This is a genomic window from Streptomyces sp. NPDC058637, assembly GCF_042717325.1.
Taxonomy (GTDB): Bacteria; Actinomycetota; Actinomycetes; order Streptomycetales; family Streptomycetaceae; genus Streptomyces.
The window spans coordinates 224,760-266,371 of record NZ_JBHXRD010000005.1 but is presented as its reverse complement, the minus strand read 5'-3'; the positions used below and the strand labels follow the sequence as shown (position 1 = coordinate 266,371).

At 71.0% G+C, this 41,612-nt stretch carries 41 protein-coding genes (1 of these 41 only partly in view); 19 read left to right on the top strand and 22 right to left on the bottom strand.

The window, feature by feature from the left end; all coding sequences use genetic code 11:
- Positions 1-492, bottom strand: a 492-nt coding sequence (locus tag ACFWVP_RS07435) for a methylmalonyl-CoA mutase family protein (protein ID WP_384494361.1), incomplete at its 3' end; no start/stop codon positions are given.
- Between the two features lie 248 nt (positions 493-740).
- Here ACFWVP_RS07435 and ACFWVP_RS07430 point away from each other — a divergent pair.
- On the top strand, positions 741-1,637 hold the full coding sequence (locus tag ACFWVP_RS07430; RefSeq protein ID WP_384494360.1) for a L,D-transpeptidase family protein: 897 nt from the start codon (positions 741-743) through the stop codon (positions 1,635-1,637).
- Between the two features lie 208 nt (positions 1,638-1,845).
- Here the strand turns inward: ACFWVP_RS07430 and ACFWVP_RS07425 are convergent, their stop codons facing one another.
- From ACFWVP_RS07425 to ACFWVP_RS07405, 5 genes are all read right to left on the bottom strand, one after another.
- Entirely contained in the window at positions 1,846-2,973 is a 1,128-nt protein-coding gene (locus ACFWVP_RS07425; protein ID WP_384494358.1) for a hypothetical protein, read from the bottom strand.
- On the bottom strand, positions 2,973-3,656 hold the full coding sequence (locus tag ACFWVP_RS07420; protein WP_384494356.1) for an RNA polymerase sigma factor: 684 nt from the start codon (positions 3,654-3,656) through the stop codon (positions 2,973-2,975). The genes ACFWVP_RS07425 and ACFWVP_RS07420 overlap by 1 nt, the downstream gene beginning before the upstream one ends.
- A gap of 497 nt (positions 3,657-4,153) precedes the next feature.
- A complete protein-coding gene (locus ACFWVP_RS07415; protein WP_384494354.1) occupies positions 4,154-4,738 on the bottom strand; it encodes a hypothetical protein in 585 nt (194 codons plus the stop codon).
- 444 nt (positions 4,739-5,182) lie between these two features.
- Complete coding sequence (locus ACFWVP_RS07410) at positions 5,183-6,007, bottom strand: DUF4328 domain-containing protein (protein ID WP_384494352.1); 825 nt, start codon at positions 6,005-6,007, stop codon at positions 5,183-5,185.
- A gap of 113 nt (positions 6,008-6,120) precedes the next feature.
- Positions 6,121-7,713 (bottom strand): glycoside hydrolase family 20 protein, encoded by a 1,593-nt coding sequence (locus tag ACFWVP_RS07405; RefSeq protein ID WP_384494351.1) that lies wholly within the window; start codon positions 7,711-7,713, stop codon positions 6,121-6,123.
- Between the two features lie 288 nt (positions 7,714-8,001).
- Here ACFWVP_RS07405 and ACFWVP_RS07400 point away from each other — a divergent pair, with 288 nt between their 5' ends.
- The 6 genes from ACFWVP_RS07400 (at position 8,002) to ACFWVP_RS07375 (ending at position 12,994) form a co-directional block, all read left to right on the top strand.
- The gene (locus ACFWVP_RS07400) at positions 8,002-8,628 is read left to right on the top strand and encodes a 2-oxo-4-hydroxy-4-carboxy-5-ureidoimidazoline decarboxylase (RefSeq protein WP_384494372.1); all 627 of its coding nucleotides are present in this window, start codon (positions 8,002-8,004) and stop codon (positions 8,626-8,628) included.
- 166 nt (positions 8,629-8,794) lie between these two features.
- Positions 8,795-9,175, top strand: coding sequence for a succinate dehydrogenase, cytochrome b556 subunit (gene sdhC / locus ACFWVP_RS07395; RefSeq protein ID WP_384494349.1), 381 nt, complete (start codon positions 8,795-8,797; stop codon positions 9,173-9,175).
- A gap of 5 nt (positions 9,176-9,180) precedes the next feature.
- On the top strand, positions 9,181-9,660 hold the full coding sequence (locus ACFWVP_RS07390) for a succinate dehydrogenase hydrophobic membrane anchor subunit (protein WP_384494347.1): 480 nt from the start codon (positions 9,181-9,183) through the stop codon (positions 9,658-9,660).
- 29 nt (positions 9,661-9,689) lie between these two features.
- Entirely contained in the window at positions 9,690-11,444 is a 1,755-nt protein-coding gene (gene sdhA, locus ACFWVP_RS07385) for a succinate dehydrogenase flavoprotein subunit (RefSeq protein ID WP_384494345.1), read from the top strand.
- Positions 11,444-12,220: a succinate dehydrogenase iron-sulfur subunit gene (locus ACFWVP_RS07380; protein WP_384494344.1), complete on the top strand. Its 777-nt coding sequence runs from the start codon at positions 11,444-11,446 to the stop codon at positions 12,218-12,220. The genes sdhA and ACFWVP_RS07380 overlap by 1 nt, the downstream gene beginning before the upstream one ends.
- Before the next feature lie 174 nt (positions 12,221-12,394).
- The gene (locus ACFWVP_RS07375) at positions 12,395-12,994 is read left to right on the top strand and encodes a hypothetical protein (protein ID WP_384494342.1); all 600 of its coding nucleotides are present in this window, start codon (positions 12,395-12,397) and stop codon (positions 12,992-12,994) included.
- Positions 12,995-13,412: 418 nt separating this feature from the next.
- Here ACFWVP_RS07375 and ACFWVP_RS07370 read toward each other — a convergent pair whose 3' ends face one another.
- The gene (locus ACFWVP_RS07370; RefSeq protein ID WP_384494340.1) at positions 13,413-14,054 is read right to left on the bottom strand and encodes a hypothetical protein; all 642 of its coding nucleotides are present in this window, start codon (positions 14,052-14,054) and stop codon (positions 13,413-13,415) included.
- Positions 14,055-14,236: 182 nt separating this feature from the next.
- Here ACFWVP_RS07370 and ACFWVP_RS07365 point away from each other — a divergent pair, with 182 nt between their 5' ends.
- The 5 genes from ACFWVP_RS07365 to ACFWVP_RS07345 all read left to right on the top strand — a co-directional run bounded on the left by ACFWVP_RS07365 (position 14,237) and on the right by ACFWVP_RS07345 (position 18,114).
- Positions 14,237-15,349 carry a sensor histidine kinase gene (locus ACFWVP_RS07365; RefSeq protein ID WP_384494339.1) on the top strand — a complete coding sequence of 371 codons (1,113 nt, stop codon included), beginning with the start codon at positions 14,237-14,239 and terminating at the stop codon, positions 15,347-15,349.
- Positions 15,346-16,026 (top strand): response regulator, encoded by a 681-nt coding sequence (locus ACFWVP_RS07360; RefSeq protein ID WP_384494337.1) that lies wholly within the window; start codon positions 15,346-15,348, stop codon positions 16,024-16,026. The genes ACFWVP_RS07365 and ACFWVP_RS07360 overlap by 4 nt, the downstream gene beginning before the upstream one ends.
- Positions 16,027-16,336: 310 nt before the next feature.
- Entirely contained in the window at positions 16,337-16,771 is a 435-nt protein-coding gene (locus ACFWVP_RS07355; protein WP_384494335.1) for a hypothetical protein, read from the top strand.
- 121 nt (positions 16,772-16,892) lie between these two features.
- Positions 16,893-17,285 carry a thiol-disulfide oxidoreductase DCC family protein gene (locus ACFWVP_RS07350; protein ID WP_384494371.1) on the top strand — a complete coding sequence of 131 codons (393 nt, stop codon included), beginning with the start codon at positions 16,893-16,895 and terminating at the stop codon, positions 17,283-17,285.
- A gap of 10 nt (positions 17,286-17,295) precedes the next feature.
- The gene (locus ACFWVP_RS07345) at positions 17,296-18,114 is read left to right on the top strand and encodes a TetR family transcriptional regulator (RefSeq protein WP_384494334.1); all 819 of its coding nucleotides are present in this window, start codon (positions 17,296-17,298) and stop codon (positions 18,112-18,114) included.
- Here ACFWVP_RS07345 and ACFWVP_RS07340 read toward each other — a convergent pair.
- From ACFWVP_RS07340 to ACFWVP_RS07330, 3 genes are all read right to left on the bottom strand, one after another.
- A complete protein-coding gene (locus ACFWVP_RS07340; protein WP_384494332.1) occupies positions 18,101-19,654 on the bottom strand; it encodes an ABC transporter substrate-binding protein in 1,554 nt (517 codons plus the stop codon). The two genes, ACFWVP_RS07345 and ACFWVP_RS07340, sit on opposite strands and share 14 nt — an antisense overlap.
- A gap of 257 nt (positions 19,655-19,911) precedes the next feature.
- Positions 19,912-21,270: a metallophosphoesterase gene (locus tag ACFWVP_RS07335; protein WP_384494330.1), complete on the bottom strand. Its 1,359-nt coding sequence runs from the start codon at positions 21,268-21,270 to the stop codon at positions 19,912-19,914.
- A gap of 68 nt (positions 21,271-21,338) precedes the next feature.
- Positions 21,339-21,584, bottom strand: a complete 246-nt coding sequence (locus ACFWVP_RS07330) for an SCO4848 family membrane protein (protein WP_384494328.1) — start codon at positions 21,582-21,584, stop codon at positions 21,339-21,341.
- Positions 21,585-21,705: 121 nt separating this feature from the next.
- Here ACFWVP_RS07330 and ACFWVP_RS07325 point away from each other — a divergent pair, with 121 nt between their 5' ends.
- Positions 21,706-22,953, top strand: coding sequence for a D-alanyl-D-alanine carboxypeptidase family protein (locus ACFWVP_RS07325; RefSeq protein WP_384494326.1), 1,248 nt, complete (start codon positions 21,706-21,708; stop codon positions 22,951-22,953).
- Here ACFWVP_RS07325 and ACFWVP_RS07320 read toward each other — a convergent pair.
- Entirely contained in the window at positions 22,901-23,821 is a 921-nt protein-coding gene (locus ACFWVP_RS07320; protein WP_384494325.1) for a YihY/virulence factor BrkB family protein, read from the bottom strand. The genes ACFWVP_RS07325 and ACFWVP_RS07320 overlap by 53 nt on opposite strands.
- A 127-nt stretch (positions 23,822-23,948) precedes the next feature.
- Between ACFWVP_RS07320 and ACFWVP_RS07315 the strand changes: the two genes are divergently transcribed.
- The gene (locus ACFWVP_RS07315; protein WP_384494323.1) at positions 23,949-25,298 is read left to right on the top strand and encodes an FAD-binding protein; all 1,350 of its coding nucleotides are present in this window, start codon (positions 23,949-23,951) and stop codon (positions 25,296-25,298) included.
- Positions 25,299-25,339: 41 nt separating this feature from the next.
- Positions 25,340-26,098, top strand: a complete 759-nt coding sequence (locus tag ACFWVP_RS07310) for a decaprenylphospho-beta-D-erythro-pentofuranosid-2-ulose 2-reductase (protein ID WP_384494322.1) — start codon at positions 25,340-25,342, stop codon at positions 26,096-26,098.
- Positions 26,099-26,117: 19 nt separating this feature from the next.
- On the opposite strand, the gene ACFWVP_RS07305 is transcribed toward ACFWVP_RS07310, so the two are convergent.
- Together ACFWVP_RS07305 and trpS are read right to left on the bottom strand one after the other, a co-directional pair.
- Complete coding sequence (locus tag ACFWVP_RS07305; protein ID WP_384494320.1) at positions 26,118-26,708, bottom strand: 2'-5' RNA ligase family protein; 591 nt, start codon at positions 26,706-26,708, stop codon at positions 26,118-26,120.
- Between the two features lie 102 nt (positions 26,709-26,810).
- Positions 26,811-27,824: a tryptophan--tRNA ligase gene (gene trpS, locus ACFWVP_RS07300; RefSeq protein ID WP_384494318.1), complete on the bottom strand. Its 1,014-nt coding sequence runs from the start codon at positions 27,822-27,824 to the stop codon at positions 26,811-26,813.
- Positions 27,825-28,047: 223 nt separating this feature from the next.
- Between trpS and rocD the strand changes: the two genes are divergently transcribed.
- Positions 28,048-29,253 (top strand): ornithine--oxo-acid transaminase, encoded by a 1,206-nt coding sequence (gene rocD, locus ACFWVP_RS07295; protein ID WP_384494316.1) that lies wholly within the window; start codon positions 28,048-28,050, stop codon positions 29,251-29,253.
- Positions 29,254-29,361: 108 nt separating this feature from the next.
- Here the strand turns inward: rocD and ACFWVP_RS07290 are convergent, their stop codons facing one another.
- The 3 genes from ACFWVP_RS07290 to ACFWVP_RS07280 all read right to left on the bottom strand — a co-directional run bounded on the left by ACFWVP_RS07290 (position 29,362) and on the right by ACFWVP_RS07280 (position 32,349).
- Positions 29,362-30,549, bottom strand: coding sequence for a glutathionylspermidine synthase family protein (locus ACFWVP_RS07290; RefSeq protein ID WP_384494315.1), 1,188 nt, complete (start codon positions 30,547-30,549; stop codon positions 29,362-29,364).
- Positions 30,550-30,555: 6 nt separating this feature from the next.
- Positions 30,556-30,831 carry a hypothetical protein gene (locus ACFWVP_RS07285; RefSeq protein WP_384494313.1) on the bottom strand — a complete coding sequence of 92 codons (276 nt, stop codon included), beginning with the start codon at positions 30,829-30,831 and terminating at the stop codon, positions 30,556-30,558.
- A 123-nt stretch (positions 30,832-30,954) separates the two neighbouring features.
- Positions 30,955-32,349, bottom strand: coding sequence for a PLP-dependent aminotransferase family protein (locus ACFWVP_RS07280; protein WP_384494312.1), 1,395 nt, complete (start codon positions 32,347-32,349; stop codon positions 30,955-30,957).
- Positions 32,350-32,396: 47 nt separating this feature from the next.
- Between ACFWVP_RS07280 and ACFWVP_RS07275 the strand changes: the two genes are divergently transcribed.
- The gene (locus ACFWVP_RS07275; RefSeq protein WP_384494310.1) at positions 32,397-32,909 is read left to right on the top strand and encodes a carboxymuconolactone decarboxylase family protein; all 513 of its coding nucleotides are present in this window, start codon (positions 32,397-32,399) and stop codon (positions 32,907-32,909) included.
- 34 nt (positions 32,910-32,943) lie between these two features.
- Positions 32,944-33,681, top strand: a complete 738-nt coding sequence (locus ACFWVP_RS07270) for an isocitrate lyase/phosphoenolpyruvate mutase family protein (protein WP_384494308.1) — start codon at positions 32,944-32,946, stop codon at positions 33,679-33,681.
- A 69-nt stretch (positions 33,682-33,750) separates the two neighbouring features.
- On the opposite strand, the gene ACFWVP_RS07265 is transcribed toward ACFWVP_RS07270, so the two are convergent.
- From ACFWVP_RS07265 to ACFWVP_RS07255, 3 genes are all read right to left on the bottom strand, one after another.
- Complete coding sequence (locus ACFWVP_RS07265) at positions 33,751-34,740, bottom strand: malate dehydrogenase (protein ID WP_384494306.1); 990 nt, start codon at positions 34,738-34,740, stop codon at positions 33,751-33,753.
- Between the two features lie 819 nt (positions 34,741-35,559).
- Complete coding sequence (locus ACFWVP_RS07260; RefSeq protein WP_384494304.1) at positions 35,560-36,150, bottom strand: DUF3017 domain-containing protein; 591 nt, start codon at positions 36,148-36,150, stop codon at positions 35,560-35,562.
- 20 nt (positions 36,151-36,170) lie between these two features.
- Positions 36,171-37,046: a bifunctional methylenetetrahydrofolate dehydrogenase/methenyltetrahydrofolate cyclohydrolase gene (locus ACFWVP_RS07255; RefSeq protein ID WP_384494302.1), complete on the bottom strand. Its 876-nt coding sequence runs from the start codon at positions 37,044-37,046 to the stop codon at positions 36,171-36,173.
- A gap of 235 nt (positions 37,047-37,281) precedes the next feature.
- Between ACFWVP_RS07255 and ACFWVP_RS07250 the strand changes: the two genes are divergently transcribed.
- Entirely contained in the window at positions 37,282-37,890 is a 609-nt protein-coding gene (locus ACFWVP_RS07250) for a hypothetical protein (protein WP_384494300.1), read from the top strand.
- An 82-nt stretch (positions 37,891-37,972) separates the two neighbouring features.
- On the opposite strand, the gene ACFWVP_RS07245 is transcribed toward ACFWVP_RS07250, so the two are convergent.
- The 3 genes from ACFWVP_RS07245 to purN all read right to left on the bottom strand — a co-directional run.
- A complete protein-coding gene (locus ACFWVP_RS07245) occupies positions 37,973-39,484 on the bottom strand; it encodes a DUF2079 domain-containing protein (protein ID WP_384494298.1) in 1,512 nt (503 codons plus the stop codon).
- A 222-nt stretch (positions 39,485-39,706) separates the two neighbouring features.
- Positions 39,707-41,260: a bifunctional phosphoribosylaminoimidazolecarboxamide formyltransferase/IMP cyclohydrolase gene (gene purH, locus ACFWVP_RS07240; RefSeq protein WP_384494296.1), complete on the bottom strand. Its 1,554-nt coding sequence runs from the start codon at positions 41,258-41,260 to the stop codon at positions 39,707-39,709.
- Positions 41,247-41,612 carry the 3' portion of a phosphoribosylglycinamide formyltransferase gene (purN, locus tag ACFWVP_RS07235; protein WP_384494294.1) on the bottom strand. It continues 288 nt past the right edge of the window, so 366 of the gene's 654 nt are visible here — the last part of the coding sequence; the start codon falls outside the window, past its right edge; it ends in the stop codon at positions 41,247-41,249. The genes purH and purN overlap by 14 nt, the downstream gene beginning before the upstream one ends.

The window sequence follows — 41,612 nt, the reverse complement described above, 5'->3', positions numbered from 1 at the left end:
CTGGACGGTGCCGGTCAACCGGTCCGCCGGGACGCCCTGTTCCTCACCGACCAGCTGGTAGAGCAGGAGGAGGAGCGAGGCGGGGGCGTTGATGGTCATCGAGGTGGAGACCTTGTCCAGCGGGATCCCGCCGAACAGGACGCGCATGTCGTCGATGGAGTCGATCGCCACACCGACCTTGCCCACCTCGCCGGAGGCGATCGGGGCGTCCGAGTCGTGTCCCATCTGGGTGGGCAGGTCGAACGCGACCGACAGGCCCGTGGTGCCGTTGGCGATCAGCTGCTTGTACCGGGCGTTCGACTCGACGGCGGTGCCGAAACCGGCGTACTGCCGCATCGTCCACGGTCGGCCGGTGTACATCGTGGGGTAGACGCCACGCGTGAAGGGGTACGCACCCGGCTCGCCCAGCTTCTCGGCCGGGTCCCAGCCCGCCTGGGCGCCGGGCCCGTACACCGGCTCGATGGGCAGTCCCGATTCGGACTCACGCGTCATGTGCTGTGCCTCCCGCTCAAGCTACCTGGCAGTAACAACTTCGCGACGGACTCTAGCGGGGGCGGCAGCGCCCGTGAGAGCCATCGGCTGGGACCTTGCTCACAGCGTTCGACCCGCCGCGCGACCGGCCGCACGCTTCCCATCATGCGCAGGATTCGGCAACCGGGCAGGACGGGAATCCGTCTCATGGGATGTCCGCGCACGGGCGCGGCACACCGGGGCGGCGACGGACGGGCCAGGGGGTCGGGATGAGACGCGCAGGGACGAACGGCAGTGCGAGCGGAACGCGTACGGCGACGGCGGCGGCCATCGGCCTGCTCGCCCTGGCCACGCTCACGGCGGGCTGCCGGGCCGGCACCGTGGGAGCCGCGGAGCCGGCGGCCCCCGTCACGGCCACGGGCCCCACGGACGACGCCGAGCCGAGTGGCAGCCCGACGGGTGCGCCCCCTCCGGCCTCGCCCTCCGCCACCGAGGAGACGCCGAGCGCGCCGCCCGCGCCGCCCGCACCGCGGCCCGAAACCCTGATGTCGACCGGGGACAGGAGCGAGCGGGTACGGGAACTCCAGGCCCGGCTGCGCCAGATCGGCCACTTCGACCGCAGCCCCACCGGTTACTACGGCACCGTCACCGTCGCGTCCGTGCGGTCCTTCCAGGGCAAGCGGGGCCTGCCCCGCACGGGCCGCACCGACACCGTGACCTGGGAGCGGCTGCTCGGGATGACCCGGAAACCGACGGCCCAGGAGCTGGAACCGCCGACCGACAAGCCGGTGGCGACGCCGGACGCGCGCTGTATGACGGGCCGGGTCCTGTGCATCAGCAAGAACAGCCGGACCCTGTCGTGGATGATCGACGGCCGGGTCGTCTCCTCGATGGACGTCCGTTTCGGCTCGCAGTACACGCCCACCCGGGAAGGCACGTTCTCGGTGTACTGGAAGTCCCGCCACCACGTGTCGACGCTCTACGACACCCCCATGCCGTACGCCATGTTCTTCAGCGGCGGCCAGGCGGTGCACTACTCCTCGGACTTCGCGGCGCGCGGTTACGGCGGCGCCTCGCACGGCTGCGTGAACGTACGGGACGAGGGGAAGGTCGCCTCGCTCTTCGCCCAGGTGCAGAACGGCGACAAGGTTGTTGTCTATTGGTGATCACCGGGAGCGGACGGGCGCGGCTCCACCGGAGAAGGGGCGCGGACGGGACCGGGGGAACGTGTCCCGCCCGCGCCTGATGCGCCGAGCCGAAGGTACGGGGGGAACCCCGGCTCATATGCGCTACCGATGACCAGTCGGCATTCTGTACTGCGCCGGGCAGCGGAAAAACGTCACACCTCATGGCCGAAGCCCATGTTCGCGCAGGTCAGCGTGGTGCTGAGGAGAGCGCGGAAGAAGGGGTCCTCGCCGGGTCGCCGACCGTGGACCTCCGGTCCGTGTCGTCCTGTGGGGGCGGGGTACGGAAGGAGATCGAGGGAAGGGACTGCTCGCCGTCCTCGCCCTTGTCCTTGCCGCCCTCCGAGCCGCCGTCCTTGCCGCCTTCCGAGCCGCCTTCCGAGCCGCCGGAACTGCTTCCGCCGCCCGGGCTGCCCCCGCTCCCGTCCGTGTCGTCCTTCAGGACGCGGTCGCAGAAGCGGTCCAGGTTGCGTTCGCCGTCCGCCAGATCGATGAGACGCCGCTCGTCCTCCCGGCTCAGCTCGCCGTTGCGGTAGTCGCGGCAGGCCCGGGCAGCCTTGACGTACAGCTCGGACGGGTTCCCGCCCGTGGTGCCGTCGCGTGCACCGGGGGCGTCCGTACCGTCCCCAGGGCCGTCCGGGTCGCCGGTGGACTCCGGGTCACCGCTCCTGCGGTTCGTTCCGCTGCCGTCCGGGTCACCGTCGAGGCCGCCGCGCCCGTCGTCGTCCGGGGCCGTCCCCTCGCCCGCTCCCTCGGGAGTGGCCGGCGGGCTGGACACGTCCGGTGGCGTCGGCGCGGGCGAGAGTCCACCGGCCTCGGGCACACCCGCACCCAGCTCCTCCGGAGACGCGGCCACCGAGACGGACGAGGCCGGTTCCGAGGAGCCCTGGCCGCCGAACGGGGCCGGAAGCATGCCCGTACCCGCCGCGACCGCCACCCCGCCGAGCGCGAACCCCGCGAGCGAGACGGCGAGGCCGTAGCGCACGGGGCGGGTCCAGCGTGGGCGCCGGGACGAAGGGGCGCGCACGGCGCCGATCCGCACGGTGTGCAGGGTGTCCTGCTGCCCGGCCGGTCCGGAGGACGGCGCCGTGGCGTTCTTCTTCGTGCGGGCGACGGACGCCTCGCGGAACGCGGCCAGCGCCGTCGCCTCGCCGGGCAGTTCGACGGCCGAGGGGCCGGGGGCGCGCACCTCGCGCAGGGCCGCTTCCAGCTGCCTGGCCTCGGCCCTGGAGTGATCGTCGACGGGTTCGACGGACTCGCCGCGGAGCAAGGTCTCCGCCGCGTCCGCGTCAAGCCACTCGTCCTGCTCGTCGGCCATCACATGTCCTTCTGCGTCCACGGACGCGAATGCGTCACACCGGCGGGCGCCGCCGCTCCGTTGCGGGCCGGGCGCTGTGCGGGCACGGCGACGAGCCCCGTACCCGCGGCCGGAAGCTCGTCGTCCGGGCCGTGGTCCGCGCCGACCAGTTCCGCCAGCCGCTTGAGCCCCCGGTGAGCGGCCGTGCGGACCGCGCCGGGGCGTTTGCCCAGCGTCCGGGCCGCGCTCTTCGCGTCCAGCCCGACCACCACGCGGAGCACCACCGCCTCGGCCTGGTCCTGCGGCAGCTGGGCGATGAGGGACAGCGTACGGCCGGTGGCCAGCGATTCCATCGCCTCGTCCACGGTGTCCGATTCGGCCGCCCGGCCCGCCAGTTCGCTCTCGTCGCCGCCGACCGCCGGGCGCCTGCCCCGCATCCGTATGTGGTCGAGCGAGCGGTTGCGCGCGATCCGCGCGGCCCAGCCGCGGAACCGGTCGGCGTCCCCGCTGAACCGGTCGAGATCCCGCGCTATCTGCAGCCAGGACTCGGACGCCACGTCCTCCGCGTCCGGTTCGCCGACCAGCGTCCGTATGTACCCCAACAGCCGCGGATGCACAGCGCGGTACACAGTACGGAAGGCGTCCTCGTCCCCGTCCTGTGCCGCGAGCACCGCGGCGGTCAGCTCCGCGTCGTCCCCCAGCACTCCCTCAACCCGCCCTGCTGATCCGAATCGCGGCTGGTCACCGCCGCTGCGCCACCCTGCGCGAATCAGCACGCTACGTGGTCGGACTGTTCCGCGTCCATGACTTGTACAACCCGCAACAGTCTCCTGACACAGCGCGGTGTGACAGAAAACGCACCCGCGGCGCTGAAGTGAGTACGGGGTCGCTCCGCGGCCTCATGGAAGACGACCGGGGCCTCTCCTGTGGGGGGTGGCGGCCCCGGTCGTCGTCCGTTCTCCCTCCGGCAGTCCCCTGCGCGGCTCCCGCGGTCAGCCGGCACCGGCCGGTCCACCCCTGGTGCGCGACGGCTCCGGATTCCCGCTCTCTTCCGGCCGGGCAGGCCACCGGCCCGGTGAACTGCTCCCAGGACACGCCCCCGGCGCCACGGAGACGGGCGAAAAGGCCCGGTTTTGGCACCGGCGCCCCCCTGCCCTGGCACGGGGGCGCCGGATTCCTGCGCCGGGGCGCTCGGGCCGGATCAGGCCCGGCCGCGTGCCCGGCGCGACATCACCGCGCGCAGCACCCGCCGGCCCTCGGTCGACCGGTCCAGCGCACCGCGCAGTCCGCCGACGCTGCCCGCCGTGCCCGCGGTCTCCGCGAGGGTTTCCAGGATCTTGATCTGGCGGTGGAGCTCACCCGCGACGAGCGGACCCGCGTCCTCCGCCTCACCCGCACTCCAGCGCCTGAGCTGCCCTGCGGGGTCCTGGACGGCGTCCCCGCCCCTGGGGATGTCGAACTGACGGTGGACCTCCAGCGCGACCAGGGAGCACGCCCTCGCCCACTCCCGCAGCGGATCGGCGGACCAGTCGGACGGGGCAGCGCCCAGCATCTTCCGTACCAGGGCCGCTGTCCCGTCCGCGATGTCCTCGCCCTCCATCGCCTCACGCGCGGCGGTCAGACGGGTGTCCCAGTCCCGGCCGTCCTCGCAGCTCCCCCAGAGCGGCCGCAGCAGCTCGGGCTCGCCGCCGTCGGCGAGCAGGGGCAGGCAGCGGTCGAGGCAGGCGAGCCCACTCGCGGCCAGCCCTCGCTCGTCGGCAACGGCGATGAGCTCCAGCAGGCTCATGGGCGACTCCCCTCGGTCCGGAAGCCGGCGTTGTCGGGGACCGACCGCGCCGGGACACAGCGGGACGCCGTGCTTCCTGTTACCGCATACTGCGCCGGATGGCTGAAAAGCGTCACCCCTACGGCCGTGAAACACACCGGGTGGGCCGACCGGACGCACATCGATGCCCCGTCGGTCCGGTATTGCGAAGAAAGCTCCTCCGCAGATCCCCGAGGGAGGCACGATGCCCAGGGGGTTCGCGCGAGGGGTCCCCCAGGGTCGGTGACCGGATTCCGCCCCCTCTTCCGCCCGGCGGCGTACGGCGCGGGAGGCAATACGTCAGCCCACTCCGGCGAGAAGTCCGATGCCGCCGGAGAACGGGCTGCCGGAGAACGGGCTGCGGGAGAACGGGCTGCGGCTCTCCTCCCGTACGCCCGCCTCCGTCCCGGTCATCTCGTCATCGCGTCACCGGTGGTGTCCTCCGGGGCCGGCCGGCCGTGTGGAGAGCGGATACGCGCCGAGGGTCGCCCGCTCCCCCTGCATCGCGGTCAGCCTGCGCACGAAGAGGATCGCGAGGACCGCGGCGACGATGTCGAGCACGTCGGACGCGACGACCAGCCCGGCGGCGTCCACGACCTCCTGCGGCAGCTCGGCCCGCTCGTACTTCCGCGAGGCGTAACGGCCGAAGAGGAGGTCGAGCACCCAGGCCGCCCACCAGAGGTTCAGCGGCGCGTGGGAGACGGTGCGCCAGCTGCCGTCGGTGTTGGTCTGGGCGCTGGCCGTCCAGATTCCGCCGGCCACCCTGCGCGGCAGCCAGAAGTTGCCCACCGGGACGAACCAGCCACCGACCGCCCAGCCCGGCTTCATGGTCTGCTGACTCGCGTCGAACACCTCGGCGTTGAGCCGGACCCTGCGGAACCAGAGGATGAAGACGACGGCGGCGGGCAGCAAGGTGAGGAGCTGCAGGCTGTACGCCCGCTGGTTGAGCAGGTCGGCGCGCGTCGTCAGGCCGAAGGCCTCCAGGTCACCGCCGGCGATGTCGGCGAACACGCCCCGGGTGTTCAGGCCTGCCGCGACGGCCGACACGTCGGCCACGATGACGGCGACGAGCAGCGCGACGACGGCCTTGGCCAGCCCCTCGGGCGAGCGCAGCAGGTGCAGGCCCTCCTGTGTCGGGGCCGGGGTGGCGGTCATCAGCCCGTCCCGTGGCGAAGGGCGCAGCGCCGCGCAGGTGGTGCAGCGGCCGCCGGCGACCGCGACCGGTCTCGTACGGCAGGTGGTGCACAGCATGAAGTGGGACCCCCAGGGATTCGTCCGGAACGCATGAGCCGCGCGCCCCTCCCCAGGGCGCGCGGCCAGCGGAACCTAACCCCTCGCGGCGGTGTTGTCCACGGAGTTGCGGATCAGTCCGACGAGTCGACCTCGTTCGCGAGCGTCCGGAACTGTGCCCAGGTCAGCTCCGGTTCCCTCGGGTCCCACAGCTTCTGGGAGACCGCGTTGAGCGGCATCCGGATGCCGGCGGCCACCTGCTGCGTGGTCTGCGCGTTCGGCAGGTCGCCCCAGACCGCGAACCGGCCACCGAGGATCTGCTTCGAGTAGCGCTTCGACACGGGCTCGGTGCCGCGCAGGACGAACGGGGTCCACTGCTCGTAGATCCGCTCGCCCGTCGGGTAGACGAATGCGTTGGGCTCGCCGAGCACGTAGTAGAGGAACTCGTCGTTGAGGTTGACGACCTTGCGGCCCTCCGCCAGGTAGTCCTGGGGCGGCCGGGCGCCGATCTCCTTGCCCGTCCAGTACTCGACCTCGATGCCCTTGTGGGCGGTGACCTGGCCCCCGCTGAAGAAGCCGTCGTTCCACGCCTTGGGGATCTTCTCCTCGCCGCGGACGACCGCGGCCCGGTCGTTGAGCCAGCCCTCCGTCAGGTCCTGGATGGTGGCGTCGGCGCCGTACTTCTCGCGGGCGGCGGCGGCCAGTTGCGGGTAGGAGGCCTGCGGGTCGCTGACCGTGAGCGCCTGGTACTCGTCCGCGCCGACGTGGAACCACGCCCCGGGGAACAGCTCGCTGTACTCGCGCAGCAGGTCGTCGACGATCTCGGCCGACGCGGCCTCGGAGATGTCGATGGCACCCTGCCGGGCGACCCCCTGGGTGTTGCGCAGCTGGAGGTCGGGGTGGGCGCGGAGCACGGCGCCGAGGTGTCCGGGGGAGTCGATCTCGCCGACGACGGTGATGTGGAGGCTCTTGGCCAGCGCGATGATCCGCCGGACCTCGGCCTTGGTGAGGTGCTGCTCCGAGACCACTTCCGGGTGCGAGTCGGACTCGATCCGGAAGGCCTGGTCGTCGGAGAAGTGCAGGCCGAGCTGGTTGAGCTTGAGGTCGGCCATCTCGCGCAGCCGGGCCTCGATCCAGTCGGCGGGGTAGTACTTGCGTGCGATGTCGAGGTTGAGCCCGCGCTGCGCCCGGTCGGGGGTGTCGCTCACCACGCCTTCCGGCATGACGCTGTCGGCGCTCATCGACTGCTTGAGGGTGCGCGTGCCGTAGAAGACACCCGCCTGGTCGGGCCCGCTGATCGTGACCCGGTCGCCCGCCGTCTTCAGGGTGTACGACTCCGGGGCGCCCTTGCCGGGGGTGCCGAGCGCCAGCTCCACGTCGCCGGCCCGTGCGGCGGCCTCGCCCCGGTAGCGGATCTTCAGCTCCCCCGCGAGCAGCTCGCCCTCGTCGGCGAGCTCGGGGTCGGCCACGACGACCGTGCTGTTCCCGGCGGGCTTCCAGCCGGGGCCGCGCGCGGGGGTGTGTTCGCGCACCGCGGGTATCGTCCGCGGCGTCGTGGAGAGCGGGTAGCTCCGTGAGGGGGACGGCGAGGCCGAGGTGCTGGACGAGGACGCCGCGCCCTGCGTCCCGGGGCCGGAGCCCTCGGGCCAGGCGACGACGGTGAGGGTGACAGCGGCTGCGACCGTGACGGCCGCGCCGGCCACCAGAACTCCGCGTGAGGGCGACATCGGTCAGAATCCTCCGGGTTGGGGGAGAAACAGGGCAAAGATCGAGAAAAAGGTAGTCATTCCCCCCGCTGAGATGTCCATCAAGCGCTCCGAAACTCTCCCGTCCGAGTGAATTTCGTTCAGGCTTCGGGCACCCGTTGCCCGTTCTCGCTAGCGTTACGGCACATTCATCTCAGCCTTCACTTCCTCCCCCACGCAACCTGGTCACTCTCCGGCCCCCCACAAGGTCACAGAAGCCATTCATTCGAGGAGTCCCCGCTGTCCAGGTCCAGCGAGCCCCCCGCCGGCCTGCCGAAGCAACCGCAGCAGACCGGGCGGTCGGGCGTCCCCGTCCAGAGTCGCGGCCCCGCCGACGGCGGGGCCCCGGTTCCGGAACCAGTCTCGGCGAGTACCTGCGGGTATGCCCACTCGAGCGGGCTCGACAGCTTCAACAGCTGGCCCGCCGAGACCGCCGGATCGGCCCTCCTGGAGTGCTTCGGCAGCCACCGCTGGGCACTGCGGCTGGCCACCCACCGCCCCTACCCGGACCTCGGCGCCCTGCTCGCGGCCTCCGACGAGGCGGGGTACGACCTCTCCCCCACGGACATCGCGGAGGCGCTCGCCTCGGAGAGCGCCCCCTGCCTGCACCATGCCGCGCCCCGTGCCGCCCATCTGGCCCTGCGGGCGGCGCACGCCGCGTACGAGAGCCGATTCGGCCATGTGTTCGTGATCTGCCTGGACGGTCTGCCGCCCTCCCAGCACGTGGACCAGGTGCTGGCCGACATCCGCACGCGGCTCACGCACGACCCGGACGAGGAGCGTGCCCTCACCGCGGAGGAGCTGCGACGACTCGCCCGGGGCCGGATCATCGACCTCGTGGCGGACGCGGGCAGTCCGCGGGGGCCGTTCCCGGCCGCCGGACAGCCCGCCCGGTAGCCCGTCCGTGGCTGTTTGATTGCCGCTTTGATCACACCGGAGGCCCCGCCGCCATCGAACCGACAAACCGTCGCTACGATGGCCGGGGCCGGTGGACCGTACCCGGCCGGGTCAGACCGACAGTCAAGCCGGCCGACCCTAATCCCCGCTCCCGGAGGGTTCTTCCGTGCCGGCTGGAACGCTGTACCGCGGCCGGGAAGGCATGTGGTCGTGGGTGGCTCATCGAGTCACCGGTGTCCTCATTTTCTTCTTCCTGTTCGTACACGTCCTGGACACCGCTCTCGTGCGTGTCTCACCCGAGGCCTACGACGAAGTCGTGGCGACGTACAAGACATGGCCCGTCGCACTGCTCGAGTACGGCCTGGTGGCCGCGATTCTCTTCCACGCGCTGAACGGTCTCAGGATCGTCGCCGTGGACTTCTGGGCCAAGGGCCCGCGCTATCAGAAGCAGATGCTCTGGACCGTCCTGGGTATCTGGATCGTGCTGATGGTCGGGGCCCTGTACCCCGTCCTCGGTCACGCCGTACGCGAAGTCTTCGGGAGCTGAGGCCAATGTCCAGCGAGACCTCTTCCCCCGCGATCGGCGACGTCGAGGCAGTGAGCCTGTTCGACGTCGACAACCCGGCCCCGGTGATCGAGCCCCCGCGCAAGCGCACGGGCAAGACTCCCAAGGGTTCGCGTACCAACTTCGAGATGTACGCCTGGCTCTTCATGCGCCTGTCGGGCATCGTGCTGGTCGTTCTCGTCATCGGCCACCTGCTGATCCAGCTGGTGCTGGACGGCGGCGTCTCCAAGATCGGCTTCGCCTTCGTGGCGGGCCGCTGGGCCTCGCCGTTCTGGCAGGCCTGGGACCTGGCGATGCTGTGGCTCGCCATGCTCCACGGCGCCAACGGCCTCCGTACGGTCATCAACGACTACGCCGAACGGGACAACACCCGCTTCTGGCTGAAGATGCTCCTGTACACCGCCACGGTGTTCACCGTCCTGCTGGGCACGCTGGTGATCTTCACCTTCGACCCGAACATCCGCTAGGCGCCGGGACAGAGGGACCAGAGGAAACCATGCAGATCCACAAGTACGACACCGTCATCGTCGGCGCCGGCGGCGCCGGCATGCGCGCGGCCATCGAGTCGACGAAGCGCAGCCGCACCGCCGTGCTGACGAAGCTCTACCCCACCCGCTCCCACACGGGCGCGGCGCAGGGCGGCATGGCCGCCGCGCTCGCCAACGTGGAGGAGGACAACTGGGAGTGGCACACCTTCGACACGATCAAGGGCGGCGACTACCTGGTCGACCAGGACGCCGCCGAGATCCTGGCGAAGGAGGCCATCGACGCGGTCCTCGATCTGGAGAAGATGGGCCTGCCGTTCAACCGCACGCCCGAGGGCAGGATCGACCAGCGCCGCTTCGGCGGTCACACCCGTAGCCACGGCGAGGCCCCGGTCCGCCGGTCCTGCTACGCGTCGGACCGCACCGGCCACATGATCCTCCAGACGCTGTACCAGAACTGCGTCAAGGAGGGTGTGGAGTTCTTCAACGAGTTCTACGTCCTGGACCTCCTGCTCCAGGAGGTCGACGGCGTCAAGAAGTCCGCGGGCGTCGTCGCCTACGAGCTGGCGACCGGCGAGATCCACGTCTTCCAGGCGAAGTCGATCATCTTCGCCTCCGGCGGCACCGGCAAGTTCTTCAAGGTGACGTCGAACGCCCACACCCTGACCGGTGACGGCCAGGCCGCCGCGTACCGCCGTGGTCTGCCGCTGGAGGACATGGAGTTCTTCCAGTTCCACCCGACGGGCATCTGGCGCATGGGCATCCTGCTGACGGAGGGCGCCCGCGGTGAGGGCGGCATCCTCCGCAACAAGGACGGCGAGCGCTTCATGGAGAAGTACGCGCCGGTCATGAAGGACCTCGCGTCCCGTGACGTCGTGTCCCGCTCCATCTACACGGAGATCCGTGAGGGCCGCGGCTGCGGTCCCGAGGGCGACCACGTCTACCTCGACCTCACGCACCTCCCGCCGGAGCAGCTGGACGCGAAGCTCCCGGACATCACCGAGTTCGCGCGCACGTACCTCGGCATCGAGCCCTACACGGACCCGATCCCGATCCAGCCGACCGCGCACTACGCCATGGGCGGCATCCCGACCAACGTCGAGGGCGAGGTGCTGGCCGACAACACCACCGTCGTCCCGGGCCTGTACGCCGCCGGCGAGGTCGCCTGTGTCTCCGTGCACGGCGCCAACCGCCTCGGCACCAACTCGCTGCTCGACATCAACGTCTTCGGGCGCCGTTCGGGCATCGCCGCCGCCGAGTACTCCGCGAAGAACGACTTCGTCGAGCTTCCCGAGAACCCGGCGCAGCTGGTCCAGGACCAGGTCGAGCGGCTGCGCAACTCGACGGGTACCGAGCGTGTCGCCACGCTCCGCCTGGAGCTGCAGGAGTGCATGGACGCCAACGTGATGGTGTTCCGCACCGAGCAGACCATCAAGACCGCGGTCGACAAGATCGCCGAGCTGCGGGCGCGCTACCTCGACGTGTCCATCCAGGACAAGGGCAAGCGGTTCAACACCGACCTGCTGGAGGCCGTCGAGCTGGGCAACCTGCTCGACCTGGCCGAGGTCATGGCGACCTCCGCGCTGGCCCGCAAGGAGTCCCGCGGCGGTCACTACCGCGAGGACTACCCGAACCGCGACGACGTCAACTTCATGCGCCACACCATGGCGTACCGCGAGGTCGCGGACGACGGCACCGAGTCGATCCGGCTCGACTACAAGCCGGTCGTCACGACCCGCTACCAGCCGATGGAGCGTAAGTACTGATGGCTACCCCCACCCTGGAGAAGTCGGACAAGGCCCCCGAGCCCGAGGCCGGCTTCGCCGACACCCCGTACATCACGGCCACGTTCCGGATCCGCCGCTTCAACCCGGAGGTCTCCGACGAGGTCCAGTGGCAGGACTTCCAGATCTCGATCGACCCGAAGGAGCGTGTCCTCGACGCCCTTCACAAGATCAAGTGGGAGCTGGACGGCACCCTGACCTTCCGGCGCTCCTGTGCGCACGGCATCTGCGGCTCCGACGCGATGCGTATCAACGGCAAGAACAGGCTCGCCTGCAAGACGCTGATCAAGGACATCAACCCGGACAAGCCGATCACGGTCGAGGCCATCAAGGGCCTCACGGTCCTCAAGGACCTCGTGGTCGACATGGACCCGTTCTTCCAGGCGTACCGCGACGTCATGCCCTTCCTCATCACGAAGGGCAACGAGCCGACGCGTGAGCGTCTGCAGTCCGCCGAGGACCGCGAGCGCTTCGACGACACCACCAAGTGCATCCTGTGCGCCGCGTGCACGTCCTCGTGCCCGGTGTTCTGGAACGACGGCCAGTACTTCGGCCCGGCGGCCATCGTCAACGCGCACCGTTTCATCTTCGACTCGCGTGACGAGGGCGGCGAGCAGCGCCTGGAGATCCTCAACGACCGTGACGGTGTGTGGCGTTGCCGCACGACGTTCAACTGCACGGACGCCTGCCCGCGTGGCATCGAGGTCACCAAGGCGATCCAGGAAGTGAAGCGCGCGCTGATCACGCGTCGTTTCTGATCCTCGCGTCACCTCGAAAGGCCCCGTTTCGCGCACGGACCGTGCGGGAAGCGGGGCCTTTCGGTGCATCGGCCGGGCCGGGGCGGTACGGTCGTGCGGAGCCGGTGGCCGGCTCGCCTCTCCCGGCGCAGCACGGCACGGGGGCAGAAGGTCTGATGGAGAACGGGGAACGTTGTGAGCGATCCGAATCCGTACGCGGACGACTCATACAAGTGGGGCCCGCCCCAGCAGCCGGGCAACCCGCCCACGATGCCGGACGGGCAGGGCTACGGCTACCCGGCGCCGGGCGCCGCTCCGGCGTACGGCTACCCCCAGCCGCTGCCCGATTCCGCGGCGCAGCCCGGTCCGGGGTACGGCTACCCGGGCCCGGGGCAGCCGACGCAGCCCGGTTTCAACCTGCCGGTGCCGCAGGGGCAGCCGGGGGCCGGTGGGGTGCCGATGCTGTCGTTCGGTGACATCACCGTCATGAACGACGGCATCGTGACGCCGGCCGGCACGATGCCGCTCAAGGGCGCGGTGTGGACGGCGACGGACATGTCGCGCACGGAGGAGAAGATCCCCACCGTGGGGATCGTGCTCGCCATCGTCTTCGCGCTGTTCTGCCTGATCGGTCTGCTCTTCCTCCTGATGAAGGAGAAGCGGACGACCGGCTTCGTCCAGATCACGGTGACGAGCGGTGGCCGCCACCACTCGACGATGATTCCGGCGACGGGTCCCGAGACCTTCCCGATGGTCATGGCCCAGGTCAACACCGCGCGCTCCATGAGCGCCTGAGAGCTGGCTCGCCAGCTCTTGGCGGGCGGTCGACGTACGGGCGTAGCCGATCCGGATCGGCCGTACGTGCGGGGCGGGCGCGACGGCGAGCGCCGGGCCCTGCTTCCACGCGCGGCCGGGGTCGCGGTCGGCGGGCACCAGGATCTCCCGTTCCTCGCGGAGCCCATCTTTGGACCAGGCCCAGGGTGAGCAGTCCGAGTGCCTCGGCCGGCAGGCTGAGGCCGGTGAGGTGGAAGGACCCGGCGCCGGGGGGTTTCCCCGGGTGAAGGAACTCGTCGGTGAATCCGGAGTCCCGACCCGGGGCGATGGCGGTGCGCCACAGCCCGGACGGCACCAGGGTCAGCGCGGCGGCGTGTGCCGCCGGGCGGACGGAACGAGGGACTCGTGGCGCGGGACGGGCATCCCGGCGACCAGGGTGTCAGCCACGGCGGATCGCCGCCTCGGGCTGCGTGGGAGACTTGGTGATCTCGGCGTGGACCACCTTGAAGCCGCCCTTGATCACGGTAGTGAACGGTGCGGGGGCCATGCACGTACCTGCCTGCGGCCTTACGAGCCGGCCGTTCTCATCAACGTTCCCTGGATCGACGTTCACCACCCCCCAGGAGAAGCCGAGCCGGCCCGGCTCGCCCTCGCCGCCCTGCTGGACGCTGATGCCCAGCCGGGCGCCGACCTCCTCGACGTTCGACTTCGTCACGATCGCGGTCAGGGTCGCCGTCCGGCCGCTGGTGACCAGGCAATCCACCTGGCCCTCCGCCCACCCCGTGGCTTGGCCCCTGGGGGTGTGGGAGAACTTCAGCGTGCCCCGGGCATCTGTGGGCAGTCCCTCGGGGGCATTGGGGGGCACCGGCCGGATGAACGGCGTCTGTTCGGCATGGATGGTGAAGCGGATGTCGTCGTTGATCGACTCTATGTAGGAGATTCGCGCTTCCCCATGGACGCTCGCGGTCTTCGCCGGCTTCTTCTCGACGGACGCGGCCGAGGCTGCGGGAACGGGCCCGGCAGCAACCAGCCCGGCGAGGACGGCGACGGCTGTCGTAGCGCCTATTGCGGTGTTCCGCATGATGAACTCCCTTGATGTGAAGGGTTCTTGTGTTGCCGTGGTCGGCTGGACGGCTCAAGCTTCACCCCCGGCGCCCCCGCGATCCCATCCGCCGATCGGCACAAAGATCGCGCCGTCGCCCGGCCCTTCTATGCCGTTCGGCAGAGAGCCCTGCCACCTCGCACACCCGTACGCTGATCACCATGTGGGAAACAACCGGCGCGGCCGTCGGGGTGTTTGGCGCTCTGCCGTCGCTCGCGGCCGCGGGCACGGTGGTGTGGGCCGTTGCCCGTCCCCGTGCCGCAGTTCGTCAGCGGCTCGGCCGCCTCGCCCGCCCGACCACGGTCTGTGCGGTCCTCTCCCTGATCTCCAGCTTCGCCCTGCCGAAGGCTGGTTTCGGCTCCGGCTGGAAGCTGGCGGAGGCCGCCGTCCTGCTCCTCCTCCTGGCCGTGGTCACCCGCTGGTCACCCCTGCGCGAACTCGCGTCGGCCCTCCCGCTGACCGCCCTCGCGGTGACCCTCTGGCCGCTGCCGCTGGTCACCGGTGAGTCCTTACTGGAATCCATCGGAATCGCCACCTTCTGGCTGCTTCCCGTAGCCGCCGCGGTGGCGGTCGGCGCCTACCCCCGCCGCCAGGAACTGCGTCGCCGGAGCGCGGTGGCCGAGGCCCGCAGCGCCCAGCGCCTTCAGCTTTCACGCGACCTGCACGACTTCGTCGCCCATGACATCAGCGGGATCGTCGTCCAGGCCCAGGCGGCCCGCTTCGTCGCCGCCACCGACCCCTCCCGGGCGGTGCTCGCCCTGGAACGCATCGAGAAGGCGGGCCTGAGCGCCCTGGCCGCGATGGACCGGACCGTGGAGATGCTGCACGGTCCGGAGGCGCCCGCCACCGAGCCGCTCCCCGATGTGTCCCAACTGCCTTCTCTGATAGAGAGCTTCACCTCAGCGGGAGCCACCGAGGCGCATCTGGACCTGCCTCCCCCGGTCTCGGAGGCGCTCTCCCGCGAGGCGGGCTCTGCCGCGTACCGCATCGTCGTCGAGGCGCTGACCAACATCCGCCGGCACGCCCCCGACGCCTCCCGCGCCACCGTCGCGTTCACCCGCACGGCCACCACCGTGGAGATCCGGGTCACCAACGACCGCGGTGCCCGCCTCGCCCCGGCCCGCCGCCGCGTCTCCCGGGGCGGCCTCGGCCTCCCCGCTCTCACCGAGCACGCCCGGGCCCTCGGCGGAACCCTCTCGGCGGGGCCGCACGGCGAGAGCGGCTGGCAGCTCACCGCCTTCCTGCCTGCCACACTCCCGAAAGAGACCCCATGACGACGCCCCTCGGCCCGACCCGCATCCTGATCGCCGACGACCAGGAGGACGTACGCAGCGGCTTCCGCCTGATTCTCGGCTCGCAGCCCGACATGACCGTGGTCGGCGAGGCGGCGGACGGCCTCACCGCCGTGGAGCTCGCCCGCACCCTGCGCCCTGACCTGATCCTCGCCGACATTCGGATGCCAGGACTGGACGGGCTCGAACTCACCCGGCGCCTCGCGGGCCCCGGCGTACCCGACCCGATGCGTGTCCTCGTCGTCACCACCTTCGACCACGACGACTACGTACGCACGGCACTGCACGACGGCGCCTGCGGGTTCCTGCTCAAGCGCTCGGGCCCCGGGCTGCTGATCGAGGGGGTCAGGGCGGCGATGGCCGGGGACCTCCTCATCAGCCCCCAGATCACGGTCCGGCTGCTCCAGACCCTTGCCCCTGCCTCCGCCCCGGCAGCGCCCACGGCCCTGTCGCCTCTCACCGCCCGGGAGGGCGAGATCGCCCGGCTGGTAGCCGAGGGCCTCACGAACGCCGAGATCGGCGAGAAGCTCTTCATCTCGGCGGGCACCGCCAAGACCCACATCGCCAACGTCCAGGCGAAGCTGAAGGCCCGTAACCGGGTGGGTATCGCCGCCTGGGCCTGGAAGAACGGATTGGCCGGTCTGGGCCCACGTGAATAAGGGGAAGGCGGCGAGACGTCTGGGGCCGTCGACCGAGGCGTTCCGGGCGCCTTCCGGTCAGGTGTCGACCGGGTGGGACGAGGCGCCGGCCTCCGGACCCCTTCCGGACCACCTTCGGACCCCCTTCTCGACCCGGGCGAACTGAGGGCCGGGCTAGCCAAGGCCCTCACCGGCTGAGTCCGCGTCACCCCCCTTCCGCTTCCCCCGATCCAGCGTTCCGGCCTCCACCGGGACGCTACTTGAACATGTTCAAAGACGGGTCTACAGTCATGGCATCAGCATTTTGAACGCGTTCAAGGGAGGGTGGGGCATGGACCTCACTGTGCTCGCGTACGTCATCTACCTACTCATCAGCGTGGCGCTCACCATCTGGGTCGCCCGCACGCTCAGCCGCAACGGCAGGGTCTTCCTCGCCGATGTGCTCCAGGGCAACGAGAAGCTCGCGGAGGCCGTGAACCACCTGCTGGTGGTCGGCTTCTACCTGGTCAACCTGGGCTTCGTGACCCTCTACCTGAAGAACGCCGACGGGGTGGCCGACGCCCGGCAGCTCTTCGAGGCACTGTCGGTGAAGGTCGGCGTCGTCCTGCTGGTCCTGGGTGTGATGCACCTGGGCAACGTCTACGTGCTCAACAAGATCCGCCGGCGCGGACTCATGGAGCGCGAGCAGACCCCGCCGGTGCCGCCGCAGGGCTGGGCCGGACCCGGGAGCCAGGGCCCCTGGGCCGCACCCGCCACCGGGAGGTGAGCCGGCCGTGACGGACACCCCGGGCGGTGACGGCCGCGCACACGGCCGGACAGCGCACCGCCAGGGCCGGGACGGCCACGCGCCCGCCCCGGCCGCGTACCCTCCGGTCACCCGGCTCACGGTGCTCTACGACGACCGGTGCCCGCTCTGCGTCCATCTGCGGCACTGGCTGCACAAGCAGCGCCAGCTCGTCCCGCTCGATCTCGTCCCGGCCGGTTCGCGGGAGGCGGTGCGCCGCTTCCCCGGGCTCGACCACGCGGGCACGTTCGAGGAGATCACGGTGGTCGGGGACCGGGGGCAGGTCTACCGGGGGACCGCCGCCTGGATCGTCTGCCTGTGGGCGCTGGCCGAACACCGGCCCAGAGCCCACTGGCTGACCACTCCCCTGGGCCGTCCGTTCGCCCGCGCGACGGTCCTCGCCGCCGCGAAGTACCGGTCCGTGACGGCGGAGCCGTGCGGCCCCGCCGACGGACGGTGCCGGCTGCCGGATCCGGCGGGCGGATCTCCCGGATAGCCTGGTGACCGTGGTGAAGGATGAGAAGAACGTGGCTGACGCGAGCACAGCGAAGCCGGCCGGAGCAGGCAAGACGGACAGGACCGCCAAGGCCCCCAAGAGCGAGCAGACCCGCACGCTGATCCTGGAGACCGCGCTCAGGCTCTTCGAGGAGCACGGGTACGACCGGACGACGATGCGGGCCATCGCCAAGGAGGCCGGTGTCTCCGTCGGGAACGCCTACTACTACTTCTCCTCGAAGGAACACCTGGTCCAGGGCTTCTACGACCGGATCGCCGCCGAGCACGAGGCAGCGGTCCGGCCGGTCCTGGCCGGCGACCCGGATCTCGCCGTACGCATCCGCGGTGTGCTGCTCTGCTGGCTGGACGTGGCCGAGCAGTACCACCGCTTCGCCGCCCAGTTCTTCAAGAACGCCGCCGACCCGGACAGTCCGCTCTCCCCCTTCTCGGAGGAGTCCGTGGCCGCCCGCGAGGCGGCGATCTCCGTGCACGAGCGGTGCCTCGCCGGATCCAGCACCAGACACGACCCGGAACTGGCGCGGCTGCTCCCGCAGTTGATGTGGCTGATGCAGATGGGGCTGGTGCTGTTCTGGGTCTACGACCGGACCGAGGGCACCGAGCGCAGCCGCCGGCTCGTCGAGCGCATCGCGCCGATCGCCGCACGGGCGATCGCGCTCTCCCGTTTCCGGGTGCTGCGACCGCTCGTGCGGCAACTCACCGACCTTCTGGTGGAGTTCATGCCCGGTACGGCGAAGCGCCCGGGGCAGGACGCCCCGGGCGCTTCGGAGGAACCGGACGCCCCGAGCGCCCAGGACATCAGATCCAGCTGAGTTCCCACAGCCGCCAGATCCCGGTGCCGTCCGAGAGGTACTGGGAGCCGGACACGTCCGCCTTGCTGACGACGTAGTCCTTCTTCTGCCACAGCGGGATCAGCGGCACGTCCTCGCCGACCAGCTCCTGGAGCTTCTTGAAGTCGGCCGAGGTGCGGCTGCGGTCGCTGTACTGCTGCGTGGCCGCGATCAGCGAGTCCATCTTCTCGCTGACGTAGCCGTTGTGGAGGCTGCTGTCCCGGCCGACCAGCGGCTGGCTGAAGGTGTCGGGGTCCGGGAAGTCGGGGAGCCAGCCGACGGTGTACGCGTCGTAGTCACCGGCCGCGTACCCCTTCTGGAAGTCCTCCCACTTCACGGCCTTCTCCGCGACCTCGAACAGGCCGCTCTCCTCCAGCTGGCGGACCAGCTCGGTGCTCTCCTTCTGGTTCGCGTCCTCGTCGCGGTGGGCGAAGGTGATGGGCAGCGGGATCTGCGCCCCGGCCTCCTCCATCAGCGCCCTGGCCCGCTTCAGGTCGGGCTCCGGATAGGAGTCGAAGAAGGGGGTGCTGTGCCCGATGTAGCCCTGCGGGATCAGCGAGTAGAGCGGTTCGACGGTGCTCTTGTAGACGTCGGTGACCAGCGGGCCGCGGTCGATGATCCACCCGATGGCCTGCCGGACCTTCCTGTCCGAGAGCGCCGAGTCCTTACGGACGTTGAAGACGAGGTTGCGGATCTCCGCGCTGTCCGCCTCGGTGACGCGCTGCTCGGTGGAGGCGACGTCGAGCCCGGCCAGGTCCTCCGGCGGCAACTGGCGGTGCGTCACGTCGATGTCTCCGGCCTTCCAGGCCGCCCGGAGCGGCTCGGAACCGGCGAAGTAACGGATGTCGACCGGCACACCGGTCTCCTTCAGCGCACCCCTGTACGTCGGGTTCGGGACCAACTGCGCGCGCACGCCCGGCTCGTACGACTTCAGGGTGTACGGACCCGAGCCGTCGACCTCGTTGTCCGTGCGGAGCTTGTCCTTCGGGTACCGGGTGGGGTCGACGATGGACCCGGCGCCCGTGGCGAGCTTCTGCGGGAAGGTCGCGTCCCGGGCCGAGAGGTTGAACGTCACGGTGCGCCCCTCGGCCACGATCGTGTCGAGGCTGGGGAAGAGCACCGAGGGGCCGACGTCCGTCTTGATCTTCAGCATCCGGTCGAAGGAGTACTTGACGTCCGCGGCGGTGAGCTTGCGGCCGTTGGAGAACGTCACGTCGTCCCGCAGCTTGCACTGGTACGTCTGGAGCTTCTGGCCGACGAAGCCGCAGCTCTCGGCCGCGTCCGGCTCCGGCACGATCGCCCCGGACTTGAAGGTCATCAGGGACTGGTAGAGGTTGCTGTAGATCGCCCAGGAGCCCGCGTCGTAGGCGCCTGCCGGGTCGAGGGAGGTCACCTCGTCCGACGTACCGACCGCGATCGGGTCCTCGTTCACCTCGTCCGAGGGGAGCAGTTGCCAGACGCCGACGCCGACGATGATCAATACCGCGAGAATCGCGAGAATCCGAAGCCGGATCAACCGCATGTGCCGTGCTCTCCCTTACCAGCCTTGCCACGGTCCATGTGCGCAGATGCGCACATTGCCGCATGTTCGTGCTCACCCAATCACACGATTTTCACATCTGGAAGAGCAAATCGGCTGCTCACGGCATCTTGTTCGATATACGCCGAGAAACAGCCCGAATTGGGCATGACACAGCCTCCCACCAGGGACTTCCGTCGCTGCGCGTGATGGCTGTGTGTGATTTGCGTGGTCGGACAAAGCAGTTGCTCGGGCGACGCTCAGGCCTGCCGGGAAGCGAGCTCCACCACGGTGATGTCGGAGGGCGCGCCGACGCGGACCGGGGGTCCCCACGCGCCCGCTCCACGCGAGACGTAGAGCTGGGTGTCGCCGTAGCGTTCGAGTCCGGCGACGGTGGGATTGGCGAGGCCCGCCAGCAGGTTCCCCGGCCAGAGCTGTCCGCCGTGCGTGTGGCCGGAGAGCTGGAGGTCGACTCCGTGGGCGACGGCGTCGTCGATGACGACGGGCTGGTGCGCGAGGAGGACGGAGGCGCGGCCGCGGTCCCGGTCACCGAGCGCCCGTACGAAGTCGGGTCCCTGGCCCTCGCTTTCGCCCGCGATGTCGTTGACACCGGCGAGGTCGAACCCGCCTATCTCGACCCGGGCGTTCTCCAGCGGGTGCAGACCGAGCTCCCGTACGTGGTCGACCCACTCGGCGGCACCGGAGAAGTACTCGTGGTTGCCGGTGACGAAGTAGCTGCCGTGGCGGGCCTCCAGCCCGGCCAGCGGTTCGGCGGCGGTGCCCAGGTCGGCGACGGACCCGTCGACGAGGTCACCGACGACGGCGACCAGGTCGGGCCGGGTCGCGTTGATCGCGTCGACGATGCGCCGGGTGTGGGCGCGGCCCAGGATGGGGCCGAGGTGGATGTCGCTGACGACGGCGATCCTGAAGCCGTGCGCGGAACGCGGCAGTTTGGCGAGCGGCACGGTGACGCGCTTGACCCGAGGCCCACGCAGTACGCCGTACGTGCCGTAGCCGACCGTGCCGAGCCCGGCGAGGGCGGCGGCGCCGCCCACGGCCCGGGCGACGAACAGCCGCCGCGAGGGGTCGGCGACGGGCGGGGCCGCCGGGGTCTCGGGGCGGGGCGCGACGTCCGTACGGGTGCCGCCGGGGCCGTCGGTGACGGCCGTCTCGCCCGTGGCGGTGGTCGTGGTGGTGCTTTCGACGGTGCCGGTGCTTCCGGCCGTGACGGGGACCGCCTCGGTCCGGGGGCTCGTCGAGGGCTCCTGCGCGTCCACCGAGGGCTTCCGGGCGCCCGCGGCGGACCTGCGTGCGAGGACCCGGCGCAGGAGGGGGCGTACGGCCTCCCCGGCCAGCAGAGCCAGCGTCAGGTACAGCAGCACCGCCAGCCACAGGTATCCCGGCCATGCCAGCACCTGCTGCAGCCAGAACGGGAAGCCCACGCGGGCCGACGACAGGGCGCCGAGGCTCAGCACGGGCAGCACGAAGGCCGCGACCGTACCGGCGCGGCGAGCGGGGCTGCCCTTCGCCGTCGTGTCACCGACCAGCCGGCGCCACACGTAGCGGTGCACGCCCGCGAGCAGCGCGAGGACCGCGACCATCACCAGAACAAAGACCACGATCACTTACGCTCCCCCACCCACCCGCTGGCCTGCCGCTGCCCGGACTCTCACCTTTGCCCGGCTTGTCATGTGCGTTCGCGCCGCAACGCCCTGACACCACGGAACCCGACGACTCCGACGGCCGTCCCCAGAAGAAACGACGTGATGGTGAGCAGCAGATGGACCCAGAAGTACGCGGTCGGGTCACCGGCGTCGTCGAACGCGAGGCCGCTGCCGTCCTTCCACAAGTTCTTGGCGAAAGTGATCCAGATGAACCAGCTCCACACCCCGAAGGCGAGCAGGAACCAGGAAACGGGGCGGCTGAGCTTCATGCACCCAGTATCGCCGCCGCGTTCGAGTCCGGGTGTCCGGGGTGGGCTGTCCCGGCGGCACGCACGGCGGGTCAGGCCATCCGGGTCCCCATCCACATCCACGCCCTGTACGTTTCCGACCGTGCCTGCTCTGAAAAAGACCGTATCGACGGTCCTCTCCGCCGCGTTGCTGTCCGTATGTGTCGTCGGCCCCGCAGGGGCGGCCGACAAGGACAAGACCGACGACAAACAGCCCAAGCCGACGGGCCCGATGTCGACCGTGGGCGGCAAACGCCTGGGCGAGGTGGGCACCCAGGTCCAGCTGGGCCCCGGCGCACCGGTGCTGCCGAAGAAGCTCACGGGCCGGTCGTGGATCGTCGCGGACGCGGAGAACGGCCAGGTGCTGGCGTCCCACAACGCCCACTGGCGGCTGCCGCCCGCCTCCACCCTCAAGATGCTCTTCGCCGACACGGTCCTGCCCGCCCTGCAGCCGAAGACCATGACCCACATGGTGTCCGAGGAGGACCTCGCCGGGGTCGGTGAGGGCAGCTCCCTGGTGGGCGTCAAGGAGGACCACAGCTACACGGTCCACGACCTGTGGCTCGGTGTGTTCCTGCAGTCGGGCAACGACGCGGTGCACGTCCTGTCCGAGATGTACGGCGGTGTCGACGCGACGGTCGCGGCGATGCAGCGGCACGCCGAGGAGCTGCAGGCCCTCGACACGAAGGTCGTCTCGCCCGACGGCTACGACGCCCCGACCCAGGTCTCCAGCGCGTACGACCTCACACTGTTCGCCCGCAGCGGTCTGCAGAAGGCCGACTTCCGCGAGTACAGCGCGACGGCCACCGCGCAGTTCCCCGGTGAGAAGAAGAAGGGGAAGAAGCGCGAGACCTTCGGGATCCAGAACACCAACCGGCTGATCACCGGTGACATCGGGGTGGACCCGTACAAGGGCATCGCGGGCGTCAAGAACGGCTACACGACGCACGCGGGCAACACCTTCACGGGAGTCGCCGAACGTGACGGCAAAGTGCTCCTCGTCACCGTCATGAACCCGTCGTCCGAGGAGAGCCACGCCGTCTACAAGGAGGCCGCCAGCCTGCTCGACTGGGGCTTCGCGTCGAGCGGCAAGGTGACCCCGGTCGGCGAGCTGGTGCCCCCCAGGTCCGCCGCCACGGGAGCCGGGAAGGGCGCCCGGCCGGCCGGCGGCTCGACCAAGGCGGACGCCAGGGTGGATGCCGCCGCGGCGGCCTCAACCGCGGGCTCGGGCGGGGCCTGGATCGCGCTGTCGATCACGGGCGGACTGCTGGTGGTCCTGGCCGCCGGAGTGTTCCTGGTCAACCGGCGCTGGCCGCTCCCCGACCTGGTGCGTCGCCTTCCCCGTCGCTGACCGCCGGGACCGTTTCCTCCTTGCTCGGCGTCGCCGTCCAGGCGGCGCAGAGCAGCAGCAGCTTCGCGCTGAGGTTGATCCACAGGAGGAGCGCGACCGGCACCCCGAAGGCGCCGTACATGCTCTTCGACGCGACGTCCTTCATGTAGCTGCCGAGGAGCAGCTTGAGCAGTTCGAAGCCGACCGCGCCGACCAGCCCGGCGACGATCAGCCGGCGGCGCGGCGGCTCCACGCCGGGCAGCAGGGTCAGCAGGTAGACCAGCAGCAGGAAGTCGGCGAACACCGCCACGGCCAGGGCGGCGATCTGGAGCAGCACACCGCCCGCCCCGTCCTCGGGGATGCCCAGGAGGTCGGCCGTCCAGCCGATGGCGGTCGAGCCGACCAGGGAGGCGGCCAGGGTCACCAGCGCCGCGCCGCCCAGGCCGAGCAGCAGCCCGGCGTCCTTGAGCCTGCGGACAACCGGGTTGCCCTCGTCCGTGTCGTCCTTCTCCCAGACGGCACGCAGACAGTCCCGCATCGAACCGACCCAGCCGATGCCGGTGAAGAGCAGCAGCGCGCCCGCGACCAGCCCGACCGTGCCCGCGTGTGCCACCAGGTTGTCGATGCCGAGCTGGTCCGAGATCCCGGGGACCTGCTCGGCGAGCTTGTCCTCGATCTTGCCCAGCTGTTCGGTGGAGAGCAGGGCGGCACCGACCGCCGCGCCCACCGCGATGAGCGGGAAGAGCGCGAGGAAGCTGAGGAAGGTGATCGCCGCGGCGAGCCTGGCCCAGTGGGCCCGCTCCAACGTCTCGTAGGAGCGCCAGGCGTGCGTCTCCATCAGCCGTGCGACGAGCGGCCCGATGACGGGAAGTCTCTTCAGCCAGTCCATGACGTACGCGTACCCTTCCGGGCCCCGAAAACCGACGTCCGGCGCTTCCCGACTCGCTGATCACCCATTTCGGTGAGTGTTGTAACAAATCCCTCAAATGGGTTTTCCCGGGCTATACGGTCACGTCATGTCTGTCGACACGGTGTCCATGACCGGCTGGGGCCGCACCGCCCCGACGACCGCGCTGCGGTTCCGCCCCCGCACGTACGAAGAGGCCGTGGTCGCCGTGCGCGGCTGCGGGCCGCGCGGGGTGGTCGCGCGTGGGCTGGGCCGCGCCCACGGCGACGCCGCGCAGAACGCGGGCGGTTCGGTGGTCGACATGACCGCGCTGGACCGGATCCGGTCGGTCGACGCCGTCACGGGCACGGTCGTCTGCGACGCGGGGGTGAGCCTGCACCGCCTGATGGGGGTGCTGCTGCCGCTCGGCTGGTTCCTCCCCGTCACGCCGGCCACCCGCTATGTCACCGTCGGCGGGGCGATCGGCTCCGACATCCACGGCAGGAACCACCTGAGCGCGGGCTCCTTCGCCCGCCACGTGCGGGCCCTGGAGCTGCTGACCGCCGGGGGTGAGGTGCGTACGGTGCTGCCGGGCACCGATCTGTTCGACGCGACGGCGGGCGGTCTGGGGCTGACCGGGGTCATCCTCTCCGCCACCCTCGCCCTCCGGCCCGTGGCCACCACACTGATGTCGGTGGACACCGAGCGGGTGGCCGATCTGGACGAGGCGATGGCCCGTCTCACCGCGACCGCCAGCAGCGCGCCGTACGCGGCGGCCCGGGTCGATCTGCTCGCGCGGGGAAGGGCCACGGGACGTGCCGTACTCACCCGGGGGGAGCACGCACCCCTGAACGCGCTCCCCGCGCACGCCCGGCGCACACCGCTCGCGTTCCGTCCCCTCCAGCTGCCGGCCACTCCCGCGTTCCTGCCGCGGGGGCTGCTCGGACGTGCCTCCGCGACGCTCCTCAACGAGCTCCGTCATCGCAGCGCTCCCGCGTCCCGCACCGGGGAGCTCCAGAGGATCTCCTCGTTCTTCCACCCCATGGACGCCCTCGCGCACTGGAACCGCGTCTACGGCCGGGAGGGCTTCGTGCGGTACCAGTTCGCCGTCGGGGACAGGCACGGGGAGACGCTGTACCGCATCGTCCGACAGCTCTCCGTGCGTCGCTGCCCGGCCGTGCACGCCGTGCTCAAACGGTTCGGCGAGGGCGGTACTGGCTGGCTCTCGTTCCCCACGCCCGGCTGGACCCTCTCCTTCGGGCTGCCCGCCGGACTGCCCGGTCTGGCACGGCTGCTGGACGGTCTCGACGAGGAGGTGGCCGCGGCCGGCGGCCGGGTCTGCCTGGCGAAGGACGCCCGGCTGCGGCCCGACGTACTCGCCACGATGTACCCGCGGCTGCCCGACTTCCGTGCCCTGCGCCGGGAGCTGGACCCCGCCGGGGCCTTCCGGTCCGACCTGTCCCGCCGCCTCTCGCTCTGAACCCGCACCCCCGCTCTGTCATCGTCACTAGGAGTTCCCCTGTGAAGGACGCCTTCGGTGCCCCGCAGTCCCTGCTCGTCCTCGGCGGCACCTCGGAGATCGGACTGGCCACCGCGCGCCGGCTGATCGCCCGCCGCACGCGCACGGTCCGGCTGGCCGGGCGGCCCTCCCCCGCCCTGGACCGGGCCGCCGCCGAGCTGCGCGGGCTGGGCGCCGACGTCCGCACCGTCACCTTCGACGCGCTGGACTCCGCGTCGCACGAGGAGGTGCTCGGGAAACTCTTCACCGAGGGCGACATCGACATGGTGCTGCTGGCCTTCGGCATCCTGGGCGACCAGGCGCGCGACGAGGAGGAACCGCTCTCCGCGGTCCGGGTCGCCCAGACCAACTACACGGGGGCGGTCTCCGCCGGGCTCGTGTGCGCCGGCGCACTCCAGGCGCAGGGTCATGGATCGCTGGTGGTGCTCTCCTCGGTGGCCGGGGAGCGCGCGCGCCGGGCCGACTTCATCTACGGCTCCAGCAAGGCGGGCCTGGACGCCTTCGCCCAGGGGCTCGGGGACGCGCTGCACGGCACGGGGGTGCACGTCATGGTCGTGCGCCCCGGCTTCGTACGGTCGAGGATGACGACCGGGCGCGAGGAGGCGCCGCTCGCGACGACCCCGGGCGCGGTCGCGGACGCGATCGTGACGGGCCTGCGGCGGCGCTCGGAGACGGTGTGGGTGCCCGGCGCCCTGCGGGTGGTGATGTCGGCCCTGCGGCACGTGCCGCGTCCGCTGTTCCGGCGGCTTCCGGTGCGGTAGGGCCGGGGCCGCACGGGGGTCAGGACCGCAGGGACGGCTGGTCGACGGAGCAGCCGCCCTGGACGGGTACGGCGGGTGTGCCGCCGCCCGCCCGGAACGGGAACTCGTTGATCTTGCGCCAGACGCTGTCCGCGCCCTGCTCGTACAGCGCGAAGGATCCGCAGGTCCAGGCCGCCTCGTAGGAGGAGAGCTCCTCGTAGGCGCGGTCCATCGCCTCCTCGGCGATACCGTGCGCCACGGTCACGTGCGGGTGGTACGGGAACTGGAGCTCGCGGACCAGGGGCCCGGAGGCCTCCCGGACCCGCTTCTGGAGCCAGGAACAGGCCGAGGCGCCCTCGACGACCTGGACGAAGACGACCGGCGACAGCGGCCGGAAGGTGCCCGTCCCGGACAGCCGCATCGGGAAGGGGCGGCCGGCCGTGGCGATCTGGGCGAGGTGCGCCTCGATCGCCGGCAGCGCGGCCGCCTCGGCCTCGGTCGGCGGGAGAAGGGTGACATGGGTGGGAATGCCGTACGCGGCAGGGTCCCCGAAGCTCGCGCGCCGCTCCTGGAGCAGGCTCCCGTAGGGCTCCGGGACCGCGATCGAAACGCCAAGCGTTACGGTCCCCACATCGTTCTCCTCAATCGTCGACGGTCGGTTTTCGGTCGTGCCGACACGCGTGCCGACGCCAGTGTGACCCCTGGGGCCATGATCTCGCCAGGGTCCTTGGACTCAGTGCTTCGCGGGCAGAAGTCCCATGCGGTCGTAGGTCTGCGCCAGCGTCTCCGCGGCGACGGCCCTGGCCTTCTCCGCCCCCTTGGCCAGGAGCGAGTCGAGCGTCTCCGGGTCGTCCAGGTATTCCTGCGTACGGGTGCGGAACGGGGTGACGAACTCCACCATGACCTCGGCGAGGTCGGTCTTGAGCGCACCGTAGCCCTGGCCCTCGTACTTCTGTTCCAGATCCGTGATCGCCAAGCCGGTGAGCGTGGAGTAGATGCCCAGGAGGTTGCTGACGCCGGGCTTCTTCTCCGCGTCGAAGCGGATCACGGTGTCCGTGTCGGTGACCGCGCTCCTGACCTTCTTGGCGGTGGCCTTCGGGTCGTCCAGGAGGTTGACGAGACCCTTCGGCGTGGACGCCGACTTGCTCATCTTGACCGCCGGGTCCTGGAGGTCGAAGATCTTGCCCGTCTCCTTGAGGATGTACGGCGCCGGGACGGTGAACGTCTGTCCGTAGCGGCCGTTGAAGCGCTCGGCGAGGTCACGCGTGAGCTCGATGTGCTGGCGCTGGTCCTCGCCCACCGGGACCTGGTCGGCCTGGTACAGCAGGATGTCGGCGACCTGCAGCACCGGGTAGGTGAAGAGGCCGACGGTCGCGCGGTCGGCGCCCTGCTTGGCGGACTTGTCCTTGAACTGCGTCATGCGGGACGCCTCGCCGAAACCGGTGAGGCAGTTCATGATCCAGCCGAGCTGGGCGTGTTCGGGGACATGACTCTGGACGAACAGCGTGCAGCGCTCGGGGTCGAGACCCGCCGCCAGCAGCTGGGCGACGGCGAGCCGGGTGTTCGCGCGCAGCTCCGCGGGGTCCTGCGGGACGGTGATCGCGTGCAGGTCCACCACCATGTAGAAGGCGTCGTGGGACTCCTGCAGCGCCACCCACTGGCGCACCGCGCCGAGGTAGTTGCCGAGGTGGAACGAGCCTGCGGTGGGCTGGATTCCGGAGAGCACACGGGGTCGATCAGAGGCCATGGACCCATTGTCTCAGGTACGGCGGGGATCTCCGGCAGCCGGTGCGGCGAGAACCGGGGGCGCACGGATGCCCGCCGGCGGCGGAACGCGGCGGGCGGGACGGAAAACACGACAGGGGCGCACGAGGGGGCGCGCCGCGCTGCGGAGGTTTCCTCGTCCCCGATGCGACCGACGATACAAAGTGGGCACACCCCGCCCACGCCGCACGACGAACGGAGATCCCGTGTCGACCACGGAGAACGCCATCGCCTCCGCCGAGGCGCACAGTGCGCACAACTACCACCCCCTGCCGGTCGTCGTCGCCTCGGCGGACGGCGCCTGGATGACCGATGTCGAGGGCCGCCGCTACCTGGACATGCTCGCCGGCTACTCGGCGCTCAATTTCGGCCATGGCAACCGGCGTCTCATCGACGCCGCCAAGGCCCAGCTGGAGCGTGTGACGCTGACCTCGCGCGCCTTCCACCACGACCGGTTCGCCGACTTCTGTACGCAGCTCGCGGAGCTGTGCGGCATGGAGATGGTCCTGCCCATGAACACCGGGGCGGAGGCCGTGGAGACGGCGGTGAAGACCGCCCGGAAGTGGGGTTACCGCGTCAAGGGCGTCCCGGACGGCATGGCCAAGATCATCGTGGCCGCCGACAACTTCCACGGCCGGACGACCACGATCATCAGCTTCTCCACGGACCCGGAGGCGCGGGCCGACTTCGGCCCGTACACGCCCGGGTTCGAGATCGTGCCGTACGGGGACCTGACCGCGCTCGCCGCCGCGATGACGGAGAACACCGTGGCGGTCCTGATGGAGCCGATCCAGGGCGAGGCGGGGGTACTGGTGCCGCCGGCGGGTTATCTCGCCGGGGTACGGGAGCTGACCCGGGAGCGGAACGTGCTGTTCGTCGCGGACGAGATCCAGTCGGGGCTCGGCCGGACCGGCAGGACCTTCGCGCTGGAGCACGAGGGCGTCGTGCCCGACATGTACGTGCTGGGCAAGGCGCTGGGCGGCGGTGTCGTGCCGGTGTCGGCCGTGGTCTCGTCGGCCGCCGTGCTGGGAGTCCACCGCCCCGGCGAGCACGGGTCCACGTTCGGCGGGAATCCGCTGGCGTGCGCCGTGGCGCTCGAGGTGATCGCGATGCTGCGCACCGGTGAGTTCCAGCAGCGGGCGGCGGAGCTGGGCGACCATCTCCACCGCGAGCTGGGGCTGCTGACCGGCGGGGGCGCCGTCCGGGCCGTACGGGGCCGGGGGCTGTGGGCCGGGGTCGACATCGCCCCGGAGCTCGGGACGGGCCGGGAGATCTCGGAGAAGCTGATGGACCGCGGTGTGCTGGTGAAGGACACCCATGGCTCCACGATCCGGATCGCGCCGCCGCTGGTGATCAGCAAGGAGGACCTGGACTGGGGCCTGGACCAGCTGCGCGGAGTTCTGGAGGGCTGAGGCTCTCCGTCGGGGCCGGGCCTGGCCTGCGTGGTCCGGCCCGGGCGCGTACGGTCGGCCGGGCCCGTGCGGTCAGTACGGCCCGCCCGGCCCGCCCGGCCCGTGCGGTCAGAGGATGACGTGGGGCAGGAAGCGGGCGTACTCGTCCGTGACCGGGCCGGCCGATTCCCTGATGCCGAGCCCGGCGGCCTCGTTCTCGACCACCCAGGCGCCGAGCACGACCCGGTTGCCCGCGAAGTCGGGGAGCGGCGCCAGCTCCTGGTAGCAGCAGGGTTCGTCGCGGGGCACCGGTGCGCTGCCCGGTTCGTGGAGCACGACCCCGGCGCCCTCGCGGCCGAGCAGGGGCTTGGACACGTAGCCCGGTCCACCCTCGGCGGCCAGTTCCCTGGGGCCGTCGAGGTAGGCGGGCAGCAGGTTGGGGTGCCCGGGGTACAGCTCCCACAGGATCGCCAGCAGCGCCTTGTTGGACAGGAGCATCTTCCAGGCGGGCTCTATCCAGCAGGTGGTGCCGGTGCCGCCCCCGTTGTCGAGGGTGTCCAGGACGTGCGGACCGAAGCGGTCGGTCGTCAGCCACTCCCACGGGTAGAGCTTGAAGCAGCTGCGGATGAAGCGGAGTTTCTCGTCGACGAACCGGCCGGTCAGCCGGTCCCAGCCGATCTTCTCGACGGACAGTGCCTCGGTGTCGATCCCGGCCTGTGCCGCGGTCTCGCGGAGGTAGGCGACCGTCATCAGGTCCTCGCCCAGCTCGTCGCCGTCGGAGTGGGCGAAGTGCAGGGGGCCCGGCGGCAGCAGCGGCGCCTGCCGCTTCCAGGCGGCGACGAGGCGTTCGTGCAGGGAGTTCCACTGGTCGGCGCCGGGGAAGCGCTCCTCCATCCAGAACCACTGAGCACTGGCGGCCTCCACCAGCGAGGTGGGGGTGTCGGCGTTGTACTCCAGCATCCTCGCCGGGCCGCCGCCGTCGTAGCGCAGGTCGAAACGGCCGTACAGGGAGGGGAGTTCGTCGCGGCGGCGCCAGGACTCGGTGATCAGTCCCGCAAGCCTGGGTTCGGTGATGCCCAGGTCGGCGAAGCGGTCGTGCTCGACGATGTGCGCGGCCGCGGCCAGGCACATGGTGTGGAGCTCCTCCACGACCTCCTCCAGCGCCTCGACCTCGGGCAGCGAGAAGACGTAGTAGGCGCTCTCGTCCCAGTACGGGCGCAGCGATCCGTCCGGGTAGCGGGTCAGGGGGTAGATGAGCCCCTGTTCCTCGACGGTCTCCTGCCAGCCGGGACGCGGCTCGACGGTGCGGCGCTCCACGATGTCTCAGCCGCCGCTGGACGTGGAGGAACCGAATCCGCCGCTCTCGACCGCGGACTTGTTGAAACTGCCGCCGGAGACCCGGTTGTTGGAGCTGCTGCCGCCGTAGTAGTACGACCCGCTGCCGCTGCTGTCACTGCACTCGTAGCTCGGCAGGATCTCCTGGGTGACCGGGTCCACGCACCGCCTGTCCGGTTCGGAGCCGCAGGCGGTGAGCGTCGCCGCGAGTACTCCCATGCCGCCGAGCAGCACGGTGCCCGACCTGAACCTGCGCCTGTCCATGTTCTCCCCCGTCGTGCTCCGTGCTGCCGTTCAGCCACCGGACTCGCAGTCAGATTAGATGCCCGCCCATCCTGGCTGAAACCCGGTGTGCCCGTCACTGCGCGCGCGTACGGGCGTCCGCGCCTACGGCAGCACCCGGCAGAGCGCGTCCAGGGCCCCCGCCCACCCGCTCTCGGACGGAGATCCGTAGCCGATCACCAGACCGTTACGGCCGTCCGCGTCGGGATGCCGGAAGCGGGTGAGCCCCTGCAGGGCGAGTCCCTGCCAGGCCGCCGCCTGGACGACCGCCTGTTCGGTGCCCTCGGGGAGTTCGAGCACGGCGTGCAGCCCGGCCGCGATGCCGCTCACCCGGAAGCCCGGCGCCCGCTCGGCGAGGGCCTCGACGAGCTGGTCGCGGCGGCGCCGGTAGCGCAGCCGCATCGAACGCACATGGCGGTCGTACGCCCCCGAAGCGATGAACTCCGCGAGCGTCAGCTGGTCCAGCACCCCGGACATCCAGTCGGTACCGCCCTTCGCCGCGTTCACCTCCCCGACCAGGTCCTGCGGCAGCACCATCCAGCCCAGCCGCAGCGCCGGAGCCAGCGACTTGCTTGTCGTCCCCAGGTAGACGACCCGTTCCGGATCGAGCGCCTGGAGCGCGCCCACCGGCTGCCGGTCGTAGCGGAACTCCCCGTCGTAGTCGTCCTCCAGGACCAGCCCCTGTGCCGACCGCGCCCAGTCGATCACCGCGGTCCGCCGCCCGGGGTGGAGCGGGACACCGGTCGGGAACTGGTGCGCGGGGGTCAGCAGCACCGCGCCCACACCCCGCATCCCGCCCAGCTCCCCGGTGACGGCCCCGAGCCCGTCGACGGGCAGGCACGGGGTCCCGAGCCCCGTCCCGGCCAGCAGGTCCCGGTGGATGTCGAGACCGTACGACTCGACGGCCGCCTCCCGCACCCGGCGCCGCCGCAGCACCTTCCCCATCAGCGTCAGCCCGTGGACGAACCCGGAGCAGATCACGATGTGCCCGGGGTCGGCGTACACCCCGCGCGCCCGCGCCAGGTACTCCGCCAGCACGGTGCGCAACTCGATCCGGCCCTGTGGATCGGCGTAGCCGAAGGACTCGTCGGGGGCGGCGGTGAGGGCACGCCTGGCGGCCTTGAGCCACTCCGCGCGCGGGAAGGACGAGAGGTCCGGCGATCCGGGCACGAGGGAGTGGGCGGGCCCCCGCGCCTGCCTGGACGAGGGTGTCCGCGCGGCGGGCGCGGCCACGGCCGCGCGCTCGGCGACCCTGGTCCCCGAGCCCTGCCGCGCGGTGAGCCAGCCCTCGGCGACCAGCTCGGCGTAGGCGTCGGCGACGGTGTTGCGGGCGACCCCGAGGTCGGCGGCGAGCGTCCGCGACGAGGGCAGCCCGGTGCCGGGGGCCAGCCTTCCCGTACGGACGGCCTCCCTCAGCGCGTCCGTCAGCCCGCTGCGCAGCCCCGTTCCGACGGGTTCGAGATGCAGATCGGCACCGAAAGCGGCCCAGGAATCCGTCATGGAAATGGACCATACCGGTGCGCCACCCGCGCCGTAGCGTCGTAGGCATGACGACCCACGAACACCCGCCCGCGCCTTCCGGCCACGCCCCCGAACACCCCGCCCGTCTCGCGTGGGCGCAGCTCGCCCCCGATGTCTACAAGGCCATGGTCCGGCTGGACGCGGCCTCCCGTAAGGGTCTCGACCCGACGCTGCTCGAACTGGTGAAGGTCCGTGCCTCGCAGATCAACCGCTGCGCGCTCTGCCTGGACATGCACAGCAAGGACGCGCTCGCCGCGGGCGAGTCCGTCGAACGGATCGTCCAGCTCAGCGCCTGGGAGGAGTCGCGGCACTTCTACACGGAGCGGGAGCTGGCGGCGATCGAGCTGACGGAGGCCGTGACCGTGCTGACCGACGGTTTCGTGCCGGACGAGGTGTACGCGAAGGCCGCGGAGCACTTCGAGGAGGCGGAGCTCGCCCAGCTGATCGCCGCCATCACGGTGATCAACGCGTGGAACCGGTTCGGGGTGGCCACCCGTCAGGTACCCGGCCACCACACGCCCGGCGACATCAAGCACTGAGTCTCCGCGCATGCCCTCACACCCCGGAGCACCGATGAACGAGCCCGCGTCCGTCTTCCGCGCGTTGCATCACGGCCGCCCTCCCGGCGACCCGCTGGTCCTGCCCGGCCCGTGGGACGCGGCGAGTGCCCGCGCCTTCGAGGACGCCGGATTCCCCGCGCTGGCGACGCCGAGCGCCGGGGTCGCGGCCTCCCTCGGCCATGAGGACGGGCACACGCCCGCCGCCGCGATGTTCGCGGCGGTGGCCAGGATCGCGCGTGCCGTGTCCGTGCCCGTGTCGGCCGACGTCGAGGGCGGGTACGGGCTGGCCCCGGAGGAGCTCGTGGAGCGCCTTCTGGAGGCGGGGGCGGTGGGCTGCAATCTGGAGGACTCGGCCGACGGGGTCCTCGTCGAACCACACCGGCAGGCCGACCGGCTCGCCGCGGTGCGCGCGGCCGCGGGCGGGCGCCTCTTCGTCAACGCCCGCGTCGACACGTACATCCGGGGCGTCCCGGCCGGCACGGACGTCGTCGGCGAGACGATCGCCCGCGGCCGGCTCTACGCGGCGGCGGGCGCGGACTGCGTCTACCCGATCACGGCCCCGGCCACCGATCTGCCCCGGCTGTCCGCCGCCCTGCCGGTCCCGCTCAACGCCAACGGCACACCCGACGGCCCGTCCGACGCCCGCCGCCTCGGCGGGCTGGGCGCGGCCCGGGTCACCTTCGGACCGCTGCTGCAGCGCAGGGCCGCGGACGCCGTGCGTGGGCTCGCCCAACGGCTGCGCGGCGACTGAGCCCGTACGCCCGAAGGGGCGCCCCCTGCGGCGTGTGCCGCGCGGGGGCGCCCCTTCGGGCGTGTCGGATCAGATCAGGCCGAGCTCGCGGACCGCGTCGCGCTCCTCGGTGAGCTCCTGCACCGACGCGTCGATGCGCGCACGGGAGAAGGCGTTGATGTCCAGGCCCTGGACGATCTCGTACGTGCCGTCCTTCGTGGTGACCGGGAAGGAGGAGATGATGCCCTCGGGGACGCCGTAGGAGCCGTCCGACGGGATACCCATCGAGGTCCAGTCGCCCTCGGCGGTGCCGTTGACCCAGGTGTGCACGTGGTCGATGGCGGCGTTGGCGGCCGAGGCCGCCGACGAGGCGCCACGGGCCTCGATGATCGCGGCGCCGCGCTTGGCGACGGTCGGGATGAAGGTGTCGGCCAGCCATGCCTCGTCGTCGACGAGCTCGGCGGCGTTCTTCCCGGCGATCTCCGCGTGGAAGATGTCCGGGTACTGGGTCGCCGAGTGGTTGCCCCAGATGGTCAGCCGCTTGATGTCGGAGACGGCGGCCCCGGTCTTGGCGGCCAGCTGCGAGATCGCGCGGTTGTGGTCCAGGCGGGTCATCGCGGTGAAGCGCTCGGCCGGTACGTCCGGGGCGGCGGCCTGCGCGATGAGCGCGTTGGTGTTGGCCGGGTTGCCGACGACGAGGACCTTGATGTCGTCCGCGGCGTTGTCGTTGATGGCCTTGCCCTGCGGCTTGAAGATGCCACCGTTGGCGGAGAGCAGGTCACCGCGCTCCATGCCCTTCGTGCGCGGGCGTGCGCCGACCAGGAGGGCGACGTTCGCGCCGGCGAAGCCCACGTTGGCGTCGGCCGTGATCTCGATGTCGCGCAGCAGCGGGAAGGCGCAGTCGTCGAGCTCCATCGCGGTGCCCTCGGCGGCCTTCAGGCCCTGCGGGATCTCGAGGAGTCGCAGGTTGACCGGCACGTCCGGGCCGAGCAGGTGGCCGGAGGCGATGCGGAAGAGCAGCGCGTAGCCGATCTGGCCGGCTGCGCCGGTCACGGTGACATTCACGGGAGTGCGGGTCATGGCGATCTCCGTTAGACAGCTGGCGGTGGGGGTTTCCTGCCCCTGGTGTGGGATACCTCTGAATCTTGACGTGAAGAGATATCCAGCGGTCAGGCTATCCGACCCGCACGTTCCCGGCCGCCCGCCCCCCCTGTGGGACCGCGCACAGCCGGTCACGCACCGCGTTCCTGACCGTCCCCTCACCCCGCCGTGGTGCGGCCGGTCGTCCCGGCGGCGAGTGTCGCGCGGGCCTTCGCGTCGGACGCCTCCCGCACCGCGGCCATCGGGGTGTACGTGTCCGCGTCGGCGTCCACCGTGCCGTCCTGCCCGGGCTCTCCTCCCGCACCGATCCGTACGGGGTCCGCACCGCTCCGTACGGGGTCGCCCGGGGCGGCCTGGGTGCTGCGCGCCCGTGCGGCCCCGCGGGTAACGCCTTCCGGCGAGGCATTGCCTCCCCGATTGTCTCCCCCGGCTGTGTTGTGTCCCGTGGTGGCCGTGCACGGCCAGGACTACCCGGAAGAATGCACGGAGGCAGGGGTCAGTTCCGGACAAAGTGGCGCACAGGGACATTCGGTGCGTACCACGCGCGCCGCGCGCGCCGGTCGTCGCACATCGTCGCCAGGCGATCACACGGTGGCGGAATGGTCACTTCCGTGCCACAGGCGCCAGGCATACCTTGATCCAGGTACCGCATGTACATGACGCTGGAGGCAGGACGGGGCAAGGCCGCTCACGTCGCCTCGTCACGGTGCTTCTGGCACCGGGACGCGCCGTCCGGTGTCCGTCCCTTCTCGGGGGAGGGGACGGACACCACCGCGACCCGCCGCGTGGGGCCGGGTCCTAGCGGATCGTGAAGTGGACGACGTCCTGAAGGATCGGGACATGCAGCCACGGCTTGGGCTGCGCCATCAGCGCGAGCAGCACGATCAGCACGCCCATGAGGCCGTACGTGACGAGATCGGTGAACCGGGACCGCACGGCCAGCATGCCGACGGAGGGGACGATCCAGCGCAGCACGGCTCCCACGAGGAGGGCCACACCGATCAGCATCGCCCCGATCCGGAAGGCCTCGGTGAAGGGGTCGGTACCCACGATCAGCAGCCCGGCCCCGGCGGTGCAGAGCACCGTGAGCAGCGGCCACTGCCGTGCGGGGGCGGGCGCGTCGCCCGGTGCCGCCCGGCCGCCGCCCTCGGGGCGGGCGGTGTCGTGGGTCAGTGAGAAACGGCGCGACCGGGCCCTGGTGGAGCCGCTGCCCGCACCTTCCCCGCTCGGCCCGTCGGACGTGGCATCGGGCTCACCGGCCGTGGCGTCGGGCTCACCGGCCGTGGACGTAGCCGTGGCGGCCTTCTCCTCGGACCCCGTGGCGGGTCCGGCGTCCTCTGTCGCACCGGGGGCGGGCGAACCGTCCGCCGGACTCGTGCCAGCACCCATCGTGTTCCTTCCGGTCCCGGTCAGCCGGCCGCTGGGGCGGAGGCCTCGGCGGCGAGCTCGGCCGCCTCGACGACGTTGACCAGCAGCTGGGCGCGGGTCATGGGGCCGACGCCCCCCGGGTTCGGTGCGACCCAGGCGGCCACCTCGGCCACACCGGGGTGCACATCACCGACGATCTTGCCGTTCTCGTCCCGGCTGACGCCGACGTCGAGCACCGCAGCGCCCGGCTTCACGTCCTCGGGCTTGATCAGGTGGGCGACACCGGCGGCGGCCACGATGATGTCGGCCTGGCGCAGGTGCGCGGAGAGGTCACGGGTGCCGGTGTGGCACTGGGTGACGGTGGCGTTCTCGGACTTGCGGGTGAGCAGCAGCGGGAGCGGCCGGCCGATGGTGACGCCGCGGCCGACGACGACGACGTGCGCGCCGTTGATCTCCACACCGTGGCGGCGGAGCAGGGTGACGACGCCCTGCGGGGTGCAGGGCAGCGGGCCGGCCTCGTTCAGCACGAGCTTGCCCAGGCTCATCGGGTGCAGCCCGTCGGCGTCCTTCGCCGGGTCCATCAGTGCCAGGACGCGGTTGGTGTCGATCCCCTTGGGAAGGGGAAGCTGCACGATGTAACCCGTGCACTCGGGGTTGGCGTTGAGCTCCCGTACGACGTCCTCGATCTCCTCCTGGGTGGCGGTGGCGGGGAGTTCGCGCTGGATGGAACCCATCCCGACCTCGGCACAGTCGCGGTGCTTGCCGTTCACGTACCACCGGCTGCCCGGGTCGTCGCCGACGAGCAGGGTCCCCAGGCCGGGCGTGACTCCCCGCTCCTTGAGGGCCGCCACGCGGACGGTCAGATCGGACTTGATCGCAGCTGCGGTGGCCTTGCCATCGAGAATCTGGGCAGTCATGACACCCATCCTCGCGGATGACCCCGCCCGCATACCAATTCCGGCTTGCCACATGGACGCTTGGTTGCACTTGCACAACACTCTCGGCAATCGGCTGGACAGAAAGCCGAAGTCAGAGCAACGATGAGGCGCGCAACATCGCGGACAGTGTCGGGGGGACCAACCGTTCAGATTGCGCAGCATTCCTCCGCCAGGGCCGCGTCGTCCCCACACGTGCAGACGGAGGAAATTCGCCATGAGCTTCGGCGACCCCAACAACCCCTACGGCCAGCAGCCGGGCGGGCAGCAGCCGGGCGGGCAGCAGCCGGGCTACGGCTATCCGCAGCAGGCACCGCAGGGTGTCCCGCCGCAGGGTTACGGCTACCCGCAGGCCCCGCCCGTCCAGGGTGGTTACGGCTACCCGGGCGCCCCGGTCGAGATGCCGGGCGGTGTGAAGGCCGCCCGGATCATGCTCTACGTCCTCGGTGGTTTCCAGGTGATCGGCGCGATCATCATGGTCATCGGTGGTGCCTGGCTGAGTGACGAGCTGTCCAAGTCCGGGGCCTACGGCAGCTCCACCGACCAGGACATGGCCGCGATCGGCCTCGGCGTCTTCGTCGTCTTCGGCATCCTGACCCTCGGCATCGCCCTCTGGGCCATCCTGACCGCGGCGAAGTTCCGGTCCGGCGGCAACGGTATCCGTATCTCGGCGATCGTCTACGGCTCGCTCGTGACGCTCTTCAGCGTCATCAGCCTGCTGACGACCAACGTCTTCGCCATCATCAGCATCGCGCTGGGCATCATGATCATCGTCTTCTGCGCCAGGCAGGACGGCGCCGCCTGGTTCCAGCGTCCGCGTTACTGAGACGCCCCCGGGCGGGCGCGACCGGCACGCGCCGTGACCGCACGAAGGCCGTGACACCCGCGACTGCGCGGGTGTGCGGCCTTCAGCCTTTTCCGGGTGCCGGGGTCGTCCGTTCCATCACGACGAAGGACCCCGCCCGGTGCTTGAGCCGGTAGCGCGCCTCGGGGTGGAGCTGTTCGGCGTACCGCACCGGGTCGTCGATCGGCCGCGACCAGCCGAAGTCCAGGTTGATCGCGACGACATCGGGCGCGGTGCCCGGGGCCCCGCCGATCCAGTAGACCGTGCGGTCGCCGGTCAGGTGTGCCATGAGCGTGATGTCGGTCTCGACGCGCGCACCCACGGGGATGGCGTCCAGCGCCTCCTCGGCCGCCTCGGTGCGGGCGTCGGCGCTGTACGTCTCCGGGCGCAGCAGTTCGCGCAGCGGGAGGTGCTGGGTGAGGGCCACGGCGACGGCGGTGGCGACGGGGACGGCGACGTTCGCGTACGAGACGAGCCAGGGCCGTTCCGAGGAGCGGCTGCGGCGGATGCCGTCGGCCATGGCCAGGAAGACCACGGGCATGAGGATCGCGCTGTAGTGCCAGACCATGCCCCAGTGGTTGGAGTCCTGGGAGAGCAGGCGCCAGCCGATGGTGGGAACGACGAGCAGGAGCAGCGGGGAGCGCAGTGCCATGAAGGCGGTGATGCCGACCAGGAAGACCAGCATCTCGATCTTGACGGAGGAGCCGAGCGCGCCCAGGACGGAGTCGAGCAGGGAGACCTCCTGCTCACCGTTCTTGTCGATCTTCTTCCAGTAGTCGTACGTCCCCGCGCTGCTGGCGGCGGGTATGAGGACGAGGACCGTGAGTGCGAACGCGAACACTCCGAAGGCCGCGAGCAGGAAGCCCTGGACGCGCCGTCCGCGTAGGGCGAGGAGGGCGCCGACGACCGCGACGGTGACGCCGAGGTCCTCCTTGACCAGGACCAGCGGGAGCGCCCAGAGGACGACGGCCCGCCACCGCTCCATGAGCAGGGCCCGGCAGACGAGGGCGATCAGCGGTACGGCGAACGCTATCTCGTGGAAGTCGGCCTTCACCGCCTCCTGGAGGCCCCAGGAGAGCCCGTACGCGACGGTGACGCAGAGGCCGCAACGACCGCCGAGGAGCTGCTGGACGGTACGCCCGACGATGACGGCGGAGGCGGCGAACAGGGCGGCCTGCGCGAAGAGCAGGGCGACGGCGGACGGCCAGATCCAGTAGAGCGGGACCAGGAGCGCGACCAGGGGGCTGAAGTGGTCGCCGAGGATCAGATAGCCGGGACCCTTGATGTCGACGACCGGGGCGTTCAGCCCGGCGTAGGCGCGGACCTCCTGCTCGAAGATCCCCAGGTCCCAGGAGGGCGACTGGAAGTGGCTGTAGCGCAGGTAGGCGTACAGGAAGTAGAGCGCGCACAGGAGGACGGCGACGACCAGGTACGGACGCAGCGGTGCCGGGTGCACAAGGCCGGCGGCCGTCCCCGGCTGCGCGTCCTCGCCCCTGTTCCCGTCTTCGCTCGCGTTCCCGTCCCCGGGACCGTCACCGGACCCGCCGACCGTCTCGCTCTGGTTCAGCTCAAGCAACGATGCCCCCGCAACACAATTCCCTCACTGGTCACTGCCGGGCCGCACCGGTCCCGCAGGCCGCGGCCCGGCAAAGGCCATTCATTAGAACAGAGGGGCGACGGATTTCCGTACGGTGGGGCGCGGGGGCGGCCGACGCGCCACGGGCCGGAGTACCACGGGCAGACGCGCCGCGGGCCGCACCCGGAGTGGGTGCGGCCCGCGGCGGACCACTGCGGATGCTCAGTGGAAGAAGTGGCGCGTACCGGTGAAGTACATGGTCACGCCCGCCTTCTTCGCGGCCTCGACGACGAGCTCGTCGCGGACCGAGCCGCCCGGCTGGGCCACGGCCTTGATACCGGCCGCGGTGAGGATCTCCAGGCCGTCGGGGAACGGGAAGAAGGCGTCCGACGCGGCGTACGCCCCGCGTGCCCGCTCCTCACCGGCCCGCTCGACGGCGAGCTTGGCGGAGTCGACCCGGTTGACCTGGCCCATGCCGACGCCGACGGAGGCGCCGTCCTTGGCGAGCAGGATCGCGTTGGACTTGACCGCGCGGCAGGCCTTCCACGCGAAGGCGAGCTCCTTGAGCTCTTCCGCGGAGAGCGCCTCACCGGTGGCGAGGGTCCAGTTGGCCGGGTCGTCGCCGTCGGCCTGGAGCCGGTCGGTGACCTGGAGGAGCGCACCGCCGTCGATCGGCTTGACCTCGACCGTGGAGGCCGGGGCGTCGGGGCAGCGCAGCACCCGGATGTTCTTCTTGCGGGCGAGGACCTCGACCGCGCCGTCCTCGTACGCCGGGGCGACGATGACCTCGGTGAAGATCTCCGCGACCTGCTCGGCCATCTCGACGGTCACCGGACGGTTGACGGCGATGACTCCGCCGAAGGCCGACAGCGGGTCGCAGGCGTGCGCGTTGCGGTGCGCCGTCGCGACGTCGTCCGCGATCGCGATGCCGCACGGGTTGGCGTGCTTGATGATCGCGACGCAGGGCTCGGCGTGGTCGTAGGCGGCACGGCGCGCGGCGTCGGTGTCCGTGTAGTTGTTGTAGGACATCTCCTTGCCGTGCAGCTGCTCGGCCTCGGCGAGGCCGCCCGCGCCGGAGGTGTAGAGGGCCGCGGGCTGGTGCGGGTTCTCGCCGTAGCGCAGGACGTTCTTGCGCGCGAAGGTCGCACCGGAGAAGTCGGGGAAGCCCGAGTCGTCGGCGGGGGCGTAGCCGTCCGCGAACCAGGAGGCGACGGCCACGTCGTACGCGGCGGTGTGCTGGAAGGCCTCGGCGGCGAGCCGCTTGCGGGCGGTCAGGTCGAAACCGCCGACCGTGACCGCGGCCAGGACGTCGGCGTAACGCTCCGGGCTCGTCACGACGGCCACGGACGGGTGGTTCTTGGCGGCGGCGCGGACCATCGAGGGGCCGCCGATGTCGATCTGCTCCACGCACTCGTCGTCGGAGGCGCCGGAGGCGACGGTCTCCTTGAACGGGTACAGGTTGACGACCACGAGGTCGAACGGCTCCACGCCGAGCTCGGCGAGCTGCTCGCGGTGTGCGTCCAGGCGCAGGTCGGCGAGGATGCCGGCGTGCACCCGGGGGTGAAGCGTCTTGACACGGCCGTCGAGGCACTCGGGGAAGCCGGTGAGCTCCTCGACCTTGGTGACCGGCACCCCGGCGGCGGCGATCCTCCCGGCGGTGGAGCCGGTGGAGACCAGCTCGACACCCGCCTCGTGCAGACCGCGGGCGAGGTCTTCGAGCCCCGTCTTGTCGTAGACACTGACCAGGGCGCGGCGGATGGGCTTATTCACCGACATGACCGAGATGAACCTTTCGTCCCTCAATGCGATAGCCGTCGCGGGCGAGCCGCCCTACGGCCTCGACGAGCAGCTTGCGCTCGACTTTCTTGATGCGTTCGTGGAGAGCGGCTTCGCCCTCCGCCGTGTCCTCTTCGGTCACCTTGACCACGCCCTGCGCGATGATCGGACCGGTGTCGACGCCGTCGTCGACGAAGTGGACGGTGCACCCGGTGACCTTCACGCCGTACGCGAGCGCGTCGCGCACCCCGTGGGCACCGGGAAAGCTGGGCAGCAGGGCGGGGTGGGTGTTGACGATCCGGCCGCCGAACCCCGCGAGGAAGTCCTTGCCCACGATCTTCATGAATCCCGC

Excerpts from the sequence above, each read along its gene's own strand:
- ACFWVP_RS07430 (WP_384494360.1), top strand. The coding sequence starts at position 741 with ATGAGACGCGCAGGGACGAACGGCAGTGCGAGCGGAACGCGTACGGCG.
- ACFWVP_RS07425 (WP_384494358.1), bottom strand. The coding sequence starts at position 2,973 with ATGGCCGACGAGCAGGACGAGTGGCTTGACGCGGACGCGGCGGAGACC.
- ACFWVP_RS07415 (WP_384494354.1), bottom strand. The coding sequence starts at position 4,738 with ATGAGCCTGCTGGAGCTCATCGCCGTTGCCGACGAGCGAGGGCTGGCC.
- ACFWVP_RS07410 (WP_384494352.1), bottom strand. The coding sequence starts at position 6,007 with ATGCTGTGCACCACCTGCCGTACGAGACCGGTCGCGGTCGCCGGCGGC.
- ACFWVP_RS07405 (WP_384494351.1), bottom strand. The coding sequence starts at position 7,713 with ATGTCGCCCTCACGCGGAGTTCTGGTGGCCGGCGCGGCCGTCACGGTC.
- ACFWVP_RS07390 (WP_384494347.1), top strand. The coding sequence starts at position 9,181 with ATGTCCAGCGAGACCTCTTCCCCCGCGATCGGCGACGTCGAGGCAGTG.
- sdhA (WP_384494345.1), top strand. The coding sequence starts at position 9,690 with ATGCAGATCCACAAGTACGACACCGTCATCGTCGGCGCCGGCGGCGCC.
- ACFWVP_RS07380 (WP_384494344.1), top strand. The coding sequence starts at position 11,444 with ATGGCTACCCCCACCCTGGAGAAGTCGGACAAGGCCCCCGAGCCCGAG.
- ACFWVP_RS07370 (WP_384494340.1), bottom strand. The coding sequence starts at position 14,054 with ATGCGGAACACCGCAATAGGCGCTACGACAGCCGTCGCCGTCCTCGCC.
- ACFWVP_RS07365 (WP_384494339.1), top strand. The coding sequence starts at position 14,237 with ATGTGGGAAACAACCGGCGCGGCCGTCGGGGTGTTTGGCGCTCTGCCG.
- ACFWVP_RS07360 (WP_384494337.1), top strand. The coding sequence starts at position 15,346 with ATGACGACGCCCCTCGGCCCGACCCGCATCCTGATCGCCGACGACCAG.
- ACFWVP_RS07355 (WP_384494335.1), top strand. The coding sequence starts at position 16,337 with ATGGACCTCACTGTGCTCGCGTACGTCATCTACCTACTCATCAGCGTG.
- ACFWVP_RS07340 (WP_384494332.1), bottom strand. The coding sequence starts at position 19,654 with ATGCGGTTGATCCGGCTTCGGATTCTCGCGATTCTCGCGGTATTGATC.
- ACFWVP_RS07330 (WP_384494328.1), bottom strand. The coding sequence starts at position 21,584 with ATGAAGCTCAGCCGCCCCGTTTCCTGGTTCCTGCTCGCCTTCGGGGTG.
- ACFWVP_RS07320 (WP_384494325.1), bottom strand. The coding sequence starts at position 23,821 with ATGGACTGGCTGAAGAGACTTCCCGTCATCGGGCCGCTCGTCGCACGG.
- ACFWVP_RS07315 (WP_384494323.1), top strand. The coding sequence starts at position 23,949 with ATGTCTGTCGACACGGTGTCCATGACCGGCTGGGGCCGCACCGCCCCG.
- trpS (WP_384494318.1), bottom strand. The coding sequence starts at position 27,824 with ATGGCCTCTGATCGACCCCGTGTGCTCTCCGGAATCCAGCCCACCGCA.
- ACFWVP_RS07285 (WP_384494313.1), bottom strand. The coding sequence starts at position 30,831 with ATGGACAGGCGCAGGTTCAGGTCGGGCACCGTGCTGCTCGGCGGCATG.
- ACFWVP_RS07280 (WP_384494312.1), bottom strand. The coding sequence starts at position 32,349 with ATGACGGATTCCTGGGCCGCTTTCGGTGCCGATCTGCATCTCGAACCC.
- ACFWVP_RS07275 (WP_384494310.1), top strand. The coding sequence starts at position 32,397 with ATGACGACCCACGAACACCCGCCCGCGCCTTCCGGCCACGCCCCCGAA.
- ACFWVP_RS07270 (WP_384494308.1), top strand. The coding sequence starts at position 32,944 with ATGAACGAGCCCGCGTCCGTCTTCCGCGCGTTGCATCACGGCCGCCCT.
- ACFWVP_RS07265 (WP_384494306.1), bottom strand. The coding sequence starts at position 34,740 with ATGACCCGCACTCCCGTGAATGTCACCGTGACCGGCGCAGCCGGCCAG.
- ACFWVP_RS07260 (WP_384494304.1), bottom strand. The coding sequence starts at position 36,150 with ATGGGTGCTGGCACGAGTCCGGCGGACGGTTCGCCCGCCCCCGGTGCG.
- ACFWVP_RS07255 (WP_384494302.1), bottom strand. The coding sequence starts at position 37,046 with ATGACTGCCCAGATTCTCGATGGCAAGGCCACCGCAGCTGCGATCAAG.
- ACFWVP_RS07250 (WP_384494300.1), top strand. The coding sequence starts at position 37,282 with ATGAGCTTCGGCGACCCCAACAACCCCTACGGCCAGCAGCCGGGCGGG.
- purH (WP_384494296.1), bottom strand. The coding sequence starts at position 41,260 with ATGTCGGTGAATAAGCCCATCCGCCGCGCCCTGGTCAGTGTCTACGAC.